The organism is Microvirga sp. GN3 (genome assembly GCF_055792825.1).
This window is the reverse complement of the sequence record NZ_JBVVAK010000013.1, coordinates 1-57,671: the sequence shown is the minus strand read 5'-3', so window position 1 is coordinate 57,671 and position 57,671 is coordinate 1. Positions and strand designations below refer to the sequence as shown.

47 protein-coding genes (1 of these 47 running past the window's edge) are annotated in these 57,671 nt (G+C 63.8%); 22 read left to right on the top strand and 25 right to left on the bottom strand.

What is annotated here, in order from left to right; all coding sequences use genetic code 11:
* Positions 1 to 577 carry the 3' portion of a Gfo/Idh/MocA family protein gene (locus ACS5Q1_RS09110; protein WP_473097849.1) on the top strand. It extends 674 nt beyond the left edge of the window, so the window shows 577 of its 1,251 coding nt (coding positions 675-1,251); its start codon lies beyond the left edge, outside the window; it ends in the stop codon at positions 575 to 577.
* Between the two features lie 81 nt (positions 578 to 658).
* Positions 659 to 1,771: an Ldh family oxidoreductase gene (locus ACS5Q1_RS09105; protein ID WP_473097848.1), complete on the top strand. Its 1,113-nt coding sequence runs from the start codon at positions 659 to 661 to the stop codon at positions 1,769 to 1,771.
* Between the two features lie 73 nt (positions 1,772 to 1,844).
* Here the strand turns inward: ACS5Q1_RS09105 and ACS5Q1_RS09100 are convergent, their stop codons facing one another.
* From ACS5Q1_RS09100 to ACS5Q1_RS09050, 11 genes are all read right to left on the bottom strand, one after another.
* Positions 1,845 to 2,711, bottom strand: a complete 867-nt coding sequence (locus tag ACS5Q1_RS09100) for a sugar phosphate isomerase/epimerase family protein (protein ID WP_473097847.1) — start codon at positions 2,709 to 2,711, stop codon at positions 1,845 to 1,847.
* A 3-nt stretch (positions 2,712 to 2,714) separates the two neighbouring features.
* Positions 2,715 to 3,905 carry a dihydrodipicolinate synthase family protein gene (locus ACS5Q1_RS09095; protein ID WP_473097846.1) on the bottom strand — a complete coding sequence of 397 codons (1,191 nt, stop codon included), beginning with the start codon at positions 3,903 to 3,905 and terminating at the stop codon, positions 2,715 to 2,717.
* The gene (locus tag ACS5Q1_RS09090) at positions 3,892 to 5,079 is read right to left on the bottom strand and encodes a Gfo/Idh/MocA family protein (protein ID WP_203441647.1); all 1,188 of its coding nucleotides are present in this window, start codon (positions 5,077 to 5,079) and stop codon (positions 3,892 to 3,894) included. The genes ACS5Q1_RS09095 and ACS5Q1_RS09090 overlap by 14 nt, the downstream gene beginning before the upstream one ends.
* 15 nt (positions 5,080 to 5,094) lie before the next feature.
* Positions 5,095 to 6,480, bottom strand: coding sequence for an enolase (locus ACS5Q1_RS09085; RefSeq protein WP_473097845.1), 1,386 nt, complete (start codon positions 6,478 to 6,480; stop codon positions 5,095 to 5,097).
* A 5-nt stretch (positions 6,481 to 6,485) separates the two neighbouring features.
* The gene (locus ACS5Q1_RS09080) at positions 6,486 to 7,298 is read right to left on the bottom strand and encodes an ABC transporter ATP-binding protein (protein WP_473097844.1); all 813 of its coding nucleotides are present in this window, start codon (positions 7,296 to 7,298) and stop codon (positions 6,486 to 6,488) included.
* 17 nt (positions 7,299 to 7,315) lie between these two features.
* Positions 7,316 to 8,323, bottom strand: a complete 1,008-nt coding sequence (locus ACS5Q1_RS09075) for an ABC transporter substrate-binding protein (RefSeq protein ID WP_473097843.1) — start codon at positions 8,321 to 8,323, stop codon at positions 7,316 to 7,318.
* A 38-nt stretch (positions 8,324 to 8,361) separates the two neighbouring features.
* Positions 8,362 to 9,168 carry an ABC transporter permease gene (locus ACS5Q1_RS09070; RefSeq protein WP_473097842.1) on the bottom strand — a complete coding sequence of 269 codons (807 nt, stop codon included), beginning with the start codon at positions 9,166 to 9,168 and terminating at the stop codon, positions 8,362 to 8,364.
* A gap of 120 nt (positions 9,169 to 9,288) precedes the next feature.
* Positions 9,289 to 9,930 (bottom strand): TetR/AcrR family transcriptional regulator, encoded by a 642-nt coding sequence (locus ACS5Q1_RS09065; protein WP_473097841.1) that lies wholly within the window; start codon positions 9,928 to 9,930, stop codon positions 9,289 to 9,291.
* A 101-nt stretch (positions 9,931 to 10,031) separates the two neighbouring features.
* A complete protein-coding gene (locus tag ACS5Q1_RS09060) occupies positions 10,032 to 11,498 on the bottom strand; it encodes an FAD-binding oxidoreductase (RefSeq protein WP_473097840.1) in 1,467 nt (488 codons plus the stop codon).
* A gap of 54 nt (positions 11,499 to 11,552) precedes the next feature.
* The gene (locus ACS5Q1_RS09055; RefSeq protein WP_473097839.1) at positions 11,553 to 12,491 is read right to left on the bottom strand and encodes a dihydrodipicolinate synthase family protein; all 939 of its coding nucleotides are present in this window, start codon (positions 12,489 to 12,491) and stop codon (positions 11,553 to 11,555) included.
* An 80-nt stretch (positions 12,492 to 12,571) separates the two neighbouring features.
* Positions 12,572 to 13,540 (bottom strand): Bug family tripartite tricarboxylate transporter substrate binding protein, encoded by a 969-nt coding sequence (locus ACS5Q1_RS09050; RefSeq protein ID WP_473097838.1) that lies wholly within the window; start codon positions 13,538 to 13,540, stop codon positions 12,572 to 12,574.
* 351 nt (positions 13,541 to 13,891) lie between these two features.
* On the opposite strand from ACS5Q1_RS09050, the gene ACS5Q1_RS09045 reads away from it, so the two are divergent.
* From ACS5Q1_RS09045 to ACS5Q1_RS09035, 3 genes are all read left to right on the top strand, one after another.
* Positions 13,892 to 14,674: a FadR/GntR family transcriptional regulator gene (locus ACS5Q1_RS09045; protein WP_473097837.1), complete on the top strand. Its 783-nt coding sequence runs from the start codon at positions 13,892 to 13,894 to the stop codon at positions 14,672 to 14,674.
* A 120-nt stretch (positions 14,675 to 14,794) separates the two neighbouring features.
* A complete protein-coding gene (gene araD / locus ACS5Q1_RS09040; RefSeq protein ID WP_473097836.1) occupies positions 14,795 to 16,516 on the top strand; it encodes an L-arabinonate dehydratase in 1,722 nt (573 codons plus the stop codon).
* A gap of 62 nt (positions 16,517 to 16,578) precedes the next feature.
* A complete protein-coding gene (locus tag ACS5Q1_RS09035; protein WP_473097835.1) occupies positions 16,579 to 17,622 on the top strand; it encodes an aldose epimerase family protein in 1,044 nt (347 codons plus the stop codon).
* Between the two features lie 37 nt (positions 17,623 to 17,659).
* Here ACS5Q1_RS09035 and ACS5Q1_RS09030 read toward each other — a convergent pair whose 3' ends face one another.
* Together ACS5Q1_RS09030 and ACS5Q1_RS09025 are read right to left on the bottom strand one after the other, a co-directional pair.
* Entirely contained in the window at positions 17,660 to 18,580 is a 921-nt protein-coding gene (locus tag ACS5Q1_RS09030) for a DMT family transporter (protein ID WP_473097834.1), read from the bottom strand.
* 177 nt (positions 18,581 to 18,757) lie between these two features.
* Positions 18,758 to 20,368: a phosphoenolpyruvate carboxykinase gene (locus tag ACS5Q1_RS09025; RefSeq protein ID WP_473097833.1), complete on the bottom strand. Its 1,611-nt coding sequence runs from the start codon at positions 20,366 to 20,368 to the stop codon at positions 18,758 to 18,760.
* A 538-nt stretch (positions 20,369 to 20,906) separates the two neighbouring features.
* On the opposite strand from ACS5Q1_RS09025, the gene ACS5Q1_RS09020 reads away from it, so the two are divergent.
* From ACS5Q1_RS09020 to trxA, 12 genes are all read left to right on the top strand, one after another.
* Positions 20,907 to 21,605, top strand: coding sequence for a response regulator transcription factor (locus ACS5Q1_RS09020; protein ID WP_036354150.1), 699 nt, complete (start codon positions 20,907 to 20,909; stop codon positions 21,603 to 21,605).
* Between the two features lie 91 nt (positions 21,606 to 21,696).
* Complete coding sequence (locus ACS5Q1_RS09015) at positions 21,697 to 23,544, top strand: stimulus-sensing domain-containing protein (RefSeq protein WP_473097832.1); 1,848 nt, start codon at positions 21,697 to 21,699, stop codon at positions 23,542 to 23,544.
* Complete coding sequence (locus ACS5Q1_RS09010) at positions 23,541 to 23,996, top strand: HPr kinase/phosphorylase (RefSeq protein ID WP_473097831.1); 456 nt, start codon at positions 23,541 to 23,543, stop codon at positions 23,994 to 23,996. Before ACS5Q1_RS09015 ends, ACS5Q1_RS09010 begins: the two co-directional genes overlap by 4 nt.
* 88 nt (positions 23,997 to 24,084) lie before the next feature.
* Positions 24,085 to 24,486: a PTS sugar transporter subunit IIA gene (locus ACS5Q1_RS09005; protein ID WP_036360951.1), complete on the top strand. Its 402-nt coding sequence runs from the start codon at positions 24,085 to 24,087 to the stop codon at positions 24,484 to 24,486.
* Positions 24,487 to 24,491: 5 nt separating this feature from the next.
* Positions 24,492 to 24,812, top strand: a complete 321-nt coding sequence (locus ACS5Q1_RS09000) for an HPr family phosphocarrier protein (protein WP_473097830.1) — start codon at positions 24,492 to 24,494, stop codon at positions 24,810 to 24,812.
* A 335-nt stretch (positions 24,813 to 25,147) separates the two neighbouring features.
* Positions 25,148 to 26,548 carry an adenosylhomocysteinase gene (gene ahcY, locus ACS5Q1_RS08995; protein WP_473097829.1) on the top strand — a complete coding sequence of 467 codons (1,401 nt, stop codon included), beginning with the start codon at positions 25,148 to 25,150 and terminating at the stop codon, positions 26,546 to 26,548.
* A gap of 495 nt (positions 26,549 to 27,043) precedes the next feature.
* Complete coding sequence (locus ACS5Q1_RS08990) at positions 27,044 to 29,614, top strand: sensor histidine kinase (protein WP_473097828.1); 2,571 nt, start codon at positions 27,044 to 27,046, stop codon at positions 29,612 to 29,614.
* An 8-nt stretch (positions 29,615 to 29,622) separates the two neighbouring features.
* A complete protein-coding gene (tsaE, locus tag ACS5Q1_RS08985) occupies positions 29,623 to 31,209 on the top strand; it encodes a tRNA (adenosine(37)-N6)-threonylcarbamoyltransferase complex ATPase subunit type 1 TsaE (RefSeq protein WP_473097827.1) in 1,587 nt (528 codons plus the stop codon).
* A 9-nt stretch (positions 31,210 to 31,218) separates the two neighbouring features.
* On the top strand, positions 31,219 to 31,953 hold the full coding sequence (locus tag ACS5Q1_RS08980; RefSeq protein ID WP_473097826.1) for a nucleotidyltransferase family protein: 735 nt from the start codon (positions 31,219 to 31,221) through the stop codon (positions 31,951 to 31,953).
* A 9-nt stretch (positions 31,954 to 31,962) separates the two neighbouring features.
* Positions 31,963 to 35,127, top strand: coding sequence for a double-strand break repair protein AddB (gene addB, locus ACS5Q1_RS08975; RefSeq protein WP_473097825.1), 3,165 nt, complete (start codon positions 31,963 to 31,965; stop codon positions 35,125 to 35,127).
* Positions 35,124 to 38,561: a double-strand break repair helicase AddA gene (gene addA, locus ACS5Q1_RS08970; RefSeq protein WP_473097824.1), complete on the top strand. Its 3,438-nt coding sequence runs from the start codon at positions 35,124 to 35,126 to the stop codon at positions 38,559 to 38,561. Before addB ends, addA begins: the two co-directional genes overlap by 4 nt.
* Before the next feature lie 101 nt (positions 38,562 to 38,662).
* Positions 38,663 to 38,983 (top strand): thioredoxin, encoded by a 321-nt coding sequence (gene trxA, locus ACS5Q1_RS08965; protein ID WP_152709470.1) that lies wholly within the window; start codon positions 38,663 to 38,665, stop codon positions 38,981 to 38,983.
* 250 nt (positions 38,984 to 39,233) lie between these two features.
* Here the strand turns inward: trxA and ACS5Q1_RS08960 are convergent, their stop codons facing one another.
* The 12 genes from ACS5Q1_RS08960 to ACS5Q1_RS08905 all read right to left on the bottom strand — a co-directional run bounded on the left by ACS5Q1_RS08960 (position 39,234) and on the right by ACS5Q1_RS08905 (position 51,649).
* On the bottom strand, positions 39,234 to 40,559 hold the full coding sequence (locus tag ACS5Q1_RS08960) for a bifunctional folylpolyglutamate synthase/dihydrofolate synthase (RefSeq protein WP_473097823.1): 1,326 nt from the start codon (positions 40,557 to 40,559) through the stop codon (positions 39,234 to 39,236).
* Between the two features lie 70 nt (positions 40,560 to 40,629).
* A complete protein-coding gene (gene accD / locus ACS5Q1_RS08955) occupies positions 40,630 to 41,517 on the bottom strand; it encodes an acetyl-CoA carboxylase, carboxyltransferase subunit beta (protein ID WP_203441669.1) in 888 nt (295 codons plus the stop codon).
* A 103-nt stretch (positions 41,518 to 41,620) separates the two neighbouring features.
* Positions 41,621 to 42,460, bottom strand: coding sequence for a tryptophan synthase subunit alpha (gene trpA, locus ACS5Q1_RS08950; RefSeq protein ID WP_473097822.1), 840 nt, complete (start codon positions 42,458 to 42,460; stop codon positions 41,621 to 41,623).
* Positions 42,461 to 42,654: 194 nt separating this feature from the next.
* Positions 42,655 to 43,875 carry a tryptophan synthase subunit beta gene (gene trpB, locus ACS5Q1_RS08945; protein WP_473097821.1) on the bottom strand — a complete coding sequence of 407 codons (1,221 nt, stop codon included), beginning with the start codon at positions 43,873 to 43,875 and terminating at the stop codon, positions 42,655 to 42,657.
* A gap of 53 nt (positions 43,876 to 43,928) precedes the next feature.
* Positions 43,929 to 44,591, bottom strand: a complete 663-nt coding sequence (locus tag ACS5Q1_RS08940) for a phosphoribosylanthranilate isomerase (protein ID WP_473097820.1) — start codon at positions 44,589 to 44,591, stop codon at positions 43,929 to 43,931.
* Positions 44,592 to 44,601: 10 nt separating this feature from the next.
* Positions 44,602 to 45,549, bottom strand: a complete 948-nt coding sequence (lhpI, locus tag ACS5Q1_RS08935) for a bifunctional Delta(1)-pyrroline-2-carboxylate/Delta(1)-piperideine-2-carboxylate reductase (RefSeq protein ID WP_473097819.1) — start codon at positions 45,547 to 45,549, stop codon at positions 44,602 to 44,604.
* Positions 45,550 to 45,558: 9 nt separating this feature from the next.
* Positions 45,559 to 45,915 carry a lipopolysaccharide assembly protein LapA domain-containing protein gene (locus tag ACS5Q1_RS08930; protein ID WP_473097818.1) on the bottom strand — a complete coding sequence of 119 codons (357 nt, stop codon included), beginning with the start codon at positions 45,913 to 45,915 and terminating at the stop codon, positions 45,559 to 45,561.
* Positions 45,916 to 45,943: 28 nt separating this feature from the next.
* Entirely contained in the window at positions 45,944 to 46,258 is a 315-nt protein-coding gene (gene ihfB / locus ACS5Q1_RS08925) for an integration host factor subunit beta (protein ID WP_473097817.1), read from the bottom strand.
* A 26-nt stretch (positions 46,259 to 46,284) separates the two neighbouring features.
* Entirely contained in the window at positions 46,285 to 47,250 is a 966-nt protein-coding gene (gene sppA, locus ACS5Q1_RS08920) for a signal peptide peptidase SppA (RefSeq protein WP_473097816.1), read from the bottom strand.
* Between the two features lie 265 nt (positions 47,251 to 47,515).
* A complete protein-coding gene (gene rpsA, locus ACS5Q1_RS08915; RefSeq protein WP_203441676.1) occupies positions 47,516 to 49,213 on the bottom strand; it encodes a 30S ribosomal protein S1 in 1,698 nt (565 codons plus the stop codon).
* Between the two features lie 334 nt (positions 49,214 to 49,547).
* Complete coding sequence (locus tag ACS5Q1_RS08910) at positions 49,548 to 50,699, bottom strand: SMP-30/gluconolactonase/LRE family protein (RefSeq protein ID WP_473097886.1); 1,152 nt, start codon at positions 50,697 to 50,699, stop codon at positions 49,548 to 49,550.
* Positions 50,700 to 51,019: 320 nt separating this feature from the next.
* Positions 51,020 to 51,649 carry a DsbA family protein gene (locus tag ACS5Q1_RS08905; protein ID WP_473097815.1) on the bottom strand — a complete coding sequence of 210 codons (630 nt, stop codon included), beginning with the start codon at positions 51,647 to 51,649 and terminating at the stop codon, positions 51,020 to 51,022.
* A 221-nt stretch (positions 51,650 to 51,870) separates the two neighbouring features.
* Here ACS5Q1_RS08905 and ACS5Q1_RS08900 point away from each other — a divergent pair, with 221 nt between their 5' ends.
* From ACS5Q1_RS08900 to ACS5Q1_RS08880, 5 genes are all read left to right on the top strand, one after another.
* On the top strand, positions 51,871 to 53,103 hold the full coding sequence (locus ACS5Q1_RS08900; RefSeq protein ID WP_473097814.1) for an argininosuccinate synthase: 1,233 nt from the start codon (positions 51,871 to 51,873) through the stop codon (positions 53,101 to 53,103).
* Between the two features lie 227 nt (positions 53,104 to 53,330).
* Positions 53,331 to 53,795: a DUF2231 domain-containing protein gene (locus ACS5Q1_RS08895; protein WP_473097813.1), complete on the top strand. Its 465-nt coding sequence runs from the start codon at positions 53,331 to 53,333 to the stop codon at positions 53,793 to 53,795.
* On the top strand, positions 53,788 to 55,140 hold the full coding sequence (locus ACS5Q1_RS08890) for a PQQ-dependent sugar dehydrogenase (protein WP_473097812.1): 1,353 nt from the start codon (positions 53,788 to 53,790) through the stop codon (positions 55,138 to 55,140). The genes ACS5Q1_RS08895 and ACS5Q1_RS08890 overlap by 8 nt, the downstream gene beginning before the upstream one ends.
* 292 nt (positions 55,141 to 55,432) lie before the next feature.
* Positions 55,433 to 56,761, top strand: coding sequence for a metal-dependent hydrolase family protein (locus tag ACS5Q1_RS08885; protein ID WP_473097885.1), 1,329 nt, complete (start codon positions 55,433 to 55,435; stop codon positions 56,759 to 56,761).
* 135 nt (positions 56,762 to 56,896) lie between these two features.
* Positions 56,897 to 57,553 carry a lipoprotein N-acyltransferase Lnb domain-containing protein gene (locus ACS5Q1_RS08880; RefSeq protein WP_473097811.1) on the top strand — a complete coding sequence of 219 codons (657 nt, stop codon included), beginning with the start codon at positions 56,897 to 56,899 and terminating at the stop codon, positions 57,551 to 57,553.
* Positions 57,554 to 57,671 lie beyond the last annotated feature (118 nt).

Here is a 57,671-nt window from a genome sequence, read left to right as displayed (position 1 = left end):
GCGCTGCAAGACCTGCGAGCATGCCAGCTACTGCGATTACTACATGGACATCAGCAAAGATCCCTGGCTCGAGGCTCTCTATGAGGATCCGTCCCGGGAGGACGGTTATGTGCGCGATGCTTGCGTGTTCCGTGAGGAGATCAACATCCCCGACACGATGTCGGCCATGATCCGCTACAAGAAGGGCGTGCAGGTTACCTACTCGGTGAACACCTACATGCCGATCGAAGGCCATTTCATCGCCTTCGACGGCACCAAGGGCCGCATCCAGATGCGCCAATACGAGCGCCAGCCCTGGGAGACGCCGGAACACGACGAGATCCAGCTCGTCAGAAACTTCGGCGGCGTCGAGACTATCCAGGTGCCGCACGAGCCAGGCGGCCATTTCGGCGGCGATCCGAAGCTGCAGGACATGCTCTTCAAGCCGGGCACGCCCGACCCGCTGAAGCAGCGAGCGGGTTCGCGCGCCGGCGCCATGTCGGTGCTATGCGGCATTGCGGCGCTGCAGAGCTCGAAGACGGGTCAGATGGTCAGCGTCTCCAAGCTGCTCGATCCGGCGCAGGCGATTGCCGCCTAACGAAAGACGGGAGGTGGCATCAGCCGCCTCCCCACCTGCTCCGCAGATTGGAGCAGCCAAAGGAACCTAAGAGAACACGCTATGATCGCGAGCGAGAATTTCTCGGCGGATGTGATTCGCGCCCAGATCGAGGCGATCCTGCGGGCCTGGGGCATGAGCGAGGAAAAGCTTCGCCTGACCGCCGAGGTGATGGTCGAAACCGATCTACGCGGCATCGACTCGCACGGCATCTCGATGCTCACCCAATATGCGCAGATGCAGAAGGCCGGCCAATTGCAGTTGCAGGCCGAACCGAAGATCGTTCGGCAGAGCGCGAGCACGGCGTTGATCGATGGCGGCGCCGGATTGGGGCATCCCGCCGCCCTGATGGGCATGAATCTCGCGATCGAGAAGACGCTGGCGCACGATGTCGGCGTCGTCTCCATCTTCAACTCGCACCATTTTGGCGCTGCCGGTTACTACGCAACGATGGCCGCCGAGCGCGGATTGATCGGTGTCGTATCCTCCACGACCCGCGTGATCTCGGTGGTGCCGACGAACGGGGTCGAGCGCGTGCTCGGCACCAATCCAATCGCGGTCGCGGTGCCGGCAGGATCACATCCGAACATTTGCGTCGATATCTCCACCAGCGTCGTCGCGGCCAACAAGGTGAAGGTTTATGCTCTGCAGGAAAAGGAGCTTCCCGCCGGATGGGTGATCGACGGCCAGGGGCATCCTGTCACCGATTCCGGCCAGGCCTTCCGTCAAATCTTTGAAGATCACGAAGGCGGCCTCGCGCCCATCGGCGGCGATGGCAGCAACATGGGCGGGCATAAAGGATATGGACTTGGCCTGATCGCGCAGATCCTGTCAGGGAGTTTGTCCGGCGCGTCATTCTCGCCGGTCCGGAACCGGACGCAGAAGCCGTCGGATCCCGACAATATCGGCCATTTCTTCATGGCCCTGAATCCGGCCGCCTTCCGGCCCTTCGATGAATTTCAATCCGATGTGGAGGTCGTCATCGACACTCTGCACGCCACGAAGCCGAGGCGCGACGACGAGCCGGTTCTGGTACCGGGTGAGCCGGAATGGGCCGCCCGAGAGGAGCGTCTCGTCACGGGCATTCCGATCCCCGAGACATTGAAACTGAAAGTGCGAGAGATCGCAGAAGCTGCGGGCGCACCGTATTTGTTTAAATCAGCGCTCGCAGCATGAGGGGTTGTGGCTCCCGCCCGTGGGCGGGAGCCAATGTTCAAGACACGATGTCAAAGATCGAACGGGCGTCTGTTCAGACGACCGTGCGGTGGCGCTCGATGCAGGTGGCGAGCACCTCCTCCATCGGCTTTTTCCACCAATTGTTTTCCGAAAAAATCTCGACTTCCGAATAGCCGGCAAAACCGACCGCTTCGACCTCTTGGCGAATGCCACGCAGATCGATGACGCCGTCGCCCATCATGCCGCGGTCAAGCAGCAGATCGGTCGTCGGCACGAGCCAGTCGCAGACGTGATAGGCGAGCAGCCGATCCTGGCCCGTGCGACGGATCTGCTCCTTCAGCTCTGGGTCCCACCAGACGTGGTAAACGTCGACCGCGAGGCCGAGCATCCCTGTGCGTTCCGGGTCGACCCGATCGCAGATGTCGAGCGCCTGGCGCATCGTGTTCACGCAGGCCCGATCCGCCGCATACATGGGATGCAGCGGCTCGATAGCGAGCGGCAAACCGGCTTGGCGGGAATATTCGAGCAACGTCGCAATCCCATCCTCGACCATGGCGCGCGCCGCGTCGATGTCCTTCGAGGCTGCAGAGCCCGGCCGCGAATATTGCGGCAGGCCGCCGACCACGAGAACGAGGCAGGGCGCACCGAGCGCGACCGCCTCATCCACCGCGCGGCGGTTGTCGTCGTTGGCCTCCTGCAGGCGTGCCGCATCGGCCGGGAACATGCCGCCGCGGCAATAGCCGGAGAGTTCGAGTCCCGCATCCTTCACGGCGGCGACAGCCCGGTTTAGCCCGACCGCGGCCACTTGGTCGCGCCAGGGCGAGATCGCTTTGATGTCGGCTCTGGCGCAAGCCTCCGTGATGGCGACGAGGTCGCCCTGCTTTCTCACCGTCGCGGTGTTGATCGACAGAGCGCGGTGATCGCGTGTGAAGTCACGCATGGTTCAAGCCTCCACCCCATGCGTAGCGAGGACGTGGCGCATGCGCTCCACCGCAAGGTCCGGATCGCGCAGGAGACCGGCCTTGTCCGCGAGGCGGAAGAGTTCGGCGAGATGCAGGGTCGAGCGGGCGCTCTCCTGTCCGCCAACCATGGTGAAGTGGTCCTGATGGCCATTGAGATAGGCCATGAACACCACGCCCGTCTTGTAGAACCGCGTCGGCGCCCGGAAGATGTGGCGCGAGAGCGGCACCGTCGGCGCGAGCACTTCGTGGAACGCGTCGAGATTGCCGGCCGCAAGGCTCACGAGAGCCGACGAGGCTGCCGGTGCAATGGCATCGAAGATGCCGAGCAGCGCATGCGAATAACCCTGGTCGTCGCCCGCGATCAGCTCGGCATAGTTGAAGTCATCGCCTGTATACATCCGCACGCGCTTGTCGAGGCGGCGGCGCATGGCGATCTCCTTGTCCTTGTCGAGGAGGGAGATCTTGACGCCGTCGACCTTGGCCGCATTGCTGTTGATGATCGACACCGCCGTATCCATGGCCGCATCGAGGTCGTTCGTGCCCCAATAGCCGGCAAGCGCCGGATCGAACATGTCGCCGAGCCAGTGGATGATCACCGGCTCCTTAGCCTGCGATAGGATGCGGTCATAGACCTTGACGTAATCGTCGGCGGATTTGGCGACGCGGGCGAGCGCCCGCGAGGCCATGAGGATGATGCGGCCGCCGACGCCCTCGATGGCGGCGAACTGCTCCTCATAGGCGCGGATCACGTCGTCAATGCTGCGCGCGGCTTCGGGGGCCAGATGATCGGTGCCGGCACCGGAGAACACGAGGGCATCGCCCCGTGCCTTGGCGGCGCCGACGGAACGGCGGATCAATTCGAAGGAGGTCGGCCAGTCGAGACCCATGCCGCGCTGCGCGGTGTCCATCGCCTCGGCGACACCGAGACCGAGATCCCAGAGGCGCTCGCGATAAGCGATCGTCTTGTCCCAGTCGATGGCGGCCTGCAGCCACGGATCCGCATCGGCGAGCGGATCGGCCACCACGTGGGCGGCCGAGAACGCGATGCGGTTCATCGGGCCGCTTAACCTATCGGGGAAGGATTTCGGCGCGGAGAGCTTATAGATCTCCAGGCTGCGATCCGCCTGCGGCAGGCGGATCGACAGGGCGCTGAGGGTCTCAGGCCGGTTCATGCTGCTTCTCCTTCGCGACACCCACGTTCAGCGGCGGCACGTCGACCCAGCGGCGCTCGCGCCAGCTCTCGAGCGCGCATTCCACAAGCTGAACACCCTTGGCGCCTTCGACGAGCGTGTATTTGTAGGGCGCATCCTCGACCACGTGGCGAACGAACATCTCCCACTGCGTCTTGAAGCCGTTGTCATAGACCGTATTGTCCGGCACCGGCTGCCAGGTGTCGTAGAAATCGATGGTCTGCTTCTGATCCGGATTCCAGACCGGACGCGGCGTGGCCTGACGCGGCTGGATCACGCAATCAGTGAGGCCAGCAACGGCGGAGCCGTGGGTGCCGTCCACGTGGAACGTGACGAGATCGTCACGATAGACTCGGGTGCACCAGGACATGTTGATGTGGGCGATCACGCCCCCGTCGAGCATGAAGGTGGCGTAAGCCGAATCGTCGGCGGTCGCCTGATAGGTCTTGCCCTTTTCGTCCACGCGCTCGGGGATATGCGTCGAACCGATGCAGGAGACCGAGCGCACCTCGCCGAACAGGTTGTCGAGCACGTAGCGCCAGTGGCAGACCATGTCGAGGATCATGCCGCCGCCATCCTCAGAGCGGTAGTTCCAGGACGGACGCTGCGCCGGCTGGCCCCAATCGCCCTCGAACACCCAATAGCCGAACTCGCCGCGCACGGAGAGCATGCGACCGAAGAAGCCGGAATCGCGCAGCATCTTCAGCTTCTGCAGGCCGGGCAGAAAAAGCTTGTCCTGCACGGTGCCGTTCTTCACGCCCTTTTCGCGGGCAAGCCGCACAATCTTCAGGGCTTCCGGCAGGTTCGTGGAAATCGGCTTCTCGCAATAGATGTGCTTGCCGGCGTTGATCGCCTGCTCGAGCAGCGTCGGACGCATCTGCGTCGTTGCGGCATCGAAGAAGATCTCGTCCTTCGGATCGGCGATGGCGGCATCGAGATCGGTGGTCCAGCGATCAATGCCATAGGTCTTGGCGAGTTCCTGGATCTTGTCCGCATTGCGGCCGACGAGGATCGGATCGAGCTGAACGCGCGACCCGTCCGACAGCGTCACGCCGCCCTGGGCGCGAATGGCCGCGACGGAGCGGATGAGGTGCTGGTTCATGCCCATGCGGCCGGTAATGCCATGCATCACAATGCCTAATCTGCGCTGTGCCATAATGAATATCTCCTATCAAAGATGGTGTTGTGTAAGCGGAACAAGATTGCTCCAGTCGGGCTCGGCACCGCTGGCGAAACCTGGAGCAGACAAGAGCGAAGCGGTCGGGAGCGACCCGCGCTCGAAAGCGAGGCCGATGCGGCCTGCGTGCTTCCGGTAGAGATCGGGATGTGCGGCTACAAAGCGCTCCGCCTCCGCATCCGATGCTGGGCCGAAGCCCTCGACATAATGGTGTCCGTTGCGCTCGGCATGGGTCAGGCCGAGCGTCGCGACGAGGGCCGTGTCCTGCTGGATCCCAAGCCCTGCCTGGCACGTGAGATCCTCTGCGGAGATGAAGAACTGACCCGGCTGCCGCTCATTGAGGCTTGCGACGCGCACGCTGTTCAGGATCGATTTGTAGAAATCTTTGCAGGCCTTCGAGGAGACGCCGCGATAGCCGAGCTCGACCGCACGCGGGAAGGCCTCGTAATCGCCATCTGCCTCATCGATGATGAACGGGATGTCGCCGGCAAGATCGCCCAAAGGCGCCGCGAAGGTTCCCGCCCGGTCGAACGGCTGCTCGATATAGAGAAGATGTTCGCGGAAGGCGCGCAGACCGCCACCGCTCATCTCCTGAAGGAGAACCTGCAGACGCTGCCGGTCGTACTGCTCGTTGGCATCAAGCGTTGCGCGATAATCCGGAACATGTCGCGACAGGAGATCGTGGATTGCCTTCAGGCGCGCGATATCCGCATCGACGTCGCCACCGATCTTGATCTTAAAGAGTTTTAGGTTTGCCAGCCGGATTTCGTCCTCGAGCCCGCCGGCACCGTCGAGAGAATCCAGAAGCCCCACCGTGTGCCGCAGCCGCACCTCACCGACCGGGCGGATATCTGCCAGGAAAGACAAGATGCGCTCCTCGTCGAGATCCGGCGTCAGCCGCGCATCGATTCCGAAGACGTTGCGCCGCAATCCGTCAGCGAAGGTGAGCTTGAGCGCCTTCAGCACGCTGTCGGCAATCGCCTTGTCGACGAGCGCCGGACCGTAGGATGCGACGAGACCGGGCAGGCCATTTTCCGCCGCCCACACCTTCTGCGCCGCGAAGGCGCGTGCGTGATGGCCGAAGGCCGTGTCCCAGTCCTTCGCCTCGGCATAGTTGCGCGCCGCCTCACCGACGCTCGCTTTCAGATCTGCAATCGTATCCTGCGGCGACTTATCCGGATTCTTGTCGAACCATTTCGGCATCATCATCTCGGCGGTGACGCCGGTCGCGGTGCCGGCACCCTCCACCTCGATGACAACCCGCACGAAGGCCTGGGGCGCCTCGTCGACGGTTACGAGTCCGAACCGGAACGGCCGCGCGAAGCGCATGGGCCGCTCGAAGGTCTGGATCTCACGAATGCGAAGCCGAGCGCCTGTCATGGTCTTCAGTCCAGATGGCCGCGGGCATAGAAATGGCCGCGGATCCGTTGCGTGAGATCGACGAAGGTCGGGTGTCCCATGATCTCCAGATTGCGCGGACGCGGTAGCGTCACGTCGTAGATCGCAGCAATCGTACCCGGCCGCTCCGACATGACGACCACGCGGTCCGCCAGGAACACCGCTTCGGGAATCGAATGGGTGATCAGCAGGATCGTCTTGCCGGTTTCGTGGTGGATGCGCTGAAGCTCAAGATTCATACGCTCGCGCGTCATGGCATCGAGCGCTCCAAAGGGCTCGTCCATGAGGACGATCTTCGGATCGTGCACCAGTGCCCGGCAGATGGCGGTGCGCTGCTGCATCCCGCCGGAGAGCTGCCAGGGATATTTGTTCTGGAAATCCTCAAGCCCCGCCATGGAGAGGAGCTTGCGGGCGCGAGCAAGATGCGATTCCCGGTCGAGCTTGCGCACCTCGACCGGCATCATCACGTTGCGCAGAACCGAGCGCCAGGGCAGGAGCACTGGGCTCTGGAACACGATGCCCACGTCATCCGGCGGATCCTGCACGGGAACGCCGCCGATCCGAATCTCGCCATCGGTCGGCGGGATGAGGCCGGCCACCAGCTTCAACAGCGTGGACTTGCCGCATCCCGACGGCCCGACCACAGCAACGAACTCGCCTTCCGTGATGTCGAGATTGATCGGCCGCAGGGACGGAACGTCGCCGCCCCGCGTGCGATAGGTTTTCGCGAGGTTGCGAATCTCGATCATGTTGCGAGGCGCGGACGCCTCGCTTTTCGGGATGACACGAAGATGTGCCATGGCGTGTGCGGACCTGCTCACTGGGTTGCCTTGGGCAGGAAGTCGCGGCTGTAGAACTGCTTCGGGTCGTTCTTCGCCGCCGGATCGAGGCCGCCATATTCGATGAGCAGATTGACCGTCTCGGCCATGTTGGCATCCGAGACATTGAACGGGCGCTGCCCCTTCGTCTCTTCCGTACGGTAGAGCGGGATCGTCAGCTCGAAACCCTCCTGCAGCGTGTCGGGTTTTCCGGCCTTCGGCAGCGCCTTCAGCACGGCCTGCGTCGCCTCGGCCGGAGCCTTCTCCGCACCCTCGATCGCCTTGGTGGTCGCATTCATGAAACGGCGCACGAGATCGGCCTTGTCCTTCAGGGTGTCCTTATGCGCGATGATACCGGACGAGACGAGGTTGACGCCGTAATCCGCGAACATGACCGGCGTAACGTTCTTGCCCGTTGCATCCTTGATCTTCATGCTCTGGTCCATGACGTAGCCGAGAAGCACATCGGCCTGGCCGTTGATGACGGCGTTGAGCTTCGTCTGCGCGTCGCCGGACACGATGCGCATCTCGCTTTCCTTCATGCCCGCCTTCTTCAGGAAGAGCGGCCAGATCTGCGACATGGAATCGCCCGGGGTCGTTGCAACGATCTTGCCACGCAGATCCTCGGCCTTGCGGATATTCTTCTCGGAGAAGCCCATCACCGACATGGGGTTCTTCTGCAGCAGCACGCCGGGAGACATGACAGGAGCGCCCTTCACGGCCGCGCGGATCATGGTAGGAACATCGGCATAGGCGAAGTCCACCGTCTTGGCCGCCACTGCCTGGACCGTTACGGCCGAGCCGCGCCCTTCCTGGATTTCGAGATCGATGCCCTCGGCCGCGTAGAGGCCCTTTTCCTTGCCGTAGAAGAACGGCGCATGCTCGCCGTAGACATACCAGTTGAGCATCAGCACGACCTTGTCCGCGGCCTGAGCCGGCAGCGACACGAAGGGCATGAGAGCGGTGGCTGCAAAGAGGGTAGCTTTCAGGAACGTACGTTTCTTCATGGATTTCCTCCGGTTGATGCTCCGCCCTTATGGTTTGTTTAGGCGGTTGCTGCGAAATCGTGCCGCTGGCTGGCGTGCCACGGCACGGTGAAACGCTCGAGAAGATCGATGAGCCAGAAAAGGATGACGCTGATCAGCGCCAGGATCACGAGGGCCGCGAACATGGTCGGCAGCTCGAAATTGCCGATGGAGCGCTGCAGCACGAAGCCGATGCCGGAATTGGCGCCGACGAATTCGCCGACGACCGCACCGACCACGGCGAGCGTCACGGACACTTTCAGGCCCGCGAAGATCGCCGGCAATGCGTGCGGCAGGCTGACCATGTAGAAGGATTGCAGGCGCGACGCCTTCATGGAGCGCACGAGATCTCGCAGCTCGGGATCAAGCGACTTGAAGCCCTGGACCCCGGCGACCACCACGGGGAAGAAGCCGAGCAGGAAGGCCGAGATCACTTTCGGAGCCATGCCGAAGCCGAACCAGACTACAAAGAGAGGTGCGACCGCGACTTTGGGGATCGACTGCGAGAAGACGAGCAGCGGATAAACGTAGGACTCGACCGTCCGCGATCCGGCAATCAGCATCGCAATCGGGATGCCGAAGAGAGCGGAAAGGATAAACCCGCCGAGCGTGGCCGTCGTGGTGGGAATGGCCTCCCTGAGCAGCATGCCGCCCTCGTTCCAGAAGGCCATCGCCACGTCCTTCGGCGGAGGGATCAGATAGGCCGGGATCGCGAAGATCCGCACGGTGAGATCCCAGAGCACGACCGTCAGAACGAGGAGCCCGAACGGCTTGATCCAGGCGGAATTCAGAAGATTTTGACTGGCGCGCGCGAGCTTCGACGTCATGAAGCGTCTTCCTCAAGAGCGTTTCCAAAGGGTATGTCGGGGCGGCTTCAGCCGCTCTATGTAACTATCTGGTTAATTAGATGCCCGGTTGTCGGACATGTCAAGCGCCGTTTGAAAAATTCAGGCGCGCACGCCCGCCAGGACGAAGTCGACCACGTGGTCGATGCGCTCCTTCATGGCCGGCGCGGAGAGAAGCTCACGTCCGAAGGCCACGGACAGGGTATAGACGTTCGACAAGTAGAAGTAGCAGAGCCCGGCAATCGACACGTAAAGTTGGACCGGGTCGATGCCGGGGCGGATCGTCCCGGCCTTCTCGCCGCGCTTGAGAATGACGCCGATCGTCTCGATCACCGGGGAGTTCATGGTGTGCACGCGCGTGGATTTCTTCAGGTGCTTGGCGCGGTGCTGATTCTCGGCGTTCAGGAGCATCATGAACTCCGGATACCGGACGAAATAATTCCAGGTGAAACGCACGAGCTCTTCCAGCGCCTGCAGGGGAGAAAGCTCCTCCAGGTGCAGCTCCCGTTCCGCGGCACGGATATGGTCGTAGGCGGCCTCGAGGGTCGCGAGGAACAGCGCCTCCTTGCTCCCGTAATAGTAATAGAGCATGCGCTTGTTGGTGCGGGCAGCCTCGGCGATCTGGTCCACACGCGCCCCACCATAGCCATGGCCGGCGAATTCAGCCGTCGCCGCCTCGAGGATCCGCCTTTTCGTCGCTTCGGCGTCTCGAACGGCTTGCTTGCTGATTGCAGGGGCGCTCATGAAGATCCAGATTCTTGCGGCAGGACGGCTGTCCGTCTGCCGTGCAGGGTCAATGTTGTTACCTCAATCGCCGCCAAAACGAAACGGCACCAAGACAGTGCTCAGGCTTTGCGCGCCACTGGCAAGGCGGGTGGCAGATCTCCGTCCAGGGCAACGACCTTTCCAGGGTTGAGAATGTTCTGGGGGTCGAGAGCCCTCTTCAGCGTCTTCATCAGATCGAGCGCGACCGGGTCCTTGTAGCGCGCCAACTCGTCGCGCTTGATGAGACCAACTCCGTGCTCGGCGGAAATCGAGCCGTTCATGGCATGAACGATGTCATGGACGATCCGGTTGAAGCGCTCCCACTGGGCGAGGAAGAGCGGCTTTTCCATATCGACGGGCTGGGTCAGGTTGAAATGGATGTTGCCGTCGCCGAAATGGCCAAAGGCGCAGACGCGGACGCCCGGCAGCACCTCCTCGCAAACCCTGCTCGCCGTGACGATGAAATCTGCGACCTCCGAGACAGGCACCGAAACGTCGTGCTTGATCGATCCGCCCTCGAGCCCCTGCACGTCGGAGAGGCTTTCCCTCAGGTGCCAGAGCGCCGCGTTCTGGGTTTCGCTCGCAGCGATGGTTGCGTCTTCGATGGTGCCGCTCTCGAAAGCGCTTTCGAGAGCCTTCTCCAAAAGCTCGCGCAGGTCGAGTGCGGGATCGGGAGACGAAACTTCAATCAGGGCATAGGCGGCGTGATCACCACTCAGCGGGCGAACGGCGCCGGGGGCATGCTTGAGCACGATCTCCAGGGCGAAGCGCGGCATGAACTCGAAGGCTGTGAGCTCGTCTCCCATGGTCTGGCGCAGGCTTTCGAAGAGGTTGAGCGCCGCATGGGGCGAAGCACAGCCGACGAAAGCCACGACCTGTGTCTTGGGTCGAGGGAAAAGCTTCAGCACGGCCGCGGTGATGATGCCGAGCGTTCCTTCCGAACCGATGAACAGGTTCTTCAGGTCGTAGCCGGTGTTGTCCTTGCGCAGGCCCTTGAGGCCGTTCCAGATCCGCCCGTCGGCAAGAACCACTTCGAGCCCGAGCACGAGATCGCGGGTATTGCCGTAGCGGAGCACATTCACGCCGCCGGCATTGGTCGCAATATTGCCGCCGATCCGGCACGAACCTTCCGAGGCAAGCGATAGCGGGAAGATGCAATCCACCTTTCTTGCCGCATCCTGAACCGCTTTCAGGATGCAGCCGGCCTCGGCCGTGATGGTGGCGTTGAAGGCATTGACCTCGCGGATGCGGTCGAGTCTGGCGAGCGACAGCACGATGCCCCTGTGCGGCACCCCTCCCCCGACGAGCCCCGTATTGCCACCCTGCGGCACCACGGCGACATTCGCCCTCGCGCATTCCCGAACGACGAAGGCCACCTCCTCGGTACTGCCGGGACGAACCACGGCCAGCGCAGTGCCGCGGTAAAGCTTCCGCTCCTCGACGAGATAGCCCTCCATTTCGGCGGAATCGACGATGACGTGCTTGTCTCCCAGGCGCGCAGCAAGCACGCCCAGGAGTTCAGAGTGGGATTCAGGCTGAGAGGTCACGGACGCCCTGCATGCTGCCGGCGCGGAGCCGGCGGATCGACAATGCCGATCACATTACGCAGCAGCGGCCTGCTGTCGAGCGGTCATTTCGGCGGCCAGGAGTGCCTTGGCGGCGTCCTTGATCTCGCCGTGGATCGCAGGATCGGCCTCGGTGAGGAGCGGCAGGATCGGTCCCATATCGGCCACGCCGGACAGCGAGACCGCCGTGTGGAGAACGCGGATTGCGTTGTGGCGCTCGCGGATGGCTTCGAGCGGCAGGAAGACCTGGAGGAGACGCTTGGCCTCTGCCTCGTCGCCGCGCTTCAATGCATGCAGGTAGGACATCGACAGATGCGGCGCGATGCAGACGCAGCCTGCGGTGAAGCCGGCGAGCTTGAAGTGCGTAAGATGCGGGAAGGCCGGCGGCTCGCCGAAGCCGCTGACGATGCGCTCCGCACCGACCGCATCGATCAGCTCCTGCAGATAGGCATCCTGCGTCAGGTCATTGCGCGGAACGGCATATTTGATGCCCAAGACAGCGCCCTGCTGCACGAGCTTCGCCATCGCCTTGGCGGGCACATACTGATCTGTCTTGATGTAGACGATCAGCGGCACGCCGGAGCGCTCGACGAAATCCTGCAATCCGCGCACCACGCCGTCCGGCGTCTGCGGCGCGATCATCGGCAGCGCCATGGCAACCGGATAGCGGCGCGACTTCAGGATCGCAGCCTCGTCGACGAGCTTGCCCCAGTCAGGCCCGACCGAGGGGATCAGCCAGGTGTTGTCGGCAACGGATTCCTCGAGGCTGTCGAGCCAGTCGGCGAAGCGCGACACGGGCCAGTTGTGAACATTGGCGTTGCCGCCATAAAGCAGCGTCGAAACTCCGCCGGCTTCGAGATGGCGGATCAGCTTCGCATTGGCCTCCCGGTTGACCTCGAAATTTGGGGTCAGGGCAAAGGGCGGAACCGATAGAACGGAGCGGGCGAGGTCGGAGGTTTCGATTTTTGTCAGCATGATGGATGTGTCTCGCTGTTTGAAGGGCGGTTCCTTGAGGGGCCGAGCCTCGCCCGGCACCGTTGTTAAAAAATCGGGTGTCACTGACCGAGCTGGATGCCGACGGCCTTGACCACCTCGGACCATTTCTGCCGCTCGCCCTGGATGTAATCAGCGAACTGCTTCGGAGTCATCGGCGCAGGAGTCGAGGCCATTTCGGCCGCCTTCTTCTGCACCTCGGGCTTTTCGAGAATGACCTTCACGTCGGCCGCGATGGTGTCGACAATCGGCTGCGGCGTGCCGGCCGGCGCCCACAGCCCATTCCACGAAGTCGCATCGAATCCTGTCAGCGTCTCGGCCACGGCCGGAATCTCCGGTGCCTGCGGGCTGCGCTCGGGACTGGTCACGGCAAGCGCCCGCATGGTGCCGGCCTGCGCCTGAGGCCAGGCGATGGTCATGTTGTCGAAGGCGAGATCGATATGCCCGCCGATCAGGCCGTTGACGATGTCCTGCGAACTGCGGAAGGGCACATGGGTCATCTTCGCGCCGGTCTTGAGCTGGAACAGCTCGGCCGCGAGATGCTGCGACGTTCCCGCGCCGGACGAGCCGTAGTTCAGCTTGCCCGGATTCTGTTTCGCGTATTCGACGAATTCCGCGAAGGTCTTCGCCGGGATCTTCGGGTTCACGACCAGGAGATTCGGAAGCTTGGCCAAGCCTGTGATCGGGATGAAGTCCTTCTCGGCGTCATGAGGGAGGTTCTTGTAGAGATACGGGTTGATAGCATGCGTGCTGACCGTACCGACAAGAAGCGTATGCCCGTCGGGCGCAGCCTTCGCGACCGCCGTCGTGCCGATATTGCCGCCGGCCCCCGGGCGGTTCTCGATGACGAACGGCTTGCCGTACTTGGCCTGAAGCTGTTCGGCGACGATGCGGGCGAACAGATCGGTCGTTCCGCCGGCGCCGAAGGGCACGATGATCGTCACCTGCTTCTGCGGCCAGGCCGGGCTTTGCGCCTGCGCGGCGCCGAGCCCAAGGAGCGAGAGGCCGACCGCCGCGAGAAACTTCCTCATATGTTCTCTCCCTAATTCCATTTTGTTGAGTTTCGGCGCTGGAATTGCGGCATATCTTGTATGGCAACATACAAATTTTGACAAGCCGGCTCGGTTGTGGCCATACTCGGGTCACGCAGAGCACCTTTCCACCAGAGGATGTGCCTGCAACGGTATTTTCTTTTGACTTGGGAGATGCCAGCAAGTAGTGAGACATACGACAAGTTGGCCTGCCGGATCGGGCAAATCACCTGTGAGGCCGGCCACTGCTCCGGACCCTGGCGCAGGCTTGGCGGATTGCTTCCGAACGATCGGAAGCAGCATCAAACACCTTCAGTCTCCAGCGCCTTGCAAGAGGCACGCAACGGTTCCATGAACGAAAGCTCTTTCCTCTCCGGCCTGTCCCTCAACACCGTCGCTCGCAAGCGCAATCTCGTGAGCGATCTGGCGGAAGCGATCTCGCGCGAGATCGCCGAAGGGCGGCTGCAGGCAGGAGACCGTCTGCCCACCGAGGCGGAGCTCGCTTCGGCCGCTGGCGTCAGCCGGACCGTGGTGCGCGAGGCCGTGGCGGCGCTGAAAGCCGCCAAGCTCGTTCAGACCCGCCAGGGCGCCGGCGCCTTCGTGCTGCCACCTCCGCCGAAATCCGATTTCTTCGCTTCCCTCAGCAGCGGCGAGGTCGACGATATCCTGGCCATGCTGGAACTGCGCCTGGCGGTGGAAGTGGAAGCTGCTTCGCTTGCCGCGGTGCGCCGAACGGACGAGGAAATGGCCGCGCTCGACCGGGCTCTCGAGAATATTACCAAGGGCGAGGATTACGGTATCGCGGCGGATCTCGAATTCCACCGTATTCTCGCGGGCGCGACCAAGAACCCTTATTTCGCCCGCTTCCTGGATTTCCTTGGAGAGTTCGCCGTGCCGCGCCGCGCCGGCCCCTTGAGCCCGATGGGTGACGATCAGCGTGACTATCTCGGCGTGATCGAGCGCGAACACCGGGCCATCCGGGATGCCATTGCGATGGGTGACTCGAACCTCGCCGCCGCCATGATGCGCGCACATCTCGCCAACAGCCGCAACCGCTACTCGGCCCGGATTCTGAAGGCCTCTGCCAAGCCTGTCCCAAGGACCGTCAAAGCCCGCGCCGCCGCCAAGGCTTAAGCCAGAACAAGTCATTCAAAGGGCTGCCGCACTTGACAGTCAGCCCCAAAACGGCGACGAATTTTGCAAGTTGTATGATATATGGTCTTTGTGCCGTAAGGCGTGGGGAGTGAAACAAGAATGTCCAAGCGATCGCCCGAGCAGTTGAGAAGCCACCGCTGGTTTGGCGTCACCGATCTGCGCTCCTTTGGGCATCGGTCCCGCACGCTCCAGATGGGCTATGCGCGTGAAGACTTCATGGGCAAGCCGGTCATCGCGATCATCAACACCTGGAGCGACATCAATCCGTGCCACTCCCATTTCCGTGTGCGCGTCGAGGACGTGAAGCGCGGCGTGTGGCAGGCGGGCGGCTTCCCGATCGAATTGCCAGCGATGTCCCTGTCAGAGAACTTCGTCAAGCCGACCACCATGCTTTATCGCAACCTCCTCGCGCTGGAAGTGGAGGAACTGCTGCGCTCGCACCCGGTCGACGGCGCGGTGCTCATGGGCGGATGTGATAAGACGACGCCTGCGACAGTGATGGGCGCGATCAGCATGAACCTGCCGATGATCTTCATGCCCGCGGGCCCGATGATCCGCGGCCACCATGCCGGCACGATCCTGGGTTCCGGCTCCGACATCTGGAAGTACTGGGCCGAGAAGGAAGCCGGCACCATCACGAACCAGCAGTGGAACGACATGGAAGCCGGCATCGCGCGCTCGCCCGGCACCTGCATGACCATGGGCACCGCCTCCACCATGACGTCCATCGTCGAGGCGCTGGGCTTAAGCCTTCCCGGCGCTGCCTCCATTCCGGCGGTCGATGCTGCGCATCCGCGCATGGCGAGCCTCACCGGCCGGAAGATCGTCGAGATGGTATGGGACGATCTGAAACCCAGCGACATTCTCACGCGCCGCTCGTTCGAGAACGCGCTAATGGTTCACAACGCGCTTGCCGGCTCGACGAACGCGATGATCCATCTCGTGGCGATGGCAGGCCGCGCAGGCGTCGAGGTTTCACTGCAGGATTTCGACGATTTCGCCCAGAGGGTGCCGGTGATCGCCAATCTTCGTCCGTCGGGCGAATGGCTGATGGAGGATTTCCACATCGCCGGCGGCATCCGCGGTCTTCTTTCCCGTCTCGCGCCGCTGCTCCATCTCGACGAGCGCACCGTGACCGGAACTCTGCGCGACGCGCTCGAAGGCGCGGCGGTCTACAACGACGACGTCATCCGCCCGCTCGACAAGCCGATCGCTGCCTCCGGCGGCACGGCCATCCTGCGTGGCAACCTGGCGCCGAAAGGTTGCGTGATCAAGCCACCGGCAGCGGAGCCACGACTGCTGCAGCATACGGGTCCGGCCATCGTCTTCGACACCTATGACGAGATGACGAAAGCGGTGAACGATCTCGATCTCGACGTCACGCCCGACCATATCATGGTTTTGCGCAATGCCGGCCCCATCGGCGGGCCGGGCATGCCGGAATGGGGCATGTTGCCGATCCCGAAGAAGCTGCTGAAACAGGGCGTGCGCGACATGCTGCGCATCTCCGATGCGCGCATGAGCGGCACCAGCTACGGCGCCTGCATCCTGCACGTCTCGCCGGAGGCACATATCGGCGGTCCGCTCGCGGCCGTGCGCACGGGCGACCTGATTACGGTCGACGTGCCGAACCGCTCGATCCATCTTCATGTCAGCGACGAGCAGATCAAGGACCGCCTGCGCACTTGGTCGCCGCCGCCACGCGATTATCCGCGCGGCTACAACAAGCTCTTCGCCCAGCACATTCGTCAGGCCGACGAAGGCTGCGATTTCGACTTCCTCGAAGGATCCGGCGGCGTGCCGGAGCCCGAAATTCACTGATTCTCCCCAACTGCTGACAGCACTGCCCTATGGCGGTGCTGTCAGCATTTTTGTGTCTGCTCATGAGCATCAAGAGAACCGCCTTCGGCACCATCGACGACCAAGAGGTCGAAGCTTTCGAGATTGAATCCGGCGCTCTTCGCGCGACGATCATCACCTATGCGGCCGCCTTGAGCCGGCTGTTCGTTCCCGATGGCGACGGGCGGCAGGACGACATCGTCTTAGGCTACGACGATCCGGTCTCCTATGTTCAGAACCGCGGCTCGGCCGGCGCGATCTGCGGCCGTTATGCCAACCGCATCGCCGATGCACAATTCACACTGGACGGGCAGATCTATTCCCTCTCGGCCAACGAGCAGCCCAACCACATTCACGGCGGCTTTGGCGGTTTTAGCAAAAGGATCTGGACCGGCGAGTCCGATACGGCGAACAACGCCATTCGGCTGACTTTGCACAGGCCTGACGGCGATGAGGGCTATCCAGGCGCCGTCACCGCTTCCGTGACCTACAGGCTGACGGATGATCCGGCACTCGAGATCGTCATGGAGGCAACGACGGATCGTCCGACCGTGATGAACATGGCCTATCACGGCTACTGGAACCTCGCCGGTCACGATTCGGGCCATATCCGCGATCAGCATCTCCTGATCGACGCTGATCGTTACACCCCGGTCGGGCCCGGCAAGATCCCGACGGGCGAATTAGCGTCGGTCGCCGGCACGGCCTTCGACTTCAGATCGTCACGGCCCATCGGCACCATGATCGACGATACCACCCAGCTTCCCGAAGCCGGGTATGATCACAATTTCTGTCTAAACGACAATAGACAATCTCTGCACCGCGCAGCGCGGGCAGTCGATCCTGTCTCACGCAGAGGTCTGGAGATCTGGACCAATCAGCCGGGCGTTCAGTTCTACACGGCCAATCATTTCGGCAAGGCCTCCACCATCGGCAAGGGCGGCGCCGTTTACGAGAAACATGCCGGGTTCGCGCTCGAAACGCAGAATTTTCCGAACGCGCCGAACATCCCGCACTTCCCCTTAGCGGTGCTGCGCCCTGGCGAGACTTACCGCCACATCATGCGCATTCCGTTTTTCATCGCTTGAGGCGAGACAGCTTCGCTCGTCGTGGACACGAAATATGTCACCCGAGCTTGTCTCCTTCAATGCATTTCACGTGCACGGAAGGCTCGGATCTTCTGACTGTCGCGAGCGAATTGTCGAACCGGCGTTGGTGGTTGAGCAGGTACAGAACCGATCCGATCACCACGACGGCCCCGGCAAGGACATGCAGCTTCGGCTCGTCGCCGAACACGAAGAACCCCACAGGGATCGCCCAGACGAGCTTGGTGTATTGCATGGGAGCGACGCTGGATACCGGAGCCAGGCGCAGGGACTCGATCATGAGGAACTGCGCCGACACCATCACGAGACCCGCGACGATGACCAGGCCGACATCGCTCCATGCGGGAGCATGGCTGAGGAACACGCCGGGCAGACTCGCAGTCAGCAGTCCTGCCATGACCGCCGCGACCATGATGGCGCGGTTTTCCTGCGAGCCGATCGTGCGCATGATCAGGATGACGCCGGCACCCACGAAGACGTTCATGAAGGCTGCCAGGTGTCCGAGGGACAAGGCGGCATATCCCGGCTGCACCATGATCAGGATGCCGGAGAAGCCGACGAGGATGGCGATCCAGCGCGCCGGCCCCGTGCGCTCGCCGAGCAACCACGCGGCAGCAACCGTGACGACGAGCGGCGAGCCGAAGGTGATGGCGTAGACGTCGGCAAGCGGCAGGAGCGAGAAAGCATAGAAGCCGGACACCGTGCCGATTCCGGCGAGAAAGCCGCGGCCGATCAGCATCTTCGGATTGCGGATGGTCGAGAGTCTGTAGGCCTTGTCGCGCCAGATGACGATACCCACCACGATACAGGCGACGCTCGCCTGCATGGCGATGATCTGGAAGATGGGATAGCGCAGAGAGAGGAGTTTCACCAAGGTGTCGCTGGTCGCGAATAGCCCGTTTGCGGCGATCGCAAAGAGGACACCTGTCAATCGGGTCACGGGCGTATCCCACCTGGCTCATGAGGCTGCAGCCCCATCTTAGTTGCCGGTCATCATACATTCTTTTCCAAGAGTCGGAATTCCCGCAGCGCATGGGTGGGAAGCGTTCCGGTGGGAGAAACAAACGAAAAAGGCGGCCCGAAGGCCGCCTTCCGTTAGGGCAAGATCGACTCGAACTTAAGCCGCGATCGAGGTCTGCGGCGCAGCCGAGCGCACGTCCGAATCCACATGGCCCTCGAAGCGCTTGAAGTTCTCGTTGAACATGTCGATCAGGCGCTTGGCCGTCTCGGCGAACTCCGCCTTGTTCTGCCAGGTCTTGACCGGATACAGGATATGCGGCTCGACGCCGGGCACCGAGGTCGGCACCGCGAAGCCGAAATAAGGATCGCGGCGGAAATCGGCGCGGGAGAGCGAGCCGTCCAGAGCCGCCGTCAGCAGGCGGCGGGTGACGCGGATCGGCATGCGACGGCCCACACCGTATTTGCCGCCGGTCCAGCCGGTGTTGACGAGCCAGCAATCCACCGAGTGCTTGGCGATGAGATCGCGCAGCAGATTGCCGTATTCGGACGGATGACGCGGCATGAAGGGCGCGCCGAAGCAGGTCGAGAAGGTGGCCTCCGGATCCTTCACGCCCTTTTCCGTGCCCGCCACCTTCGCGGTGTAGCCGGAGAGGAAGTGATACATGGCCTCGGCCGGCGTCAGCTTCGCGATCGGGGGCAGCACACCGAAGGCATCGCAGGTCAGCATCACGATGTTCTTCGGGATGCCCGCGCGGCCGGTGGCGCTCGCATTGGGAATGAAGTCGAGCGGATAAGCGCAGCGCGTGTTCTCCGTCTTCGACGCGTCGTCGAAATCGGGAAGGCGCGTGACCGGATCGATGGTCACGTTCTCCAGCACCGTGCCGAAGCGCTCGGTGGTGGCAAAGATCTCGGGCTCCGCCTCGCGGGACAGGCGGATGGTCTTGGCGTAGCAGCCGCCCTCGAAGTTGAACACGCCGTTCGGACCCCAGCCATGCTCGTCGTCGCCGAGCAGGACGCGGCTCGGATCGGCGGAGAGCGTCGTCTTGCCGGTGCCGGACAGGCCGAAGAACACGGCCACGTCGCCCCTGTCGCCCACATTGGCCGAGCAATGCATGGGCATGACCTTCTGGGCGGGCAGGACATAGTTGAGATAGGTGAAGACCGACTTCTTCATCTCGCCCGCATAGGACGTGCCGCCGATCAGCACGATCTTGCGCTTGAAGTCGCAGGCGATGACCGTCTCCGTGCGGCAGCCGTGGCGGGCCGGATCGGCCTTGAAGGATGGCAGGTCGATGATGGTCAGCCCCGGCGCGTAATCGGCAAGCTCGCCCCGGTCAGGACGGATCAACAGGTTGCGGATGAAGAGCGAGTGCCAGGCATATTCCGTGAACACGCGGGCCTTGACCCGATAAGCCGAATCGGCACCGCCATGGAGGTCCTGCGCGAACAGCTCCTTGCCTTCGGCATGGGCCAGGAAGTCCTGCAGCAGGGTGTCGAAATGACCGGGCGTGATGGCGCCGTTATTGTCCCACCACACGGTGTTTTCGGTGGTCTCGTCGCGCACCACGAACTTGTCCTTGGGTGAACGACCCGTGTGGACGCCAGTGTCGGCCAGGAGCGCACCGCCCTGGACGAGCTTGGTCTCGCCCCGGGTCAGGGACTGCTCGTAGAGCGCGGGCGCCTCAAGATTCCAATAGACCCGTTTGAGATTGCGGAGGCCGGAGGCCTCTGCGCCCTGTGCGCTGTTGAAGACGCCGATATTTTCCACGGAAGACTTCTCCTGATTGGCGGCCACCGCGCAGCCGGATGAGCTGCCGTCCGCTGGCCGTCACATGGGTAGGGTCAAACAATCCTGGCAAAATTTTGCCGTCTCGCTTGAACACGGGAACCTTCTTTAGGTCAGCTGACGGTGTCGTCAACTGAGGTCGTTTCATCGCATTCTATTTTTTCGAGAGCCAGACCTCCATCGGCTCCAATCCCTAGAATTTTAAGGTATTTTCGGAATTCTTTCGTATGATTGACGAGCCATTTTCGCCGGAAGTCCGCCCCTCCTCGCTTCAGAGCCATCGGCCGAAGGGCCGGTCGCGGGGGGCGAAGGCATTCTGTCCGAACCGTAATGGAGCGTTCATCCGCAGTTGAACCCGCCGCCCTTAGACACCACTATCAGGCCTGCCCCTGGTCGCGGCCTGGGGGAAAACCATATTTATGCCACGAGAAAGGCGCAGTTGGGGACATTTTAGGGCCCTCTGCGTTGTCAGACGAGTCAAAACGCTGACAATCGTCCGTGCCAAGCTAAGGAAGAGTTCATGCCAACGATCGCCCTTGTCGATGACGATCGCAACATCCTGACCTCTGTTTCCATCGCCCTCGAAGCGGAGGGCTACCGCATCCAGACCTATACGGACGGGGCCTCGGCCCTGGACGGGCTCAAGCATGCTCCGCCGGATCTGGCGATCTTCGACATCAAGATGCCGCGCATGGACGGCATGGAGCTCCTACGCCGCCTGCGCCAGAAATCGGACCTGCCGGTGATCTTCCTGACCTCCAAGGACGAGGAGATCGACGAGCTGTTCGGTCTCAAGATGGGCGCCGACGACTTCATCCGGAAGCCCTTCTCCCAGCGTCTCCTCGTCGAGCGCGTGAAGGCCGTTCTGCGCCGCTTCGCGCCCAAAGACCAGAGCGCCCCCAAGGAAGCCGATCCGAAGGCCCTGGAGCGCGGCCAGCTCAAGATGGACCCGGAGCGCCATGCCTGCACCTGGAAGGGCGAGCCGGTGACCCTCACCGTGACGGAATTCCTGATCCTGCAGGCGCTTGCCACGCGCCCGGGGGTGGTGAAAAGCCGCAACGCCCTGATGGATGCGGCCTATGACGACCAGGTCTATGTGGACGACCGCACCATCGACAGCCACATCAAGCGCCTGCGCAAGAAGTTCAAGTCGGTTGACCAGAGTTTCGAAATGATCGAGACCCTCTACGGCGTGGGCTATCGTTTCAAGGAAGCCTGACGCTTTGGTGGCACAAGCAACCTGGCAAGCAACCTGGAAAGACGGCCATGGTTCGGTGGAAGGGAAACCGGACTATGTTTGAACGAGTGGCATGAAGGCTGACCCCATCCACGCCGAGGCGGCGTTCGACGATCCGCCCGCACCGCAGGGCGCCCTGGCACGGCTGAAGCATTTCGGCCGCATGATCGTGCAGCGCGGCTCGTCGAGCCTGACGCGCCGGATCGTCGTGCTCAACCTCGCAGGGCTCGTGGTCCTGCTCGTCGGCTTTCTCTATCTCAACCAATTCCGCGAAGGCCTGATCGAGGCCCGGGTGCAGAGCCTTCTCACCCAGGGCGAGATCATCGCGGGCGCGATCGCCAGTTCCGCGACGGTCGAGACCAATACCATCACGATCGATCCGGACCAGCTCCTGCAGATGCAGGCGGGCGAGACGGAGCGGTTTGCCGACGAATCCTTTTCGTCGCTTGAGTTCTCCATCAATCCCGAGCGCGTCGCCCCCCTGCTGCGCCGGCTGGTGACGCCGACCAAGACCCGCGCCCGCATCTTCGATCGGGAAGGCTTGCTGCTTCTCGATTCCCGGTCGTTCTATTCCCGCGGCGACATCCTGCGCATGGACCTGCCGCCGGTCGCCAATGTCGAGAACACGACGAGCTTCATCGAGCGCACCTGGAACAGCTTCCGCAAGATGTTCCGGCGCACCGTACGCCCGGTGCAGGAAGAGGTGGGGCCCGCCAACGGCAAGTCCCTGCCGGAAGTACAGCAGGCTTTTGCCGGCCAGCAATCGAGCGTGGTGCGCGTCAACAACCGGGGCGAGACCATCGTCTCCGTGGCCGTGCCGATCCAGCGCTTCCGTACGGTGCAGGGCGCGCTCCTGCTCTCGACCCAGGAAGGCGACATCGACGCCATCATCGCCTCCGAGCGCTTCGCCCTGCTCCAGGTCTTCCTGGTGGCGGCCGCGGTGATGATCGTCCTGTCGCTCTTCCTCGCCGGCGCCATCGCGGGCCCGGTCCGCCGGCTCGCGGAGGCGGCGGAGCGGGTGCGCTGGGGGACCAAGTCGCGCGAGGAAATTCCCGATTTCACAGCCCGTTCCGACGAGATCGGCCATCTGTCGGGCGCCCTGCGCGACATGACCAGGGCGCTCTACAACCGCATCGACGCCATCGAGAGTTTTGCCGCAGACGTGGCACATGAATTGAAGAACCCCCTGACCTCGCTGCGCAGCGCCGTGGAGACGCTGCCGCTCGCCCGCCGCGACGAATCCCGCGAGCGCCTCCTGTCGATCATCCAGCATGACGTGAAGCGCCTCGACCGCCTGATCAGCGACATCTCGGACGCCTCGCGCCTCGATGCGGAGCTCGCCCGCGCCGATGCGGAGCCGGTGGACATGGTGCGTCTTCTCGATGCCGTGGTGTCGGTCGCCAACGAGCGCCGCCAGGAGCACGACCCGCTCATCACGCTCAGCATCGACAGGCAAGCCCAAGGCCGTGACGCCTTCCTGGTCCTCGGCCATGACAGCCGCTTGGGTCAGGTCTTCAACAACCTGATCGACAACGCGCGCTCGTTCTCGCCACCCGACGAGACCGTGAGGGTCTCCATGCGCCGGCGCAAGAACCAGGTCGAGATCCTCGTCGAGGACAGTGGCCCCGGCATCGAGCCCGATGCCCTCGACCGGATCTTCGAGCGCTTCTACACCGACCGGCCCGAGCAGGGCTTCGGCCAGAATTCAGGCCTCGGCCTGTCCATCTCCCGCCAGATCATCGAGGCCCATCGCGGCACGATCCGCGCCGAGAACCGGCTCGGCCCTGCCGACGAGGATGGTGAACCAACCCGGCTCGGCGCCCGCTTCGTCATCCGTCTTCCGGTCGAGGGAGCGAAGGCCAAGAAGGAGCAGGAGAAGAAGGACAGGGCCAAGCGCGAAACAGGGAAGAAAGTGCCTTGAGCGCGCATGAGACCATCCATGCCGGTTGCGTGCTCGTCGGTGAGGCGGGTCTCCTGATCCGGGGTGTTTCGGGATCCGGCAAGTCGACGCTGGCCCGCGAGGTGGTATCGCTCGCTCTCAGGGCGGGCCGTTTCGGAAGGCTGGTCAGTGACGATCGCACCTGCCTTGAGGCGCATCACGGCCGTCTTCTGGCGCGGCCGGTGGAACCTCTCGGAGGCCACATCGAGATCTTCGGTCTCGGCATCGTCCGACAATCCTTCGAAAAAGCTGCCGTCGTTCGCCTGGTGGTCGATCTCTGCGATGATCCTGCCCGCTATCCGGAGGAGCAGGACAAGCATGTCATCCTCTGCGGCGTCATGATCCCTCGCATCCGGGTGCAAGCCGGGGCAATCTCGGCAGATCTCGCCCTGGACAGCCTGAGTGGTGTTTGCGACACGGTAGTGACACTGTGATGAACTTTTCCTCTCAATGCTCTTGCGCTTGGCTTCGCAGTGCACAAAATAGCGGCTCCGCTCTCGGAGCGTTCGGACTTGTAACATTATGATTGGAATGGTGCTCGTCACCCACGGGCAGCTCGCGACGGAATTCAAAGCGGCGCTCGAGCATGTTGTGGGTCCGCAAGAGCAGCTTGAAACGATCACGATCGGCCCCGACGACGACATGGAGACACGGCGCAAGGACATCATGGCCGCCGTGTGCCGGGTCAACTCGGGACAGGGGGTCGTGGTTCTGACGGACATGTTCGGCGGTACGCCCTCGAACCTCGCCCTGTCGTGCATGAATGGCGGCTCCGTCGAGGTGGTCGCCGGCATCAACCTGCCCATGCTCATCAAGTTGGCCTCCGTCCGCGACGAAGAACCGCTGTCCGACGCCGTCTCCCATGCCCAGGAGGCGGGGCGTAAATACATCAACATCGCCTCGCGCGTTCTCTCGGGAAAGTGACCGTCATGGACCGGCCCCTCGATCAGGATTGTCCGCCTGCCATCGTGCCCAACGGAGCCATGGTCCGGGAGCTTCCCATCATCAACCGCCGGGGCCTGCATGCCCGCGCCTCGGCCAAATTCGTCCAGACCGTCGAGCGCTTCAACTCCGACGTCACGGTGACCCGCTGCGGCGAGACCGTGGGCGGGCGCTCGATCATGGGCCTTCTCACCCTGGCGGCCGCTCAGGGCACCTCGATCACCGTCACAGCCAAGGGCGCAGACGCTGTCCTCTGCCTCCAGGCCATCGACGACCTCCTCGCCAACCGATTCGGCGAGGACGAATAGGGCTCCTCTTACAACACTCCCTCTGTCATTCCGGGGCGCCGCAGGCGAGCCCGGAATCCATAAACACGACGTCCCCAAAAGGGGAGAGTCGCGTCACACCTTAACTTGCATTGTTAGCGGTTATGGATTCCGGGCTCCGCTACGCGGCCCCGGAATGACAGTAAGAGCCCTCTCGCCAAGAAACATATAAAGACATCTTTATATCTTGATTGCCTCTCCCGGCGAGCTCTGGTAGAGACTGCACCAATTCAACCGGCAGAGCATTTTTCGGCGAAGTGGATCCGGTTCGCCGCCAAAAATGCGGTCAATAGCTCTACGTGCAAAGAGAGGCCATCATGGCGCAGGATTACATCGTCAAAGACATCAGCCTTGCCGATTTCGGCCGCAAGGAGATCTCGATCGCCGAGACCGAGATGCCGGGCCTGATGGCCATCCGCGAGGAATATGGTTCGAAGCAGCCCCTGAAGGGCGCCCGCATCGCCGGCTCGCTGCATATGACGATCCAGACCGCGGTGCTGATCGAGACCCTTAAAAGCCTCGGCGCCGACATCCGCTGGGTCTCCTGCAACATCTATTCCACCCAGGACCATGCCGCCGCCGCCATCGCGGCCGCCGGCATCCCGGTCTTCGCCTATAAGGGCGAGACCCTGACCGAGTACTGGGACTACACCGCCAAGCTGTTCGACTGGCATGGCGGCGGCGTGCCGAACATGATCCTCGACGACGGTGGCGATGCCACCATGCTCGTCCATCTGGGTCTTCGCGCCGAGCAGGGCGACGTCGCCTTCCTCGATAAGCCGGGTGCGGAAGAAGAGGAAGTTCTCTTCGCGCTCATCAAGCGCCTGCTCAAGGAAAAGCCGAAGGGCTGGTTCGCGGAAATCGCCGCCTCGATCAAGGGCGTCTCGGAAGAGACCACCACGGGCGTTCACCGCCTCTACATCATGGCCAAGGAGGGCAAGCTCCTCTTCCCGGCGATCAACGTCAACGACTCGGTCACCAAGTCGAAGTTCGACAACCTCTATGGCTGCCGCGAGTCGTTGGTCGACGGCATCCGCCGCGGCACGGACGTGATGATGGCCGGCAAGGTCGCCATGGTGGCGGGCTTCGGTGATGTGGGCAAGGGCTCGGCCGCCTCGCTCCGCCAGGCCGGCTGCCGCGTGCTCGTGTCGGAAGTCGACCCGATCTGCGCCCTCCAGGCCGCCATGGAAGGCTATGAGGTCACGACCATGGAGGACGCGGCTCCCCGTGCCGACATCTTCGTCACCGCCACTGGCAACAAGGACGTCATCACCCTCGACCACATGCGGGCGATGAAGGACCGGGCCATCGTCTGCAACATCGGCCACTTCGACAACGAGATCCAGGTCGCGGGCCTGAAGAACCTCAAGTGGACCAACATCAAGCCGCAGGTCGACGAGATCACGTTCCCCAACGGGCACCGCATCATCCTGCTCTCGGAAGGCCGCCTCGTGAACCTCGGCAACGCCATGGGTCACCCGTCCTTCGTGATGTCAGCCTCGTTCACCAACCAGACGCTCGCCCAGATCGAGCTCTGGAACAACGCCGGCAAGTACGAGAAGAAGGTCTACACCCTGCCGAAGCACCTGGACGAGAAGGTCGCCTCGCTGCACCTCGAAAAGATCGGCGTGAAGCTCACCAAGCTGCGCCCCGACCAGGCCTCCTATATCGGCGTCTCCGAGAAGGGCCCGTTCAAGCCGGATCACTACCGCTACTGATCGGCTGTTCGAGTATGGATCGTCAAAGCCCGGCTCCGGCCGGGCTTTTTCTTTGTTCGATGGCTTGAGCATCGGACCCAAAAGTGGAAGGCACTTTTGGGATCCATCCGATGCTCCCTCCTTTAATGAGCGCATCGTTCAGAGTGGAAAACCGGAGCCACTTTTCGCTGGCGCGGCCCGCTGGGTCCGCACGATGCGCCGGCGAATCGACAGAATGTCGCACCGGCATGTGTGTGTCACAAATGCAATATGGTTCGAGGAATTGCACACAGGTTCTCCAAAGGAAGTTTAAGCCAGTGTTAACCCTCTTCCTGGCGGAGTCAGGGGTAGTCTAGAGTGAACACGAATCGACCGGCTGTGCTGTGGCTTCGAACCTGCGCCGGCAGTTCCGTTCATGCGTAGACGGTTGACCTCAGCGGCGAAACAAAGCGCGGCCGGGGATCGATCCAACTTGGCCTGGTCGTCGGGCCCCCAACAAAGGAAGGGCAGCACGGCATGGCCGGGCACTGGGAGCGTCACGATGGTAGCAGCGACGGGAACAGCTCCCTCGTCGACTCCGCCCGTGTACCCCTGTCCCTGATGTTCCTGGCCGGCACCTCCCAGGCGGCTCTTGCCAATGACCTCCTGCTGCCCTTCGCGGAAGGGGCTTCGGATCTCCTCGACTTCCTGCACAGCTTCGACCTGCACAACGCGGCCTATTTCGGCCTCTTCATGGGCCTCGTCGCCTTTTCGACCACCACCGCCCTGCTGCTGATGCACGAGCGCAAGCGCGCCGGCCGGGTGGAGCGGCGACTGAGAAACGAGCTCGATGCCCTGCGCGGCGCGGACGATCTCGCGGCTCTTCTCATGGGCTCGGAGCGCCAGCTGCTCGTGAGTTGGCACGGCCGGGACGGCGAGCCGCGCTTCCAGGGCGATCCCACCATCGTCGGCGAGAATGCCCCGGCCCAGCGGGCCCTCGCCTTCGGCACCTGGCTCAATCCGGCCGATGCCACTGCCGTGGAAAGCGCCCTTGAACAGCTTAAAGTTCGCGGCCAGGCCTTCCGCCTGACGGCCCGCTGCACGACGGGCAGCCGCTTCGTCGACCTGGAAGGCCGCACCATCGGCGGACGGGCAATCCTGCGTCTGCGCGACGTGACCGGCGACCGGGCGGAACTCATGACGGCTCAAGGTCAGCTGTCGATCGCGCGCAGCGACCTGCGTTCGATGACGATGCTGCTCGACGATGTCGCCTATCCGCTCTGGATCCGCGACACGGACGACAAGCTGCTCTGGGCGAACCAGGCCTATCTGCGCTCGGTCGAGGCCTCCGATCTCGACGATGCCATCGCCCGCTCCCTCGAACTCCTGAGCGCGCCGACCCGGGATGAGGCCCGTCGCCAGCGCCGATCCGGTGTCACCTTCTCGGGGAGAGTCACGGCCGTGGTCGCGGGCCATCGCGCGGTTCTCGACGTGATCGAACGCCCGACCGCCGGCGGCAGCGCAGGCATCGCGGTCGACGTGTCGGAATTGGAAGCGGTCCGGACCGATCTGCAGCGCCAGATGGATGCCCATGTGCGCACCCTCGATCAGCTGCCGACGGCGGTTGCGATCTTCGACGGGTCGCAGACCCTCATTTTCAGCAACGCCGCCTATCAGCGCCTCTGGGGCCTCGACCAAACCTTTCTTGCCTCGCGTCCCACGGACAGCGAAGTACTCGACAAGCTGCGCGCCGGCCGCAAGCTTCCCGAACAGGCAGATTTCCGCGCCTGGAAGACCGATTTCCTGCAGGGTTACCACTCGGTCGAGCAGCAGGAGACCTGGTGGCACCTGCCGGACCGGCGCACATTGCGCGTGGTCATCAATCCCAATCCGCAGGGCGGCGTGACCTATCTCTTCGACGACGTGAGCGAGCGTTTCGAACTCGCTTCACAGGTGCATTCGCTCACCCGCGTGCAGAGCGAGACGCTCGACACGTTGAAGGAAGGCGTCGCCGTGTTCGGCTCGGACGGGCGCCTCAAGCTGCATAACCGCGCCTTCGCCGACATGTGGAACCTGTCGCCCGAAATGACAGCCGAGAACCCGCATATCGACACGATCATCAAGGCCTGCCGTCTGCTGGCCTCGCAGGACGAGCCCTGGATCGATATTCGCGGCGCAGTCGCCGGCCTTGCCGATATGCGCATGGGCCTCTCCTGCCGCATCGAACGCCATGACGGCACCGCACTCGACTGCACGGCGCAACCGCTGCCCGACGGCGCGACGCTCCTGAGCTTCACCGACGTGACGGCGAGCGTGAACGTAGAGCGCGCACTCACCGAGCGCAACGAAGCCTTGGAGCGCGCCTCGCGGCTGCGCGACGAATTCGTGCATCACGTGTCGTATGAGCTGCGCTCGCCGCTCACCAACGTCATCGGCTTCACGCAGTTGCTCGGCGACGAGACGGTGGGCGTGCTCAATCCGCGCCAGCGCGATTACGCCGATCACATCATGCGCTCCTCCGCATCGCTGCTCGCGATCCTCAACGACATTCTCGATCTCGCCTCGATCGACACCGGCTCGCTGGAGCTGACGCCGGAGATCGTCGATATCCGCTCCACCATCGAGGCCGCCATGCGCGGGCTGGAGGATCGGCTGGCGGAATCCTCGCTCAACTTAGTCATCGACACGCCCGACGACATCGGCACCTTCGTGGCCGACGGCAAGCGCGTGCGCCAGATCCTGTTCAACCTGCTCTCCAACGCGGTCGGCTTCTCCTCGCCCGGCCAGACCATCCGGGTCTCGGCGCGCAAGCGCGGCGGCGAGGTGATCTTCGACGTGAAGGATCAGGGCCGCGGCATGCCGCCCGAGATCAAGGCGCGCATCTTCGAGCGCTTCGAGAGCCATACGCTCGGAACACGCCATCGCGGCGTCGGCTTAGGGTTATCCATCGTGCGCTCGTTCGTGGAGCTGCACGGCGGCCGCATCGAGGTATCATCCGCCCCGGGCGTCGGCACCACGGTCACGTGCATTTTCCCCAATGACCGGCACGAGACCCCGTCCGATGGCCGATCGGCGCAATCTGCGCTAACACCAATCGCAGCCGAGTAGGAACAGCGATGGCGAATGGACTGGCCCTCATGCCCGAGCAGGATGTTTTGCAAGCCGCCTGGATCGTGACGCTTCCCGACCACGAGTCGACGGAGCGCTTCGCGCGGATCCTGGCCGAGGAGCTCAAACCGGGCGATCTCGTGACCCTCTCGGGTGGCCTCGGCGCCGGCAAGACGACGCTCGCCCGCGCCCTCGTGCGGACGCTCGCCGGCGATCCCGAGCTCGAGGTTCCGAGCCCCACCTTCACGCTGATGCAGGTCTATGACGGCCAAAGGCCGCCTATCGTCCATGCGGATTTCTATCGCCTCTCCGGCGGCTACGAGCTGGTCGAGCTAGGCTGGGACGAGATGACGGAAAACGCCATCGCCCTCGTCGAATGGCCGGAGCGCGCCGAGGATGCGCTGAAACCCGAGCATCTCGACATCCGCCTCGATTTCGCGCCCGGCAGCCAGGGCCGAGGCCGCATCGCCATGCTCACCGGAACAGGCGCCTTCGCCTCTCGGCTGCAGCGCATGAAGGCCTATCGCAACCTCGTCGAGCGCTGCGGCTGGGGCGATGCGAAACGCCAGCCCATGCCGAGCGATGCGTCCGTGATCCGCTCCTACGAGCGCCTCGTGAAGCCCTCTGGCGAAACCGCGCTCCTGATGATCTCGCCTCCGCGCCCGGTCGGGCCCGCGGTGCGGCGGGGCAAGCCCTACACGACCATCGCGAAGCTCGCCGAGACGGTCCATGCTTTTGTCGCCATGGACAAGGGCCTGCGTGCGCTTGGCTTCAGCGCACCCTACATCTACGGCGAGGATCTGGAGGCTGGCCTGCTCCTCATCGAGGATCTCGGTGCCGAGCCCGTCACCGACGCCAATGGCCCGATCCCGGAGCGCTATGCGGAGGCGACGCGGGTTCTGGCGCAACTCCACGGCCAGACCCTGCCGCAGGTGTTGCCCGTCGCTGACGGCATCGACCATTCGATCCCGCCCTACGATCTCGAAGCGCTCCTCATCGAGGTCGAGCTTCTGCTCGACTGGTACGTGCCGCACATCATCGGCACGCAGCTCTCGGGTTCGGCACGGGCGGAATTCGTCAATCTCTGGACCGAGACCTTGGGAGAGGTTCTCTCCGCTCCCGCCTCCTGGATCCTGCGCGATTACCACTCGCCCAACCTGATCTGGCTGCCTGAGCGCGAAGGCCTGCAGCGGGTCGGCATGATCGATTTCCAGGATGCGGTTTTGGGCTCGCCGGCTTACGACGTCGCGTCGCTCCTGCAGGATGCTCGCGTGACCGTGCCGCCGGAGCTCGAATTGAAGCTCATCGGCCTTTACGCCCGCGACCGGAAGGCCGCCGATCCCGCCTTCGATGTTTCCGCCTTCGCCCGCGCCTACGCCATCATGGCGGGCCAGCGCGCCACAAAAATCCTCGGCATCTTCGCCCGCCTCGACCGGCGCGATGGCAAGCCGCATTACCTCAAACACCTGCCGCGGATCGAAACCTATCTCATCCGCAATCTCGCCCATCCGGCCCTGAGCAAGCTCAAGGTCTGGTATGAAAACTATCTGCCGAGGCTCATCCCACATGGGGATGAACTCCCTCCCGAATCCTGAGCCAGCTCCTTGTCCCAGACCTCCCCGCGCGCGCCTCGTAAAGCCATCGTCCTCGCTGCAGGCTTAGGCAAGCGCATGCTGCCGATCACGGCTACCATGCCGAAGCCTCTCGTGAAGGTGGCAGGGCAAAGCCTCATCGACTTCGCCCTCGACCGGCTGCACGAGGCGGGCATTGAGACCGTAGTGGTGAACGTGCACCATTTCGCCGACATGCTCGAGGCGCATCTGCGCCCGCGCGAAATCCCGCGCGTCGTCATCTCGGACGAGCGCGGCGAACTCCTGGAGACCGGCGGCGGCGTGAAGAAGGCCTTGCCGCTTCTCGGCAACGAACCCTTCATCACCTTCAACTCCGACTCACTCTGGATCGAAGGGGAAGAGCCGAATCTGAAGCGCCTCGTGAAGGCCTGGGACCCGGAGCGGATGGATATCCTGATGCTCGTGGCGCCGTTATCCACAAGCATTGGATTCGAAGGCCGCGGCGATTTTCACAAGGAGGAGAGCGGTCGCCTGCGCCGCCGCGGAACCGACGACAGCGCTCCTTTTGCCTATGCAGGTGTGGCCATCGTGAAGCCGGAACTCGTTCACGGGACACCGGACGGAGCGTTTTCGGCCAACGCTTTCTACGACCGCGCCATCGCAAAGGGGCGCCTCTACGGCTTGTGCATGGAGGGGCAATGGCTGCATGTTGGGGAGCCTCAGGCGATTGCCGAGGCCGAAAAGTGCCTTGCCGCCAGCAAGCGATGAGGTCTGCTCGTGTCGAGTTCCGCGCGCGTCTTTTCCATCCCTCCGGGTTGCGCCTTTCTGCCGACCCTGGTGGACGCGCTGTTCGACGGTCGTCTCGTCGGCCCGTTACCTGACAACCCCGCGGCCCTTGCCGACATCACGATCTACGTTCCCAATCGCCGCGCCACCCGCGCGCTGATCGCGCTTCTGGCCGAGCGCGGTGAAGGCAAGGCGCAGCTCCTGCCGCGCATCGTGCCCTTGGGCGAAACCGACGAAGCCGAGTTCGAGCTGACGGGACTGGAGGGCACGCCCCTGCAGGAGGCCGCGAGCCTCAAGCCCCCGATCCCGCCCCTGGAACGCCGCCTCATCCTCACGCGCCTCGTGCAGCGCTGGTCGGCGGAAGTGGACCGCGCGCTCTTACAGCTCGGCCCCGAGGTGCCCTTCATGGTGCCGGCCTCGCCGGCCGATGCGGTGAACCTCGCGGGCGATCTTGAGACCCTGATGGATGCCTTCACGACGGAAGGCATCGACTGGCACGCCCTCGAACTGGCGGTGGATTCCGACTACTCGAAATATTTCGAGATCACGCGCCATTTCGTGCAGATCGCAAGCGAGAACTGGCCGAAGATTTTGGTCGAGCGCCAGGCGAGCGATCCGGCGCAACGGCGCAATGCCTTGCTGGAGGCGGAAGCGAAGCGCTTGCAGCGCGAGCGCCCGGAGCATCCGATCATCGTGGCAGGCTCGACAGGCTCGGTGCCTGCCACTGCAAACCTCATGGGCGTGATCGCACGCCTGCCCAAAGGCGCCATCGTGCTGCCCGGCCTCGACACGGACCTCGACGAGGAGAGCTGGGCCACCATCGGCGGCGTAGGCGATGACGAAACCGACCCGGTGCACGGACACCCGCAGGCCTCTTTGCGCCGCCTCCTCGACAGGCACCTGCGCGTTTCGCGTTCCGACGTTACCGTTCTCGGCGATGTGTCGGACGCTGCAAAAGCCCGCAACCATCTGCTTTCGGAAACGCTACGTCCGGCGGACACCACAGATCGCTGGTCGCTGATCGCGCCCGAGGATCGCGTCGCATTGAGTCGCAGCGGATGCGAGGGGCTGACCATCCTCGAGGCGATGGACGAGCGCGAAGAGGCTCTCGCCATCGCGATTTCCTTGCGCGAAACCATCGCGCATCCGCACAGAACCGCAGCTCTCGTGACGCCTGATCGTGCGCTCGCCGCACGCGTGACGGCGGAGCTCGCGCGCTGGGGTCTGAGCGTCGAGGATTCCGCCGGCATTCCGTTGTCCGACACACCGGCCGGGCGTCTTGCACGTCTGGCCGCGGAAGCGGCTGCCGACGATTTGCGGCCTGTGCGCTTGCTTGCTCTGCTTGCGCATCCGATGGTGCGCCTCGGCCTGTCCCGCAAGACGGTCGAACATGCGGCAAGCGTGCTCGAAATCGGCGTGCTGCGCGGGCCCGCTCCCGCGCTCGGCGTTGAGGGCATGCGCGCGGCACTCGCCAGCCGCCGCACGGAAGATGATCGTCGTGCGCCGCGTCCGCGCAAGCGCTTGACGGAAACCGATTGGGACCTCGCCGACGAATTGCTGCAGCGTCTCGGTGTGGCGTTCAATACTTTTACGCCCGCCGTTCATGGCGAAGGCAAGCTCGATCTCATGTCCCTCGTAGAGGATCATCGCCGCGCCGTGGAAGCCCTGTGGGCTGGACCGGACGATGAGGAGATCGAGGACGCCGATTCATCCCGCGAGGCGCTTGCCGCGCTGTTCGACGATCTCGAACATTCGGACATCCGCGAGGAGGAAGGCCACCCGCTCGCGGGTCGCTTCGTCGATTATCCGACCTTCTTCACGGCGCTCGCCAAGCAGCGCTCCTTGAGTCCCTCGCCACGTACAACACACCGCCGCCTGAAAATTCTCGGTCTCCTCGAAGCACGCCTGCTCTCCGTCGACCGCGTGGTGCTCGGCGGATTGGACGAGGGCACATGGCCGCCGCGCACGGTGACGGATGCCTTCCTCAACCGTCCCATGCGCTCCCGCGTCGGCCTGATGCCGCCGGAGCGGCGCATCGGCCAAACCGCGCACGATTTCGTGCAGGCGCTCGGCACGCACGATGTGATGATCACGCGCGCGCATAAGCGCGACGGCTCGCCCATGGTGCCCTCGCGCTTCCTGCAGCGGCTGAAAGCCTTCACTGGCAAGGAGGTGTGGGAGCGCATGACGAAGGCCGGCGAGTATTACCGCCGCCTCGCGCGGACCTTCGACACGCCGGAGCCTGCGCCTCCGCTGCCACGTCCGCGTCCGAAGCCCGATCCGGCGTTGTTCCCGCGTTCCTTGAGCGTCACGGAAATCGAGACGCTTCTGCGCGATCCCTATTCGATCTTCGCACGCCACATCCTCAAGCTCGATGCGCTCGATGCGATTGCGGTCACGCCGAGTGCCGCAGATCGCGGCACGATCATCCACGATGTGCTGGGCCAATTCGCCGAGCAATATCCGAAGGCGCTGCCTGCGCATGCGCAGGAGATCCTGCTCGCCCTCGGCACCGATGCCTTCGCCGAGATCGCCGAGGCCTATCCCGAACTCTATGCCGAATGGTGGCCCCGATTCACGCGGCTTGCGACCGAGTTCGTGGTGTGGGAGCAGGCGCGCCGCCCCGATCTCGTGGAAGTCTATGCGGAGCGCTCCGGCAGGCTCTCGATCCCGCTGCCCGACGGCACGATCTTCAATCTGCGCGCCCGCGCCGACCGGATCGAGCACCGCCGCGACGGCGGCTTTGCCATCATCGACTTCAAGACCGGCCAGCCGCCCGGCGTACGCGAGGTCTATGCCGGCTTCTCGCCTCAGCTCACGCTTGAGGCGATGATGCTGATGAAGGGCGCCTTCAAGGGCCTGCCGATGGCGAAAGACACGCCGGACCTGATCTACATCCACACCACCGGCGGGCGCGAGCCGATCAAGCCGCGCGAGATCGGACCGATGGGCAAGGAAGAGCGCACCGTTCCCGAGATCGTCGAGGAGCATCGCCGCCGGTTCGAGGGCATGATCGTGCGCTACGCCAAAGGCGAGGCGGCTTACGTCTCTCGGCCCTTCCCGAAATATGCGCGCAAGTTCTCCGACTACGATCATCTGGCACGCGTGAAGGAATGGTCGCTCGCAAGCGCCGGCGGCGGTGAGGGATCCGAATGAGCACCGATCTCGTCATCCCGGAATATACCAAGGACGCGCAGCGCCGCGCCGCCAATCCGCGCGCCTCGGCCTGGGTGTCCGCCAATGCCGGCGCGGGCAAGACGAAGGTTTTGACGGATCGTGTGGTGCGCCTGCTGCTCGCAGGCTCGCTGCCGGGGCGCATCCTGTGCCTCACCTTCACCAAGGCCGCCGCCGCCAACATGGCGATCCGCGTCTTCGAGCGCCTCGGCCGCTGGGTGACGCTCGATGAGGAAAGCCTCGTCAAGGAGCTGACGGAACTCGAAGGCGAGAAGCCGACCCGCCAACAGGTCAAACTCGCGCGCACGCTGTTTGCGCGCGCGGTGGAAACGCCGGGCGGCCTGAAGATCGACACGATCCACGCCTTCTGCGAGCGCCTTCTGCACCTGGTGCCCTTCGAGGCCAATGTGCCCGCGCGCTTCGCCGTGCTCGACGAGAGCCAGACCGATGAGATGCTGGCGCAGGCCAGTGCCAATGTGATGGCCGATGCGGCGAGCGGCAATTTTCCGGAACTGGCAGAGGCGCTCGACATCGTCAGCGTCGATGCGGTAGGCGATGCGCTCACCTCCGCGATCAACGCGGCCCTGAAGTGCAAGACGTTCCTGCACGATCCGAGGGGTCCCGCACGGCTTCGCAGGGAACTCGGGCTGGCGCCGGACGAGACGCTTGAGAGCATCGAGATGGCAATGCTGGAAGGCGGCATTGCGCCAAGCGAATGGCCCGCCATCGCGCAGGAACTTCTGGCCGGCAAAGCGACCGATCAGGAACGTGCAGCCTCCTTCATCGCAGCAGCCGAAGCGCAGGACCCGGACGAAAAGCTCAAGCATTACCTGTCGGTCTTCCTGAAGGAATCCGATTGGACGCCGCGCGCGGAATCGCGCCTCGTCACCAAGTCCGTCGATCTGGCTTTGAAGAACCGATTGCTCGACGAGCAGAGCCGCATCTGGCGCCTTATCGACAAGCGCAAGGCCGCGCGTGCCGCCGAGCGCACCGATGCGCTGTTCACGCTCGCGGCCGAGATCCACACCCGGGTCGAGCAGGCGAAGATGCGCCTCGGTGCGCTCGACTTCCAGGATCTCATCGACAAGACACTGGCGCTGCTCTCGCGCGGCGACACGGCCTGGGTGCTCTACAAGCTCGATCGCGGCATCGATCACGTGCTGATCGACGAGGCGCAGGACACGAACCCGGAGCAATGGGAAATCCTGCGCAAGATCACCGAGGATTTTACCGCGGGCGCTGGTGCCGCAGGCGGGCGCGTGCGCACGCTCTTTGCGGTCGGCGATCCCAAACAGTCGATCTATGGTTTCCAGGGCGCTGCGCCGCAGGAATTCGAGACGACGCGCCGAAGCTGGTCGCAGAAGGTCAAGCAGGCTGAGCTTCACTTCGAGGACGTGTCGCTCACCATGTCGTTCCGCTCAGGGAAAGCCGTTCTGTCGGCGGTGGACGCCACCTTCGCGGTCGAGCGCAACTTCAAGGGCCTGTCCTTCGAGGACAAGGCGGTCGGCACCGTGCATGAGAGCGCGCGTCCTCATGCGCCGGGCCTCGTCGAGATGTGGCCGCTCGAGACGCCCGCCGAGGCGGAAGAGCCCGAGGCCTGGGTGTTGCCTATCGACGAGCCCGAGCAGCATGCACCGCCGGTCGTCGTCGCGCGCCGCATCGCGCAGGCCGTGAAGTGCTGGACCACCAAGGGCGACGAGATGGGCCGCGTGTGGACGGCCGGCGACGTGCTCGTGCTGGTGAGGAAACGCGGCGCGGCTTTCGAGGCGGTGATCCGCGCGCTGAAGGAAGCAGGTGTGCCGGTGGCGGGCGCGGACCGGCTCAATATCGGCGAGCACATCGCCGTGCTCGATCTCGTGGCGGCGGGACGTGCTGCGCTACTGCCGGACGACGATCTGACGCTTGCAACCGCGCTGAAATCGCCGCTCGTCGGTCTGACCGACGACGATCTCATCCGCATTGCCGCCGACCGTGCGGAAGAGGAATCGCTGCACGCCGCCATGACGCGCCACGCAGACAATGGCGATGCAAAAGCGAAGCGCGGATGCGAGGCCTTGAATGCATGGCGTGAGTTGGCGCGCATCCACGGCCCCTTCGGTTTCTTCGCCACCCTGCTCGGCCCGCGCGGCGGGCGCTCGCTGCTCGTGGCGCGTTTGGGCAGCGAAGCGGGCGACGCCATCGACGCTTTCCTGTGTTTCGCGCATCAGTCCGAGATGACGGAGACGCCCTCGCTCACCGTCTTCCTCAATCGCTTCGAATCGGCCTCGCACACGATCAAGCGCGACCTCGATTCCGTGAACAACGAAGTGCGCGTGATGACCGTGCACGGCGCGAAGGGATTGGAAGCGCCCATCGTTGTGCTCATCGACGGCTGCGAAGTGCTCGGCCGCGATCCGCCGCTCCTGCAATTGCAGACCGCGAGCGACGACAAGATCCCGGTCTGGTCGTCCGGCAAGACTTCCGATTCGAGCACGATGGCGCAATCGCGCGACCTTCTGCACGCCAAGGGCTACGAGGAGCATAACCGCCTGCTTTATGTCGCCATGACGCGCGCCAAGGACCGGCTGGTGATCGCGCCCTACCGGACGAACGGCAACGAGACCAAGCAGGAAGCCTGGTGCGAGATGATCCGCCACGGGCTCGTCGCCAAGGCGGGCGGCCTGGAGCTGGACGAGGCGCCCTACGGCCCGATCTCGGTCTGGCGCGACGGCTCGGCACTGGCGCGCACGATCAAAGCCGAATCGGATGTGCCGCCGCTCGATCCCATCGCCGTGCCGGACTGGCTCACCACAACGGTGATGCCGGAGCCTGAGCCCCTGCCGCCAATCCGTCCGTCCAGCGCACTCGGTGCCGCAGACCGCATGACGCGCCCGGGCGACGGGCCTTACGCGCCCGAGGCGCGCCTGCGCGGCACGCTGGTCCATGCCCTGCTGGAGCGCCTGCCGGCGCTGGCTCCTGAGCACCGCGAGGCCATGGCGCGGTCCTACATCAAGGCGCGCGCGCCGCGCCTCCCCATGGACCTGCGCGAATCGATCCTGACCAATGCTCTTGGCGTTCTCGACCATGCGGACCTGAAGCCCCTCTTCGGCAAGGGCTCGCGAGCGGAAGCGCCCATCGCCGGGCGTGTGCTGACAGCCGAGGGCGAGATCATGGTCTCGGGCCAGATCGACCGGCTGGCCGTCCTCGACACCGAAGTGCGGGTCGCCGATTTCAAAACCACCGCGCGACCGCCCAGACCCGGCCAGCCACCGCCCCGCGCTTACGTGGCGCAGCTTGCCCTCTATCGGACGCTGCTCGCCGAGATCTATCCGGACAGACGCATCCGCACCTTCCTGATCTGGACCTCCGGCCCCGTGATCCACGAGCTCATGGAACCCGACCTGGAATCGGCACTTACCCTCATCAAAGCGGCGTGAGGACAATGGCCCTTGCTTGATTCCCGAAACGCCGGTTCTTACCTTGGCCCTATAGCCGAGCGACTCGGATCCGAGTCGCGTTCAAAGTCAAAGGTGATCTGATGGCGACCGTAAAGGTGACCGATTCAAGCTTCGCGCAGGACGTCCTGCAATCCTCCGAGCCCGTCGTGGTCGATTTCTGGGCTGAGTGGTGCGGCCCCTGCCGTATGATCGGCCCGGCTCTGGAAGAGATTTCCGACGAGATGGCCGGCAAGGTGAAGATCGTCAAGCTCAACGTGGACGAGAACCCGCAGATCTCCTCCCAGCTCGGCATCCGCTCGATCCCGGCGCTGATGATGTTCAAGGACGGCAAGGTCGTGGCCCAGAAGGTCGGCGCGGCGCCCAAGGGCGAGCTCTCCCGCTGGATCCAGGCTTCGGCCTGATCGGGTTGAGATTTGAAGTTATGGAAGGGGCCGAAAGGCCCCTTTTCTTTTGCTAAACGCGCGCGGCGTCTTGAGCCCTCTCCCCCCTTGTGGGGGAGAGTTGGAGAGGGGGGTGTGAGCGCGAACCCATCAAGCTCCGGCGCCAGCACCCCCCTCCCTGGCCCTCCCCCACAAGGAGGGAGGGGAATAGCGTCCCTCTCGTCCGACGATCCCGGATCGGCTTCGCCGTCCGGGATGACGAGCTTCAAGGTTACTCCGGCAATGTCCCGTTCGCCGCCAGGACCTCGCCGGCCAGATACAGCGAGCCGCAGATCAGCACGCGGGGCGGGTGGTCCCAGACGTAGTTGTGGAGCGACGCGAGGGCGGATTCGACGCTTGTGGCGGTCGAGGTGGTGAGGCCGACGCTCGATGCGATGGCCGCAACCTCCTCGGCCGGGCGTGCCGCGATTTGGCCTGCGATCGGCACCGCGATCACTTCCCGGGCCAGCCCTGAAAAATTCTTGAAGAAGGCTTGGCTGTCCTTGGTGCCGAGCATGCCGGCGATCAGCACGAGGGGTGCGTCCGAGCGCTCGCTCCGGTCGGCCATGGCGGCGGCGAGAACCCGGCCGCCATCGGGGTTGTGGCCGCCGTCGAGCCAGAGTTCGCAGCCCTTGGGCGCGATCTCCGGCAGGCGGCCCCGGTTAAGACGCTGCAACCGCCCCGGCCATTCGGCGCGGGTCAGCCCCGTCTCGAAGGCCGATGTCTCGAACTGCTCAAAGCCTGCCGCACGCAAAGCTGCAATGGCAGTGCCTGCATTCACGTATTGATGCCGCCCGATGAGCCGCGGCCGCGGCAGATCGAGGAGACCCTTCTCGTCTTGGTAGACGAGCCGCCCGCCTTCCTCATGCACGGAAAAGTCCTGCTGGCCGACGAGAATTGGCGCCGCGCCGATGCGCTCGGCCTCGCTGACCAGGGTCTGGTCGGCTTCCACATAATCCTGCGGCGCGATGATGGCAGGACAGCCGCGCTTGAAGATGCCGGCCTTTTCCCTGGCGATGGCCTGAAGCGTCGTGCCGAGATATTCCGCGTGATCGTGACCGATGGGCGTGACGACGGCGGCGGCAGGCCTGTCGATGACGTTGGTGGCGTCGAAGCGCCCCCCTAAGCCGACCTCGAGCAGGAGCACGTCGGCAGGTTCTTCCGAGAAGATCAGCAGAGCCGCTGCAGTCGTGATCTCGAATACGGTGATGGGCTCGCCCGCATTCACCGCCTCGCAGCGGCGGAAGGCTTCGACGAGCCTCTCCTCGGTCACGTAGCGGCCACCGCCGAATTTTCCGAGACGGATGCGCTCATGGAAGCGCACGAGATGGGGCGAGGTATAGACATGGACGGCGAGCCCCGCGCTTTCCAGGATCGCCCGCATGAAGGCGATGGTCGAGCCCTTGCCGTTGGTGCCGGCCACATGGATCGTGGGCGGCAGGCGGCGCTCTGGATGGCCGAGCTGGCCAAGCAGCCGCTGAATGCGCCCGAGCGACAGATCGATGGTCTTCGGATGCAGGGCGAGAAAGCGCGCGATTAGCGCATCGGAGGATTCCATCGCCCTGCTCCAAGCATGATCTGAAAAAGTGGGAACCGGTTTTTCAGCAAGATCATGCGACAACAAAAAGTTACTCGGCCGCAACCGCAACGGCCGTCGTCGGCGCAGAGGCCGGTGCCTTGGTGAAGAGGCGCGACAGGCGCGCGACGGTCGATTTCAGGTCATGCCGGTGCACGACCGCGTCCACCATGCCGTGCTCCTTCAGGTACTCGGCGCGCTGGAAGCCGTCGGGCAGCTTCTCGCGGATGGTCTGCTCGATCACGCGCGGGCCGGCAAAGCCGATGAGCGCGCCGGGCTCGGCGAGATGCACGTCGCCGAGCATGGCATAGGACGCCGTCACGCCGCCCGTGGTCGGGTTCGTGAGCACGACGATATAGGGAAGCTTGGCATCGCGCAGGCGGCGGATCGCCACCGTGGTGCGGGGCATCTGCATGAGGGAGAGAATGCCCTCCTGCATGCGCGCGCCGCCGGAACCGGCGAAGAGCACGAAAGGTGTCTTCTTGTCGAGCGCGGTCTCGGCGCCCTTGATGAAGGCCTCGCCGGCCGCCATGCCGAGCGAGCCGCCCATGAAGCCGAAATCCTGCACCGCAATGGTCATCGGCAGTTCGTCGACCCGGCCGAAGCCGACCTTGAATGCATCCTGCTGGCCGGTCTTGGTGCGGGCGTCCTTCAGGCGGTCGATGTAGCGCTTCTCGTCACGGAACTTCAGCGGGTCCACGGCCACTTCCGGCAGGGCCACGTCGAGCCAGGTGGCGCCATCGAACATGAGCTGCAGGCGCTGGGTGGCGGAGATGCGCATGTGATGGTTGGAACCGGGGATCACCCATTGGTTCGCCTCCACATCCTTGTGGAACACCACCTGCCCCGTCTCCGGGCACTTGATCCAGAGATTGTCCGGCGTCTCGCGCTTGAAGAGCGTCTTGATCTTCGGACGGACGACTTCGGAAATCCAATTCATCGCTTCAATCCTCTCGTCATGGCCGGGCTTGACCCGGCCATCCACGTCTGACCACGCCGGAGGCATGGATGCCTGCCACGGCAGGGTTGACGTGCCTTATGTATTAGGCCGCGGCGCGTTTTGCCACCGAGCGCACGCCTTCGCTCAATTCCTTCACCAGCTTCGTGACCGCCTCGACCGAGCCTGCCGTAGCGCGATCCTGGTCATCGAGGGTGCGCTTCAGGGCATCGATGAGGGCCGAGCCCACCACGACGCCGTCGGCCCCCTTGGCCACTGCCGCCGCGTGCGCTCCGCTCTTCACGCCAAAGCCCACCACGACGGGAAGGGGCGTATGACGCTTGATCCGCTCCACGGCGGTCGCGACCTTGCCGAAATCCGGCGTCGCGGCGCCGGTGACGCCGGTGATCGAGACGTAATAGACGAAGCCCGCCGTGTTCGCGAGCACTGCCGGCAGGCGCTTGTCGTCGGTGGTCGGCGTGGCGAGGCGAATGAAGGCGAGGCCAGCCTTGAGCGCCGGCAGGCACAGCTCGTCATCCTCCTCCGGCGGCAGATCGACGACGATCAGGCCGTCGACGCCGGCCTCTTTCGCATCGGCCAGGAAGCGGTCGACGCCATAGACGAAGATCGGGTTGAAATAGCCCATGAGGATCACGGGCGTGTCCTGATCCTCGGCCCGGAAGCGGCGGATGAGGTCGAGGGTCTTGACCGTGTCTTGCCCCACTTTCAGGGCGCGCAGTCCCGCCGCCTGGATCGCCGGACCGTCGGCCATGGGATCGGTGAAGGGCAGCCCGAACTCGACGATGTCGGCTCCCGCCTTGGGCAGGCTCTTGAGGATTTCGAGCGAAGTTTCCGGATCCGGATCGCCGGCCATCACATAGGTGACGAGCGCGGCACGGCCTTCCGCTCGGCACTTTTCGAAACGGGCTTCAATGCGCTTTGTCATGGGCGGGTCTTTAGCATGAGAGGAAGGCGGGGCGAAATATGTGAAGAGCGCCGCATATCCCCTCCCCCTTGTGGGGGAGGGCTAGGGAGGGGGTGCTGGCGCCAGACCTTGGTAGACTAGCGCTCACCCCCCCTCTCCAACTCTCCCCACAAGGGGGAGAGGGCCGGTTGCGCTTCATCGCGCAGGGTTCGTCATCAAACGATCTGGTTGCCCAGATGCTCGGCGATCTGGAACAGGTCCTTGTCGCCGCGGCCGCTGATATTGACCACCATCAGGTGATCCTTGGGCTTCTTTGGCGCGAGTTCCATCACCTTGGCGAGCGCGTGGCTAGGCTCCAGCGCGGGCAGGATGCCCTCGAGGCGTGAGCAGAGCTGGAAGGCTTCGAGCGCTTCCTCGTCGGTGGCGGAGATATACTTCACGCGGCCCATCTCGTGCAGCCAGGCATGCTCCGGGCCGATGCCGGGATAATCGAGGCCGGCCGAGATGGAATGGGCGTCCGCGATCTGCCCGTCCTCGTTCATGAGCAAGTAGGTGCGGTTGCCGTGCAGCACGCCGGGATGGCCGCCGGTGAGCGAGGCCGCATGGAGCTTGTCGAGGCCGTGGCCTGCCGCTTCGACGCCGTAGATCTCGATGTCCTTGTCGTCGAGGAAAGGGTGGAACAACCCGATGGCGTTGGAGCCGCCGCCGATGCAGGCGACGAGCGAGTCCGGCAGGCGGCCTTCCGCCTCCATCATCTGCTCGCGGGTCTCGATGCCGATCACGCACTGGAAGTCGCGCACCATGGCCGGATAGGGATGCGGGCCCGCCACCGTGCCGATGCAGTAGAAGGTGTCGGAGACATTGGTGACCCAGTCGCGCAGGGCCTCGTTCATGGCGTCCTTCAGGGTCTTCGTGCCGGACTGCACCGGCACGACCTTGGCGCCGAGCATGTTCATGCGAAACACGTTGGGCTTCTGCCGCTCCACGTCGACGGCACCCATATAGACCACGCAGTCGAGGCCGAAGCGCGCGCAGAGTGTGGCGGTGGCAACGCCGTGCTGGCCAGCGCCGGTCTCGGCGATGATGCGCTTCTTGCCCATGCGGCGAGCGAGAAGGATCTGGCCCAGCACGTTGTTCACCTTGTGCGCGCCGGTATGGTTCAGCTCTTCGCGCTTGAAGTAGATTTTCGCGCCGCCGAGATGCTCGGTCATACGCTCGGCGAAATAGAGCGGGCTCGGACGGCCGATGTAATGGGTCGAGTAGCTCGCCATGTCGGCGTGGAAGGCCGGGTCGTTCCTGGCATCTTCGTAGGCCTTTTCCAGCTCGAGGATGTTCGGCATCAGGGTCTCGGCGACGAAGCGGCCGCCGAACTGGCCGAAATGCCCGCGCTCGTCGGGACCGGTGCGGAAGGAATTGGGTTGGGCTTGAGCTGACACGGCCTGTCCTGCCTTGAAGAGCTGAAGCACGCCCAGGAAAGGCGTGCCCTTAACTAGTGGTGGGCAGCAGCGAATGCTGTCCGGGCGGCCCTGATGAAGGCCTCGATCCGCGCCGGATCCTTGAGACCCGGTCCGCTTTCCACCCCGGACGACACGTCGACGGCCTGCGGCCTAGTGAGCCGGATCGCCTCCGCCACGTTGTCGGGGTTGAGGCCTCCTGACAGCATGAAGAAAAGCTTGGGGTCAAGCCCATTGAGCAACCGCCAGTCGAAGGCGATCCCGTTTCCGCCCGGCAGGGCGTTGGCTGCACGGGGCGGTTTGGCATCGAGCAGGATGTGGTCGACGCCGCCGGCATAGGGGCGAAGCGCCTGGAGATCGGACGCTTCCGCGATCCCGAGAGCCTTCATGACCGGCCGTTTGATCATCGAGCGGATCTCCGCCACGCGCTCAGGCGTCTCGCTTCCATGCAGCTGAATCAGGTCAGGGTTGATCGCCTCGATGGCCTGGGCGATGTCCTCGTCGCCGGGATTGACCAGAAGCACCACGCGCTCGGCGCGGCCCCTGGCCTGCAGCGAGAGACGGTGACCGAGATCGAGGCTGACGTGACGGGGGCTCTTGGGAAAGCGCACGAAGCCGACCATGTCCGCGCCTGCACCCAGGGCAACATCGAGGGTTTCGGGCGTCGAGAGCCCGCAGATTTTCACCAGATTATCCATAAGGGCTATTTTACAACGCTTTTGCCAGCGAGCGCCACACCAGCATCGCCGCAGCCAGATCCTCCAGCGCTGCACCGACCGATTTGAAGGCGGTGATCGCCGCCGGATCGCGGCTCGGCGGGCTCTGACAAAGGTCGGCGAGCGTGCCGCGGATATGGCTTTCGGTAATTGCGCCGCTCTGGAGCGACACGGCCACGTCGCCGCCCTCAACCTTGGCAGCCGGCGTGTCGATATAGACTTGAGCCCGCAGCAAAGCTTCGTCGTCCGCCTCGCGCATCTTCAGATTGAAGGCGCCGACGAGGTCGAGATGCGCTCCCGGCTTCAGCCAGGCTCCCTGGACAATGGGCGCGGTCGAGAGCGTGGCGCAGGAAACGAGATCGGCCTCGCGCACTGCCGCCTCTAGATCCGTCACGGCGGTCACGGGCAAGCCTTCCCCGCGCAGCTCGGCCGCGAGTTTCTCGGCCTTCTCGCTATTGTGGTTCCAGAGCGCCACTTCGCGGATCGGCCGCTGGCTCATATGGGCGCGGATGAGGAACGGCGCGAGCGCGCCTGATCCCACCATCACCATGCGGCTTGCATCCTCGCGTGCCAGATATCGCGCGGCGAGCGCGGACGCTGCGGCAGTGCGCCAGACGGTGAGACGCGTGCCGTCGAGAACCGAGATGGGCGCGCCCGTGGCGCCGTCCATCAGCAGATAGGACCCCATCACGCTGGGCAGGCTTCTCGTGCCGTTCTCGGGAAAGACGGTGACGATCTTCACACCGAGAAAGCCATCCCACATTGCAGGCCCCGTCCAGGACGGCATGAGCAGGAGCGTGCCATGGGCGCCCGGACGTTCGATCTCGTGGTGATGGCGCACCGGCGTGACCATGTCGCCGCGAAAGGCCTCGGCCAGGGCATCGATCAGGGCCGGAAAGGTGAGAACCCGATCGATCTCGGCAGATGTCACGACGCGCATGGGAGGATCTTAGAAGCTACGAGCCTGGGAAGAGGGAACGGTGGCCGGCAGGGTGGTTGTGGCCGGAGCGCTCTGTGTCTTCAAGCGCTCGGTCTCATAGCGCAGCTGCCGCGCTTCGCGGCGGGACTGGCGGCCGGCCCGGCGGTTCTTGCCTTGCGCAAGCCAGCTCGCCACGCCGCCGATCACCACGCCGAGCATGACGGCCGCGAAGATCACGGCGAAGAGGGGCAGTTGCGCGGCGAATTCCGGCGCATCCTGCGAGAACGGATCCAGCGACAGGGTCACCGGCGCGCGATTCGCGACCGCGAGCAGAACGACCAGGATGGCAATCGGCAGGAGAATGAGCGCCTTCAGAAAGCGAATCACGAGCACCTCTCAAGAATGACTTCAAGGATCACTGCGCAGCCGCGGCCTTGAGTACCTTTGGAGCCGGAGCATTGAGCCGCTGCCGCATTTCCTTGCCCGTCTTGAAGACGGGAACGACCTTTTCGGAGATGGAAACGGATGCGCCCGTGCGCGGGTTGCGGCCCGTGCGGGCATCGCGCTTCTTCACCGAGAACGCGCCGAAGCCACGCAGCTCGACCCGGTCGCCCCTGGAGAGGGCGTCGGCGATCGTGTCGAGAATCGCGTTCACGATCTTTTCCACGTCGCGCTGGTAGAGATGCGGGTTCTGCTCGGCGATCTTGAGCACCAGTTCGGATTTGATCATAGGGCGGCTATATCTTTGACGTTGCTTTATTTTTCCGAAGGTTGCCAGACAGCCAGGAGGCCGTCAAGCTGTGCAATCTCAGCATGAGCCGATGTCCGGCGCAGAGTCTCGGCGACCCGCTCGAAACCGAAGAAATCGGCCAATGTCGCGCTCATGGCGAAGATCGATAGATCGCGGTCGCTGCTCGGCTTCCAGTCACGAATCGGCAGATCCTTGGCCACGCCCTTCGTCTGCTCCAGCCAGGCGACCGCATCGCGCTCGCCGCCGATCTTGTCGACGAGCTTCATGGGCACGCCCTGACGGCCGCTGAAGACTTGGCCGGTGGAGGCGGCGGCGAGTTCGCCCTCGTTGAGACGACGGCGGTCGCGCACCAGGGCCTTGAACCAGTCAAAAGTGTCGTTGACCACCGCCTGCATGGCGGCCCGCGCCTCCGGCGATGTCGGCTTGAAGGGGCTCGGTTCCGCCTTGAGCGGCGAGGACTTCACCTCCTCCAGCTTCACGCCGACCTGGCCCATGAGGCCCGAGAGATCCGGATACTGGAAGAGCACGCCGATGGAACCGACGATGGAGGTCTCGCGGGCGACGATGTAGTCCGTCGCAATCGCCGTGATGTAGCCGCCGGATGCTGCCGTGCCGTCGACGAAGGTCACCACAGGCTTCTTATCGCTAAGCCTGCGGATATTGCGGTAGATCTCTTCCGATCCCGTTGTGGTGCCGCCGGGGCTGTTGATGGAAATCACGACGCCGGAGACCGCACTCGAATCGCCGACCCGCTGCATCAGGTCGGCGAGGCGCTGGTTGCCGGTGATCAGGCCGTCGACGGAGATGCGCGCAATCTGGTTCTGGAGCGCGCCATAGCCCGCCCGGTCCGCGGCGGCATAGCCGAGAGCGGCGACGGCGGCGATGAGGCCGGAGAATCCCGCGACGCGCCAGAAGGAGAGCTTGCGGCGCAGACGGCGGCGGTCGGCGATGGCTTCGGCATCGATGGACATCGATTCGTCTCTTGCTGGTTCCAAGTCGGATGCGAGGCTGAGCCTCACGAGGGCCGCACCCTAGAGCGGTTTGATCGCATTTTCCAGGTGGCGAAGCTGAATCCGCGGCCGCTGAAAATGCGTCCACGCGCAAGCAGATAGGGCAGCAGGCGAGCCAGCCAACAAAAAACCCGCACGATGGCTCGCGCGGGTTTTCTAGATTTATGGATCCCCTTCCCTCACGGCCTTACGGCCGCTCGCCGGGGATGACACGCTTAAGCGCGTGTCACTTCTTGTCCTTGGCCTTCAGAGCGGCGCCGAGGATGTCGCCGAGCGACGCACCCGAATCGGTCGAGCCGTACTGAGCCATGGCCTCCTTCTCCTCAGCGACCTCGAGGGCCTTGATGGAGACGGTGACGCGGCGAGCCTTGCGGTCGAACTGCGTGACGCGGGCATCGAGCTTCTCGCCGGCGGCGAAGCGCTCGGGGCGCTGGTCGGCGCGGTCACGAGCGAGCTCGTTGCGCTTGATGAAGGTGGTGAGGTCGGTGTCGACGATCTTCACCTCCAGGCCGCCATCCTTCACCTCGAGAACCTCGCAGGTGACGATCTGGCCCTTCTTGATTTCGCCGGCTTCGGCGAAGGGGTCGCCCGCAAGCTGCTTGATGCCGAGCGAGATGCGCTCCTTCTCGACGTCCACGTCGAGAACCTGAGCGCGGACGATGTCGCCCTTCTTGAAGTCGTCGATGACCTGCTCGCCCGGACGGTTCCAGTCGAGGTCCGAGAGATGGACCATGCCGTCGACGTCGTTCTCGAGACCGATGAACAGACCGAACTCGGTCTTGTTCTTGACCTCGCCTTCGACCTCGGTGCCGACAGGGTGCTTCTCGGCGAAGGCCTCCCACGGGTTCTGAAGCGTCTGCTTCAGGCCGAGCGAGATGCGGCGCTTCACCTGATCGACCTCGAGGATCACGACCTCAACCTCCTGCGAGGTGGAGATGATCTTGCCGGGGTGGACGTTCTTCTTCGTCCAGGACATCTCGGAGACGTGGATCAGGCCTTCGATGCCGGGCTCGAGCTCGACGAACGCACCGTAATCGGTGATGTTCGTGACGCGGCCCTTCAGCTTCGCCTGCACCGGGTAGCGGGCGGCGATGCCCTCCCACGGATCGGCAAGCAGCTGCTTGATGCCCAGCGAGATGCGGTGCGTCTCGTGGTTGATCTTGATGATCTTCACCTTCACCGTCTGGCCGATGGTTACGACCTCGGACGGATGGTTGACGCGGCGCCATGCCATATCGGTGACGTGCAGCAGGCCGTCGATGCCGCCGAGATCAACGAACGCACCGTACTCGGTGATGTTCTTGACCACGCCGTCGATGACCTGACCCTCTTCGAGGTTCGCCACGAGCTCGGAACGCTGCTCGGCGCGGCTCTCTTCGAGAACCGTACGGCGCGACACGACGATGTTGCCGCGGCGGCGGTCCATCTTGAGGATCTGGAACGGCTGAGCCACGCCCATGAGCGGGGTGACGTCGCGGACCGGGCGGATGTCGACCTGGGAGCGGGGCAGGAACGCCACGGCGCCGTCGAGGTCGACCGTGTAGCCGCCCTTCACCTGGTTGAAGATCGTGCCGTTGACGCGCTCCTGGGCCTCGAAGGCCTTCTCGAGCTTCACCCACGACTCTTCGCGGCGGGCCTTGTCACGGGAGATGACGGCCTCGCCCAGCGCATTCTCGATGCGCTCGACATAGACCTCGACCTCGTCACCGACGACAACCGTCTGGTCGCGGTTCGGGCCGGCAAATTCTTTGAGAGCGACGCGACCTTCGGTCTTGGCGCCGATATCGATGACCGCGACGTCCTTTTCGATCGCGACCACCTTGCCCTTCACGACCGAGCCTTCGCTGATCTCGTTCGTGCGGAAGGATTCTTCGAGCAGGGCCGCGAAATCTTCACGGCTCGGCTGTTGCAAAGCTGCAGACATAGGTTCTCCTGAATGGCCCTCGTTTAAAGGGGCAACGCCGGCGGCTCGTGTTAACGGGCCGTTTCCAGCCGCCGCTGCCTGAGGACGCCCCTTTAAGGGCCATGTCCAAGGCATGCCGCTTATCAAGCGGGCCGGCGTATCATCGACGGATGGAAACGCTTATTCCTCAGGACCTTGGCGGAACACCGCAAGGGCGCGTGATACGCACCCTTACACAACGCTGACCCTCAATGTCCTGTAGGATGGGGGTTCTAATATCCCAAGTGGGCCCAGATCACAAGGCTTTCAAGGATTTGGGCCCATCCTGCAGAAATGGGGACCCGGGCCTGATCGCTCAGGCGGGAGCCGCCCCTTGTGTGTTCACGTAGACCGCATAGAGCGACTGGCTCGCCGCCATGAACAGACGGTTCCGCTTGGGGCCGCCGAAGCAGATGTTGCCGCAGACCTCGGGCAGACGAATGCGTCCGATGAGCTTGCCTTCCGGCGTCCAGACGGTCACGCCGCTGTAACCGACCGACCGCCCGGCATTGCTCGATGCCCACAGATTGCCGTCCACGTCGCAGCGCACGCCGTCCGGCCCGCATTTCACTCCGTCGATCATGCAGTCCGTGAACACCCTGCGGTTGGAAAGCCTGTTATCGGTGCCGACATCGAAGACGTGAATGTCCCCCTTGCCGCCGGGGCCCGTGTCGCCGGGACCCTTGCCCGTGCTCGCGACATAGAGCCTCCGATAGTCCGGCGAGAAGCACAGGCCGTTGGGATCGGGAACCTGGTCCTCCGGCACCACGAGGTCGACGCGGCCGCTCGGATCGATGCGATAGCAGTTCGTCGGCAGCTCTCGCCGGGCCGTACCGATCCCGGGGGGCTGGCCGAGCCTCGGATTGAGCCGCCCGCCCGCGTTGCTCGGCCCGCCCTGAACATCGGGTGCGCCCTCGTAGAGCTGCCCTCCATAGGGCGGATCGGTGAACCAGTAGCTGCCATCGGGATGGGCCACCACGTCATTCGGCGAGTTGAGAGGTTTGCCCTCGAAGGAACTTGCAAGCACCGTGACCGAGCCGTCGAGCTCGTAGCGGACCACGCGGCGGGTGAGATGCTCGCAGGAGAGCTGACGCCCCTGGAAATCGAAGCTGTTGCCGTTGCTGTTGTTCGATGGCGTGCGGAACACCGTCACGCGGCCATCGTCCTCGAGCCAGCGCAGCTGCCGGTTGTTCGGAATGTCGCTCCAGACAAGATAGCGCCCCTGGGCGTTCCAAGCCGATCCCTCGGACCAGAGCGCCCCGGTCCAGAGACGGGTGATGGCACTGTTCGGCTGGGCATATTGGTTGAAGAGCGGATCGATCGTGAGAACGTCCGGGTCGGTGAAATAGGTGGTGGGCGCACCTCTGGGGCTGAAGTCGCGCGGAGGGCTTGTCACGGTGCTGGGGGGCTGGGCGGGAGCCTGAGCTAGGGCGCTGCCGGAGCCCACCGCAATGGCCCCTGCGCCCATGACCTTGATGAGGCTGCGTCTGGACAGGATATCAAGATTCTCGACCGGCGAATGTCGCTGCGAAGTCATGGACACCTCCCTGTTTCGGCGCCTTTGGGACCCGCTTGTCGGCCGACTGCGAGCCGCGCTTAAGGGGTAGAATCCCATATTTCAGCGTAGCTGGAACTGTTCTTTCGAGGAATTGAGTCTAGGGCTGGCTCGCGAGGATTACCCTCTCGTGTCACCAGTCGATTGCTGCAGGAGCCGGCAGCCATAAACGATTCACCCCCACTTCTAGCGCATCGTGGTTATGCCGGGCATGAAGGCAGCCTGTCCCAGGGTCAAACCGGCCAGTCCGAGCGTCTTGCCTGCGCGACGGCCCAGTCGAGGGCCTGTTCGAGGCGGTCGTTGCCCCAGAACATCTCGCCATCCTCGGTGAAGAAGGTCGGTGCGCCGAAGAGGCCACGGGACTGGACCTCGTCGCCCATCCGGCGCAGGCGCATCTTGTTGCAATCGGTCTGCGCCTCGGCGAGGACGGCCTCGGTCTCGAGTCCGAGCTCCGTCAGGATCCCGGACAGGATCGCGGGGTCGGCGATGTCGCGGCACTCGCCGAACTCGGCCGTGTAGACGGCCTTCGTGAAGGCGGGGGTCCAGCCGGGCTCGACGCCGAGGAGCGCGATACGCGCCGCCAGAAGCCCATTCTGGGGAAAAGTCTTGGGCCGATAGAACGGCAGCCCGAGCCGGGCGGCTTCCCGCTCCATGTCGCGCCACATGTAGCGCCCCTTGGCCGGATTGAGCGCGAAGGGCGAGGTCTCCATGCCTTGAGCCTTGAAGACGGGCCCGAGCAGGAACGGCCGCCACAGGAGCACCACGCCGGCCTCCGCTGCCGCTTTCTCGATGCGCATGGCGGCGAGATAGGAATAGGTCGAGGCGAATTCGTACCAGAATTCGAGGTTCGGCTGACGGATCATGAGCGCCTTTCACTGCCAGCGATCTGGAGAAAGGAACGGGCCAGCTCTCAAAGCCGGCTTTTCGCTCCATGAGGTGGCCTACCTCATTCCCTTAAGTGATGGCAGGGTCTGGTTTTCCGGGCAGGAATGCAGAGGAAGCATGTCGGCTCAATAAATGCCCGTTGCACTGACCAAGCTTCCGTTTTAAGTCGCGATCACCCTTATCAACGGAACCCTTTGCTATGGCTGAGAAGCGCGTGAACAAGGTCGTGCTCGCCTATTCCGGCGGCCTCGACACCTCCATCATCCTCAAGTGGCTGCAGACCACCTATGGCTGCGAGGTGGTGACCTTCACCGCCGATCTCGGCCAGGGAGAGGAGCTGGAGCCGGCGCGCAAGAAGGCCGAACTGCTCGGCATCAAGCCGGAAAACATCTTCATCGAGGACCTGCGCGACGAGTTCGTGCGCGATTACGTGTTCCCGATGTTCCGCGCCAATGCGCAATACGAGGGCCTGTATCTACTCGGCACCTCCATCGCCCGTCCTCTGATCGCCAAGAAGCAGATCGAGATCGCCGAGAAGGTCGGCGCCGATGCGGTCGCCCACGGCGCCACCGGCAAGGGCAACGATCAGGTGCGCTTCGAGCTCGGCTATTATGCCCTCAAGCCCGACGTGACTGTAATCGCCCCCTGGCGCGAATGGGACCTGCGCTCCCGCGAGCAGCTCATCGCCTTCGCCGAGCAGCACCAGATCCCGATTGCCAAGGACAAGCGCGGCGAAGCGCCGTTCTCCGTCGACGCCAACCTCCTGCACGCCTCCTCCGAGGGCAAGGTGCTGGAGGATCCCTCCGTCGAGGTGCCGGATTACGTCTATTCGCGCACCGATGGACCCGAGAACGCGCCCGACAAGCCGACGGTGATCACCATCACCTTCGAGAAGGGCGACCCGGTCGCCATCGACGGCAAGAAGCTCGGCCCCGCCGACCTGCTGGCGAAGCTCAACGAGCTGGGCCGGATCAACGGCATTGGCCGCCTCGACCTCGTCGAGAACCGCTTCGTCGGCATGAAGAGCCGCGGCATGTACGAGACCCCCGGCGGCACGATCCTTCACCTCGCCCATCGCGGCATCGAGTCGATCACGCTCGACCGCGGCGCGGCGCATCTGAAGGACGAGCTGATGCCGAAATATGCCGAGCTCATCTATAACGGCTTCTGGTTCTCGCCGGAGCGCGAGATGCTGCAGGCGCTGATCGACAAGTCGCAGGAATTCGTCACCGGCGAGGTCAAGCTCAAGCTCTACAAGGGCGGCGTCCACCTCATCGGCCGCGAGAGCCCCTATTCCCTCTACGACCAGGACCTCGTCACCTTCGAGGAAGGCGCGGTCGCCTACGACCACCGCGACGCCGCCGGCTTCATCAAGCTCAACGCCCTGCGCCTGCGCACGCTCGCCCAGCGCAAGAAGAAGCTGGGGCTGTAAGCGGAGAGACGAAAAGAAGTTGCTTCATGGCCGGGCTCGTCCCGGCCATTTTCATTTTCGACATGCACTTCATCGGACCCATGTCTCGCTCCGCACCAGTCGCCCCTGATGCATGCAGCGAGTCCCAAGTGTCTCTCGTTGATGTGAGGGAGCCCGCAAAGGGGAACGGGGAACTTAACCGATTCTCGGCCGTAGACTTAAAGTCTCATCGACTTAAGAGAGGCCCGATGCCGTCGCCTTATGTTCCGTACTCACCATCGAAAGCCGCGATTGCCGGGCACACGATCCACAGATTGCTGACCTCGTTTCCCATCGCCTGCTTCACGCTCGCGCTCGCAACCGACATCGCCTATTGGCGGACCTCGAATCTGATGTGGCTGGAATTCTCCGCCTGGCTCCTGCTGGCGGGAATCACCGTCGGCGTCGTTGCGGCCGTCTTCAGCGCGGTCTTTTACTTGGTTCGCTATGGGACCCGCGCCCTGAGGCTCGGCTGGACCGCCGCCATCGGCACTCTCATCGTGCTGGTCCTGGCCTTCTTCAACAACCTGGTCCACGCGACCGATGGCTGGACCGCAATCATGCCCTGGGGCCTGCCCCTCTCGGTGCTGACGGTGCTCGTCATGCTCGTCACGATCTGGCTCGGCGCTTCACTGGCTTACGGTTCCGGCGCGGGAGGGCGCACCAGTGACTGATCGCTTCCGCCTGCATCTCGTCCTTGCCGGAACCTGTCTCCTCGCGCTCAACGGCTGCAACGATGGCAATGGAAACTTCGATACCGCAAGCCAGATCGGTCCCGATCCGGTCCTGCCGGAGCCCAGCGCCGAGCTCCTGCCCGACCTGAAGATTGCCGAGGTCGTCGGCTGGAAGGACGATCAGACGCCGACGGTTCCCCAGGGGCTCACCGTGACCGCCTATGCCAAGGATCTGGTCAATCCGCGTTTGGTGCGGACCCTGCCGAACGGTGACGTACTCGTGGTGCAGTCGCGCGCACCGGAAGGCAAGCCGCTGCCGCGGCCCAAGGATGTGATCCGCGAATGGATCATGGCCATGGCCAAGGGCGGAGGCGGCGGACCACAGAAGGAGAGCAACCTGATCACGCTCCTGCGCGACACGAACCGCGACGGCCAGGTCGACGAGCGCAAAGACCTGCTGAAGGGTCTCAACTCCCCCTTCGGAATCGTCTGGCACGACGGCACGCTCTATGTCGCCGCAGCCGATGCGATCCTCGCCTATCCCTACCAACTCGGACAGACGGAGATCACGGCACCGCCGAAGGAACTGGCGCCGCTCCCCGGAGGCCCAATCAACCACCATTGGACCAAGGATCTGGCTATCAGTCCGGATGGGCGTTTCCTCTATGCCTCCGTCGGTTCCAACTCGAATGCCGCGGAGCGCGGGCTCGAGGCCGAGAAGGGACGAGCCGCGATCTGGCAGGTGGATCACACAACCGGCGCATCTCGCCTTTACGCCTCCGGCCTGCGCAACCCCAACGGTCTGACATTCCATCCCGAAACCGGCGTCCTGTGGACGGTCGTGAACGAGCGTGACGAGCTCGGCCCCAATCTCGTGCCGGATTATCTCACCTCGGTGCAGGAAAACGGCTTCTATGGCTGGCCGTGGAGCTATTTCGGCAGCCACGTCGACGAGCGGGTGCACCCGCCGCGGCCGGACATGGTGCAGAAGGCGATCAAGCCCGATTACGCGCTGTCCAGCCATGTCGCGGCGCTCGGCCTGACCTTCTCGATGAACTCGGCAATGCCGGAGCCTTACAGGAACGGCGCCTTCATCGGCGAGCACGGCAGCTGGAACCGCAATGCCTTCAACGGCTACAAGGTGGTCTATGTGCCCTTCGAAAACGGCAGGCCGGCCGGCAAGGCGCAGGATGTGGTGACGGGCTTCCTGGACGGCGACCAGGCCCGTGGCCGGCCGGTGGGAGTGGCCATCGACGGCACCGGCGCCCTTCTCATCGCGGATGATGCAGGCAATACCGTGTGGCGTGTTGCGGCATCCGGCGCCTCGGCTCCGCAAAGTCAATGACGCGGTACGAGGAGGGTCACAGGCAAAAAGCCTAGGCGCGCCTTCCAGTCTTCTTCGTTGTCGATACCGGTCAACCTGACCGCTTTACCTCTGACAGGGGCAGGCCCGTCTCATCTCCCATGTTACCCCTGCCGATCTCAGGGTTTTTCCTGATGGTCAGATGATCGTGCAGAAGCGAGGCTACTCAGCAACAATTCAAATGCCTTCGACGGCTGCAACAGGGGCGTCTCATAGGTTGGTCGCAATGTCCGGCAGAGAAACGTTTGGCCATCTGAAACGCAGCTTGTCCCGAATGCTCGTTGCGACGGGAGCCCTGTCCATTGCGTTCTCCGCGACGGCGCAGCCATCCCCTCCTGTCGCTACTCTTTTCGAGAACGTCCGCATCTTCGACGGCAAGGCTGCGACCCTCTCGGACCCCTCCCACGTTCTGGTGTGGGGCAACACCATCGCGAGCATCTCGGCCGCCCCGGTCAATGTCGCGGCCACCACGAATGTTCGCGTCATCCCGGGAAATGGGCGCGTGTTGATGCCGGGCCTGATCGACATGCATTGGCATGCGATGCTGGTGCGGCCGACGCCCGCGATCCTTCTCTCCAGCGACGCCGGCTATGCCAATCTGCTCGCGGGCGTCGAGGCGACGGCAACGCTCATGCGCGGGTTCACCACCGTGCGTGACCTGGGCGGACCGTCCTTCGATCTCAAGCGCGCCATCGACGAGGGATTATTGCCCGGACCGCGCATCTACCCGTCGGGCGCCGTGATCACGATCACCAGCGGCCACGGCGATTTTCGCCAGCTCTCCGATCTGCCACGGACCATCGGCGGCATGCTCGCTCGTGTCGAGCAGCTCGGCGGCAGCATGATCGCCGACAGCCCCGACGAGGTGCGCCTGCGTGTGCGTGAGCAGCTCATGCGAGGCGCCTCGCAGATCAAGCTCACGGCCGGTGGCGGCGTGGCGTCCCCGTTCAGCCCGCTCGATGTCTCGACCTTCACCGAGGCCGAGCTGCGCGCTGCGGTCGAGGCGGCCGAGAATTGGGGAACTTACGTCTGCACCCATGCCTATACGTCCGTCTCCATCCAGCGGTCGATCGCAGCCGGTGTGAAATGCATCGAGCACGGCCATCTGATGGATGACGCCACGGCCCGGTTGATGGCCGAGAAAGGGATCTGGCTGAGCACGCAGCCCTTCCTCGATCTGAGCGCCGCCAGCGGCTTGGGCCCGGCGGAACAGACCAAGTTGGCACAGGTGGTCACCGGCACCGACCGCGTCTATACCCTGGCGAAGACATACAAGATCAAGACGGCCTTCGGCACCGACGTCCTGTTCTCCAAGGAACTGGCCAAGCGGCAGGGCGCCATGCTCGCCACTCTCACCCGCTGGTACACGCCGGCCGAGACGCTGATCATGGCAACCTCGACGAATGCCGAACTGCTGCAACTGTCCGGTCTGCGCAATCCCTATCCCGGCAAGCTCGGTGTCGTGGAAGAGGGAGCGCTGGCGGATCTGCTGCTCGTCGACGGCAATCCCCTGGAGACCATCGATCTCGTTGCCGATCCCGACAAGAACTTCCTCGTCATCATGAAGGATGGCAAGATCTACAAGGAAACGCTGCCGAAGTGAGATTCGATTCCGAGGGACATCCTCGGGGCGATTGAAGCATTTTCGGCGAGATGGATCCTGTTCGCCGTCAAAAAATGCAAAGAAGAGAGCTGCTTCAAAGTGGAAGCAGCTCCAGGTCGAAAGGCAGGTGCCAGCGTGAAAACACGCGCGAGAACGCACCCTACGTTCCTGTCCAGGTCGTTCGGCTTTGTGATGGCGGGGGTCCGTTTCCTCTCCTGGGCCATCCTCATTCTCTGGAGCACCTTGGCCATCACTTATTCGAACCTGCCGTGGGCCGGGCTGCGTCTGGGATTCGCGGGGGTTTTCGCGGCCTTTGCCGTCTGGGCGCTCTGGCTGTCGCGCCGACGTTACATGCCCGTGGTCGTAATGGCGCTGTTTCTCGGCGTGGTTGCGTGGTGGATCGCCATTCCACCCTCCCATGATCGGCCCTGGCGGCCCGAAGTCGCGGTGATGCCGCGGGCCTTTGTCGATGGCGACCGCGTGCGCCTCACCGGGGTGCGCAACTTCGACTATCGCAGCCGCGACGATTTCACTGTGCAATACGAGGAACGCGAGGTGCTGCTGTCCCATCTGACCGGCCTCGACTTCTACGTCTCTTACTGGAGCGAAGGACTGGTCGGACACACGTTTCTGAGCTTCGTCTTCGACAATGCGCCGCCCTTAAGCATCTCCATCGAGACACGGCCGGAGGCGGGGGAAAGTTTCGATCCCCTCGCCTCCCTCTTCAAACAATTCGAGCTCATCTATGTGGTGGGTGACGAGCGCGACTTGGTTCGCGTGCGTACCAATTAGTCGGCCCTGAATAACCCACAACTTCTTGGGGCAGAAGGATTCTTCGCCCTCGCGAAGCATCGTAAAATGCTGGTTCCTGGGTGCTGACCCGCACAAAGCTGGTGTATTTCATGGGACC

Coding starts and splice junctions, on each gene's coding strand:
- ACS5Q1_RS09105 (WP_473097848.1), top strand. CDS start 659: ATGATCGCGAGCGAGAATTTCTCGGCGGATGTGATTCGCGCCCAGATC.
- ACS5Q1_RS09100 (WP_473097847.1), bottom strand. CDS start 2,711: ATGCGTGACTTCACACGCGATCACCGCGCTCTGTCGATCAACACCGCG.
- ACS5Q1_RS09095 (WP_473097846.1), bottom strand. CDS start 3,905: ATGAACCGGCCTGAGACCCTCAGCGCCCTGTCGATCCGCCTGCCGCAG.
- ACS5Q1_RS09090 (WP_203441647.1), bottom strand. CDS start 5,079: ATGGCACAGCGCAGATTAGGCATTGTGATGCATGGCATTACCGGCCGC.
- ACS5Q1_RS09085 (WP_473097845.1), bottom strand. CDS start 6,480: ATGACAGGCGCTCGGCTTCGCATTCGTGAGATCCAGACCTTCGAGCGG.
- ACS5Q1_RS09080 (WP_473097844.1), bottom strand. CDS start 7,298: ATGGCACATCTTCGTGTCATCCCGAAAAGCGAGGCGTCCGCGCCTCGC.
- ACS5Q1_RS09075 (WP_473097843.1), bottom strand. CDS start 8,323: ATGAAGAAACGTACGTTCCTGAAAGCTACCCTCTTTGCAGCCACCGCT.
- ACS5Q1_RS09070 (WP_473097842.1), bottom strand. CDS start 9,168: ATGACGTCGAAGCTCGCGCGCGCCAGTCAAAATCTTCTGAATTCCGCC.
- ACS5Q1_RS09065 (WP_473097841.1), bottom strand. CDS start 9,930: ATGAGCGCCCCTGCAATCAGCAAGCAAGCCGTTCGAGACGCCGAAGCG.
- ACS5Q1_RS09055 (WP_473097839.1), bottom strand. CDS start 12,491: ATGCTGACAAAAATCGAAACCTCCGACCTCGCCCGCTCCGTTCTATCG.
- ACS5Q1_RS09050 (WP_473097838.1), bottom strand. CDS start 13,540: ATGAGGAAGTTTCTCGCGGCGGTCGGCCTCTCGCTCCTTGGGCTCGGC.
- ACS5Q1_RS09045 (WP_473097837.1), top strand. CDS start 13,892: ATGAACGAAAGCTCTTTCCTCTCCGGCCTGTCCCTCAACACCGTCGCT.
- araD (WP_473097836.1), top strand. CDS start 14,795: ATGTCCAAGCGATCGCCCGAGCAGTTGAGAAGCCACCGCTGGTTTGGC.
- ACS5Q1_RS09035 (WP_473097835.1), top strand. CDS start 16,579: ATGAGCATCAAGAGAACCGCCTTCGGCACCATCGACGACCAAGAGGTC.
- ACS5Q1_RS09020 (WP_036354150.1), top strand. CDS start 20,907: ATGCCAACGATCGCCCTTGTCGATGACGATCGCAACATCCTGACCTCT.
- ACS5Q1_RS09015 (WP_473097832.1), top strand. CDS start 21,697: ATGAAGGCTGACCCCATCCACGCCGAGGCGGCGTTCGACGATCCGCCC.
- ACS5Q1_RS09005 (WP_036360951.1), top strand. CDS start 24,085: ATGATTGGAATGGTGCTCGTCACCCACGGGCAGCTCGCGACGGAATTC.
- ACS5Q1_RS09000 (WP_473097830.1), top strand. CDS start 24,492: ATGGACCGGCCCCTCGATCAGGATTGTCCGCCTGCCATCGTGCCCAAC.
- ahcY (WP_473097829.1), top strand. CDS start 25,148: ATGGCGCAGGATTACATCGTCAAAGACATCAGCCTTGCCGATTTCGGC.
- ACS5Q1_RS08990 (WP_473097828.1), top strand. CDS start 27,044: ATGGCCGGGCACTGGGAGCGTCACGATGGTAGCAGCGACGGGAACAGC.
- tsaE (WP_473097827.1), top strand. CDS start 29,623: ATGGCGAATGGACTGGCCCTCATGCCCGAGCAGGATGTTTTGCAAGCC.
- addA (WP_473097824.1), top strand. CDS start 35,124: ATGAGCACCGATCTCGTCATCCCGGAATATACCAAGGACGCGCAGCGC.
- trxA (WP_152709470.1), top strand. CDS start 38,663: ATGGCGACCGTAAAGGTGACCGATTCAAGCTTCGCGCAGGACGTCCTG.
- ACS5Q1_RS08960 (WP_473097823.1), bottom strand. CDS start 40,559: ATGGAATCCTCCGATGCGCTAATCGCGCGCTTTCTCGCCCTGCATCCG.
- accD (WP_203441669.1), bottom strand. CDS start 41,517: ATGAATTGGATTTCCGAAGTCGTCCGTCCGAAGATCAAGACGCTCTTC.
- trpA (WP_473097822.1), bottom strand. CDS start 42,460: ATGACAAAGCGCATTGAAGCCCGTTTCGAAAAGTGCCGAGCGGAAGGC.
- ACS5Q1_RS08940 (WP_473097820.1), bottom strand. CDS start 44,591: ATGGATAATCTGGTGAAAATCTGCGGGCTCTCGACGCCCGAAACCCTC.
- lhpI (WP_473097819.1), bottom strand. CDS start 45,549: ATGCGCGTCGTGACATCTGCCGAGATCGATCGGGTTCTCACCTTTCCG.
- ihfB (WP_473097817.1), bottom strand. CDS start 46,258: ATGATCAAATCCGAACTGGTGCTCAAGATCGCCGAGCAGAACCCGCAT.
- sppA (WP_473097816.1), bottom strand. CDS start 47,250: ATGTCCATCGATGCCGAAGCCATCGCCGACCGCCGCCGTCTGCGCCGC.
- rpsA (WP_203441676.1), bottom strand. CDS start 49,213: ATGTCTGCAGCTTTGCAACAGCCGAGCCGTGAAGATTTCGCGGCCCTG.
- ACS5Q1_RS08910 (WP_473097886.1), bottom strand. CDS start 50,699: ATGGGCGCAGGGGCCATTGCGGTGGGCTCCGGCAGCGCCCTAGCTCAG.
- ACS5Q1_RS08905 (WP_473097815.1), bottom strand. CDS start 51,649: ATGATCCGTCAGCCGAACCTCGAATTCTGGTACGAATTCGCCTCGACC.
- ACS5Q1_RS08900 (WP_473097814.1), top strand. CDS start 51,871: ATGGCTGAGAAGCGCGTGAACAAGGTCGTGCTCGCCTATTCCGGCGGC.
- ACS5Q1_RS08895 (WP_473097813.1), top strand. CDS start 53,331: ATGCCGTCGCCTTATGTTCCGTACTCACCATCGAAAGCCGCGATTGCC.
- ACS5Q1_RS08885 (WP_473097885.1), top strand. CDS start 55,433: ATGCTCGTTGCGACGGGAGCCCTGTCCATTGCGTTCTCCGCGACGGCG.